Consider the following 57159-nt stretch of genomic DNA (forward strand, 5'->3'; position numbering starts at 1 on the left):
GTTCGACGACGACATCGTTGACGTTCTCCACGCCGTAGATGTCGTTGCCGGCACCACCGATCATGGTGTCGGCGCCCAGGCCGCCGAGCAGGCTGTTGTTGCCGGCGTTGCCGGTCAGGACGTTGTCCAGCGAGTTGCCGGTCAGGGTCAGGTCGGCGCTGTCGAGCATGGTGCCGTCTTCGACGTTGGCCGACAGGGTGTAGCTGACTTTGGTTCTGATCAGGTCACGACCTTCGCCTTCCAGTTCGACAACCACGTCGTTGACGTTCTCTACGCCGTAGATGTCGTCGCCGGCGCCGCCGATCATGGTATCGGCGCCCAGGCCGCCGAGCAGGCTGTTGTTGCCGGCGTTGCCGGTCAGGACGTTGTTCAGGGTGTTGCCAGTGGCAGTGAGGTTGGCGCTGCCAGTGAGGGTGAGGTTTTCCAGATTTGCACCGAGCACCCAGTCGACCGATGCGCGGACGGTGTCGATTTCCGTGGCCAGTGCGCTGGTTTCAATAATCACGTCTGCACTGTTGTCGACAACATAAGTGTCATTGCCTGTGCCACCGATCAGAGTGTCTGCACCAGCCTGGCCGTCGAGGAAGTTGTCCAGCGCGTTACCCGTCAGAGTGTCGTTGAATGCCGAGCCGATGGCGTTTTCGATCTTCGCACCGTAGGCAATCGCCAGCCCGTCATGGATGGAGGTCCAGCTGTTGTAATCAATGAAGTTCTTGCCAATCTGGCTGAAGGCTCCTTCATTCAAATTGATGCTGACGGCAGCAAGCTGGTTGCTTCCATCAATGGTGTCGTTGCCGCCGGCATCCCAGATGGTCTCGAAAACCGATTGATTCGCTGCCCACTTGTAAACGTTGTCGCCGGTTTGCCACAGCGTGTTGGCGCCATAGAGACTCTGGATCGCGAGGATGTCGAGGAGCATCGGCGTGGTGGGCTGATACGAATAGTTGCTGTTGTAGCTCATCACTGTGAAGTGCACATCGTCCAGTGCCGGATCCAGCAGTGTCTTGTTGGTTGCACTCACATCGAAGGGATGTTTGAGTCCCAGGGCGTGGCCGATTTCATGAACGAACGTCAGATAGTCGTAAGAGCCTTTACCCGGATTGGCATCGTTGGTCTGCGGGCCGATCCAGACGTCACCGGCTACCGGCGAGTTGGCGGGGAAATAGGCCCAGGCAGCGGTCTTGTCATCCATCAACCGATAACCGCCGAAACGCAAGTCACCGACATTGTTGATGTCGTCGGAGGTCAACGTGAAATTCAGATTGGCGACCGCACTCCAGTTGCCCAAGGCATCGGTAATCGCACTTTTCTGCCCCGACGTCAGCTCGTACAGCGCGTTGTATTCATTATCCGGGCTGTAGTTGGTGACGAAGTAAGAGGTGTTCGGGGCCATGAAGCTGTAGCTGAGATTGGTCGGCCCCAGCGGGCTCCAGTTCGAACCCAGCCAGTAAGAACCTGCGATCAGACTGTCGACGTATTTGTTGCCAGTCATCGATGAGGTGAAAGTGAAGGAGTACGACGAAGGTGTAGGCATGCGAGTTTCCTGAGTGCGCTGCGGCCCTTCCCGAATGCGACCGCTACAAAAAAGCGCGATTTTGCATCAGAAACGTTACGAATGACATCACTTGGCCATCACTTTCCGATTAATGACGCCAAATAAATGTCCCGGCCCCTGTGTCGGCGCTTGGCGTAGAATCCTGAGGCGAAAGTCAACGCCGTCTGTCCAGGATCTCTCTCCCATGTCTGCCCCAAGCCCTGCGCTTATCCGTGAAACCTTCCCTGTCGGCCCGTTGCAGTGCAACTGCACGATCATTGGCGACCCGATCACCAAAAAGGCCATCGTCGTCGATCCGGGCGGCAACCCGGATCTGATCATGGCGCGCCTCGATGCACTGGGCCTGAAGGTGGTCAGCATCATTCACACACACGCTCACCTCGATCACTTCCTGGCGTCGGGGCAGATGAAAGAGAAAACCGGTGCGACCCTGCACCTGCACAAGGAAGATCAGTTCCTCTGGGACAATCTCGAGATGCAGTGCCAGATGTTCGGAGTGCCTTACACCCCCGTGCCTTCACCGGATCGCTGGTTGAGCGACGATGAAGAACTGGCCTGCGGCTGCGGCGTTGCGCTGCACACGCCCGGACACACCCCGGGTTCCATGAGCTTTTGGTTTTCCGAGGCTAAGCTGTTGATTGCCGGCGACACGCTGTTCCGGCGCGGAGTAGGGCGCACGGATTTGTGGGGCGGTGATCAGGCCACCATCGTGCGTTCGATCAAGCAGCGGCTGTACACCCTGGACGAAGACGCGACAGTCATCGCCGGGCATGGTCCGGATACGCGTCTGGGCGACGAGATGCGCGAAAACCCGTTTGTGCGCGCCTAAACATTTTGTCACGGGTGCCCAGCGGAATTTTTGTGCATTGTCATGATCCAACGCCCGCACGGGCCAATTGCCAATGGCCGCTGCACCACAGAATGCAAAATGTAGGAGCACTCCATGTTCACCACGCGTCGTTTGATTATTGTCGCTACTGCCGTGGCCGTATTGTCCGGCTGCGCCTCGCCCAACCCGTATGACAATCAGGGCCAGGCCGACGGTGGCTCCCAGGGCATGAGCAAAACCGCCAAGTACGGCGGCCTCGGCGCGCTGGCCGGCGCATTGGCCGGTGCTGCCATCGATCACAATAACCGTGGCAAGGGCGCCTTGATCGGCGCGGCGGTGGTCGGTGCTTCGGCGGCCGGTTACGGCTACTACGCCGACCAGCAGGAAAAGAAACTGCGCGCCAGCATGGCCAACACCGGGGTTGAAGTGCAGCGTCAGGGCGACCAGATCAAGCTGATCATGCCGGGCAACATCACCTTCGCCACCGATTCGGCGAACATCGCTTCGAGCTTCTATCAGCCGCTGAACAACCTGGCCAACTCGCTGAAAGAGTTCAACCAGAACCAGATCGAGATCGTTGGTTACACCGACAGCACCGGTGCTCGCCAGCACAACATGGACCTGTCCCAGCGTCGTGCGCAGAGCGTGGCGACCTACCTGACCTCGCAAGGTGTCAGCGGTGCCAACCTGTCGGCCCGTGGCGCTGGCCCGGATAATCCGATTGCCAGCAACGCCGACGTCAATGGCCGGGCACAGAACCGTCGGGTCGAGGTCAACCTGAAGGCGATTCCGGGCCAGCAGTATGGTGGTCAGCAACAGCAGCCAGGTACGGTTCAGCAGTATCCGTAACCGCCAGCCTGAATGAGAAATGCCCGATCCCTGGTGGTCGGGCATTTTTTTGTGGCGCCGGTTCTGGCGCTTTCGCGAGCAAACCTGCTCCCACATGGGCAGAGCATTCCGATGCGTGGTGTGCCCGAAAAAAATCAGCAGATACAAAAAGCCCCCGGACAAGTGCTTGTCCGGGGGCTTTTTGTTGGCGCGAAGGCTGATTACTTCTTCAGGCCGTAATGCTCGTCGAGCATGCCCGGGGAATTCGGGGCTTTCGGCGCGTAGTCGCGCGGCGGTTCCTGGTCGCGCGGTGGCGTCAGGCGCTCGCGTGGCGCTTGTGCCGCTTCGGAGTGCAGAGACGCCAGCAGGCGTTGACGGGTCTGCTCGTCCAGGGCCAGACGGTTGGCGCCCTCGGCGAGATGATCCTGCACTTCCTGATAGCTCTGGGTCAGTTTCTTGACCAGATTGGCGGTGCTGTTGAAGTGGGTGACCACTTCGTTCTGATAACTGTCGAAACGTTCCTGAATATCGTCCAGTTGACGCTGCGTGCGGCTCGGCGCGGCGTTCGGCGCAACGCGTGCGATCAGGAATCCAATGGCGACACCCACAACCAGGGCAAGAGTCGGTAACAACCAAACTAAGAGCGAGTGTTCCACGAGTCCTTCCTCTATAAACGGCTTTGCTTTACGTTAACGGCTCGAACCTGCGCTGTATACCGCGATTCACTCGCAATAGATTGGCACAGACAATTTGCTAGACGAGTCGACCCGATTCGAGGTCACGGAGTTCCTTCCTTGCTGATGCGTGAAACCCCTGTAGTGATTGCCGGCCCAGTCGGTCAACTTGAAGCCTTATACCTCGACAGCGAGCAGCCGCGCGGCATCGCGCTGATCTGCCACCCGAACCCGGTGCAGGGCGGCACTATGCTCAACAAGGTCGTCTCGACCCTGCAACGCACCGCGCGCGACGCCGGCCTGATCACCCTGCGCTTCAACTATCGCGGGGTCGGCGCCAGCGAAGGCTCCCATGACATGGGCAGCGGTGAAGTCGACGATGCCCAGGCTGCCGCTGCATGGCTGCTGGAAAAACACCCGGATCTGCCGCTGACCCTGTTCGGTTTTTCCTTCGGCGGATTTGTTGCCGCAAGTCTCGGCGGCCGTCTCGAAGCGCAAGGCGTGCAGCTCAAGCACCTGTTCATGGTCGCGCCGGCGGTGATGCGCCTGGGCGATCAGGATCAACTGCCGCAACGGGGCGACTTGACCGTGATCCAGCCGGAAACCGACGAAGTTATCGATCCACAGCTGGTTTACCAATGGTCCGAACAACTCCAGCGCCCCCATGAGCTGCTGAAAGTGGCAGAATGCGGACACTTTTTTCATGGCAAGCTGACCGATCTCAAGGATCTGATCCTGCCGCGTCTCTCGAATTGATTGCAGTCTGACAAGCGATTACCCATGACGAACCGTACCCGCATCCTCACCGGCATCACCACCACCGGCACGCCGCACCTGGGCAACTACGCCGGCGCCATCCGCCCGGCGATCGTCGCCAGCCGTGACAGCAATGCCGATTCGTTCTACTTCCTGGCCGACTACCACGCCCTGATCAAGTGCGATGACCCGCTGCGCATCCAGCGCTCGCGTCTGGAAATCGCCGCGACCTGGCTGGCCGGTGGCCTGGATGTCGACCGCGTGACGTTCTACCGTCAGTCCGATATCCCGGAAATTCCCGAGCTGACCTGGCTGCTGACCTGCGTGGCCGCCAAGGGCCTGCTCAACCGCGCCCACGCCTACAAGGCTTCGGTGGACAAGAACGTCGAAACCGGTGAAGACCCGGACGCCGGCATCACCATGGGCCTCTACAGCTACCCGGTGCTGATGGCGGCGGACATCCTGATGTTCAACGCGCACAAGGTGCCGGTCGGTCGTGACCAGATCCAGCACGTGGAAATGGCCCGCGACATCGGCCAGCGCTTCAACCACCTGTTTGGCCAGGGCAAGGAGTTCTTCACCATGCCCGAGGCGCTGATCGAGGAAAGCGTTGCCACGCTGCCAGGCCTCGACGGTCGCAAGATGTCCAAGAGCTACGACAACACCATCCCGCTGTTCTCCAGTGCCAAGGACATGAAGGACGCGATCTCGCGGATCGTCACCGACTCCCGCGCACCGGGCGAAGCCAAGGATCCGGACAACTCGCATCTGTTCACGCTGTTCCAGGCGTTCGCCACTGCGGCGCAGGCCGACGAATTCCGCAGCGAACTGTTGCAGGGTCTGGGCTGGGGTGAGGCGAAGAATCGTCTGTTTCAGTTGCTCGACAACGAACTGGGCGAGTCCCGCGAGCGTTATCAGCAACTGATCGAACGTCCGGCGGATCTGGAAGACATCCTGCAACACGGCGCCAAAAAGGCCCGTGCGGTGGCAACGCCATTTCTCAACGAGCTGCGTGAAGCGGTCGGCCTGCGTTCTTTCGTCAGTCACGTGCAGGTTGCTGCGACCACCAAGAAGAAGGCCGCGAAAGCCGCGCGTTTCGTCAGCTTCCGTGAAGACGACGGCAGTTTCCGCTTCCGTCTGCTGGCCGCCGATGGCGAACAACTGCTGTTGTCGCGCAACTTCGCTGATGGCAAGGCTGCCGGGCAGGTGACCAAGCAACTGCAATCCGGCCAGCCGCTGGATGTGCGTAGTGAAGAACTGAGCTTTGGCATCTGGCTGGAAGGCGAATGCGTCGGCGACAGCCCGGCGTTCGCTGACAGCGCGGCGCGGGATGCGGCGATCGAGGCTTTGCGGATCGCTCTGACACCGGTTCAGGAATAATCAACGGTTCGGCCCGACCAAGGGCCGATTGCCATTCCCACGGGCCATCGCTACAGTGACGGCCCGTTTTTGTTGCCTTGCTAACGAATTATGACGCCCCTAGAACGATATCAAGCTGATCTGAAACGCCCGGACTTCTTCCATGACGCCGCGCAGGAAACTGCCGTGCGTCATTTGCAGCGGCTGTACGACGATCTGATCGCGGCCGAGCAGAACAAGCCGGGTTTGCTGGGCAAGCTGTTTGGCAAAAAGGATCAGACGCCGGTCAAGGGTCTGTACTTCTGGGGCGGCGTCGGTCGCGGCAAGACTTACCTGGTGGACACCTTCTTCGAAGCGTTGCCGTTCAAGGAAAAGACGCGCACGCACTTCCACCGCTTCATGAAGCGCGTACACGAAGAAATGAAAACCCTGGGTGGCGAGAAAAACCCGCTAACCATCATCGCCAAGCGCTTTGCGACCGAGTCGCGAGTCATCTGCTTCGATGAATTCTTCGTATCCGACATCACCGACGCCATGATCCTCGGCACGCTGATGGAAGAACTGTTCAAGAACGGCGTGACCCTGGTCGCGACTTCGAACATCGTGCCGGACGGCTTGTACAAGGACGGCCTGCAACGCGCGCGCTTCCTGCCGGCCATCGCGCTGATCAAGCAGAACACCGAGATCGTCAACGTCGACAGCGGCGTCGACTATCGCCTGCGTCACCTCGAACAAGCAGAGCTGTTCCACTATCCACTCGACGAAGCGGCCCACGAAAGCCTGCGCAAGAGCTTCCGCGCGCTGACGCCTGAATGCACCGCCGCCGTCGAAAATGACGTGCTGATCGTCGAAAACCGCGAAATCCGCGCCTTGCGCACTTGCGACGACGTGGCCTGGTTCGACTTCCGCGAACTGTGCGACGGCCCGCGCAGCCAGAACGACTACATCGAACTGGGCAAGATCTTCCACGCCGTGTTGCTCAGCGGCGTCGAGCAGATGAGCGTCGCCACCGACGACATCGCCCGGCGCTTCATCAACATGGTCGACGAGTTCTACGACCGCAACGTCAAGCTGATCATTTCTGCCGAAGTCGAGTTGAAAGACCTGTACACCGGCGGACGTCTGACGTTCGAGTTCCAGCGTACGCTGAGCCGCCTGCTGGAAATGCAATCCCATGAATTCCTGTCCCGGGCGCACAAGCCTTGAGACGATTCGTGAAATGAAAAAAGGGCCTGCACATGCAGGCCCTTTTTTATGGGCGGGGGTCAGGCAGCCTGCTGAAACTGCTGCCGATACTGGTTCGGCGACAGTTCGGTGTGCTGGCGGAACAATCGCGCGAAGAAGCTGGCGTCGTCGTAACCGACTTCGTAGCTGATGGTCTTGATGCTCTTGCGGCTGCCGGACAGCAGGCCCTTGGCGGTTTCGATGCGCAGCCGCTGCAGGTAGTGCAGCGGCTTGTCGCCGGTGGCGGTCTGGAAGCGGCGCATGAAGTTGCGGATGCTCATTCCATGCTCGCGCGCCACGTCTTCGAAGCGGAACTTGTCGGCGAAGTGCTCTTCGAGCCAATGCTGGATCTGCAGAATGATCACGTCCTGGTGCAGCTTCTGCCCGCCAAAACCGATGCGTCCCGGCGAGTAGCTGCGCTGCACTTCATAGAGAATGTCGCGGGCCACGGCTTGCGCCACGTTGGCGCCGCAGAAGCGTTCGATCAGGTAGATGTACAGGTCGCAGGCCGAGGTGGTGCCGCCAGCGCAATACAGGTTGTCGGCATCGGTCAGATGCTTGTCCTGATTGAGTTGTACCCGTGGGAAACGCTCGGCGAATGCATTGAAGAAACGCCAGTAGGTGGTCGCTTCCTTGCCATTGAGCAGGCCGGCCTCGGCCAGCCAGAACACGCCGGTGGCTTCGCCGCACAGCACGGCGCCACGGGCATGTTGCTCGCGCAGCCAGGGCAGGATCTGTGGATAACGTTTGCACAGCGTATCGAAGTCATCCCAGAAGGCCGGGAGGATGATCACGTCGGCGTTTTCCAGGCCGCCGTCCACCGGCATGACCACGTCACTGAAGCTGTTCACCGGTTTGCCGTCGGGGCTGACCAGGCGTGTTTCGAACGCCGGAGTCAGGCCGTGGCCCAGTTGTTTGCCGTAACGCAGGCTGGCCAGATGGAAGAAATCCTTGGCTTGCATGAGGGTGGAAGCGAAAACCCGGTCGATTGCCAGGATGCTGACGCGCCGCAAGGGCGTGGAGACTTGCTTGGACATAATTCAACTTTTGTTTTTATAAGGGAAAGTGGTCACCAGACGGCTGGATCGTCTTATTTTTTGTCGGGTGTGTCCAGTGTCCTGTATCGGAAGCAAGGCATAGTCTCTGAAGGTCTGATCCGTCCAACAATAAAGAAAAGGTGCCGCATGATTCCCAGAACCTTGTTCAGCCCAGAGCACGAATTGTTCCGCGACAGCGTCCGAACATTCCTCGAAAAGGAGGCGGTGCCGTTCCATGGGCAATGGGAAAAACAGGGCTACATCGACCGCAAGCTGTGGAACAAGGCGGGGGAGGCGGGGATGCTCTGCTCGCACCTGCCCGAGGAGTACGGCGGTCTGGGGGCGGATTTTCTCTACAGTGCGGTGGTGATCGAGGAGGTCGGTCGTCTCGGTCTGACCGGTATCGGTTTCTCCCTGCATTCGGACATCGTCGCGCCGTACATCCTGCATTACGGCAGTGAGTCGCTGAAACACAAATACCTGCCGAAACTGGTCAGTGGCGAGATGGTCACGGCCATCGCGATGACCGAGCCGGGCGCCGGTTCCGATCTGCAAGGGGTCAAGACCACAGCGGTGCTGGACGGCGACGAATACGTGATCAATGGCTCGAAGACCTTCATCACCAACGGCTATCTGGCCGACCTGGTGATCGTTGTCGCCAAGACCGATCCGAAGGCCGGGGCGAAAGGCACCAGCCTGTTTCTGGTGGAGGCGAATACGCCGGGCTTCGACAAGGGCAAGCGCCTGGAGAAGGTCGGAATGAAGGCCCAGGACACGTCGGAATTGTTCTTCCAGGATGTGCGCGTGCCAAAGGAAAACCTGCTGGGGCAGGCTGGAATGGGCTTTGCGTACTTGATGCAGGAGCTGCCGCAGGAGCGCCTGACCGTAGCGATTGGCGGTCTGGCTTCGGCCGAGGCGGCGCTGCAATGGACGCTGGATTACACCCGTGACCGCAAGGCGTTCGGCAAGGCAATCGCCGACTTCCAGAACACCCGTTTCAAACTGGCGGAGATGGCGACCGAGATTCAGATCGGCCGGGTCTTCGTCGATCGCTGCCTGGAGCTGCACCTGCAAGGCAAGCTCGACGTGCCGACGGCGGCAATGGCCAAATACTGGGGCACCGATCTGCAATGCAAGGTGCTCGACGAATGCGTGCAACTGCACGGCGGCTACGGGTTCATGTGGGAATACCCGGTGGCCCGGGCGTGGGCGGATGCGCGGGTGCAGCGGATCTATGCCGGCACCAATGAAATCATGAAGGAGATCATTGCGCGCTCGCTTTGAGTTTTGCAGTGGTCTTGGCGCAAACCCGCTGCCACGGAGTCCAGAGTGACCCCATGGCAGCGGGCTCGCTTGCGAAGGTGGTTTACCGGCCGATCAAGGCGCCGGGTTCGGGTGATCCTTGTGAATCGCCTCGATCCCCGCCAGCACCTCATCCGACAGCTTCAGGTCGAAACTGGCGATGTTGCTGTCCAGTTGCTCCAGGGTGGTTGCGCCAATGATGTTGCTGGTGACGAACGGTTGCTGGGTGACGAAGGCCAGGGCCATTTGCGCCGGGTCCAGACCGTGTTCCCGGGCCAGTGCCACGTAACGGCTGCACGCCGCTTCCGATTGCGGGTTGAAGTAGCGGCTGAAGCGGCTGTAGAGGCTCAGGCGGCCTTTCGGCGGGCGCGCGCCCCCTTCGTACTTGCCCGAGAGGAAACCGAACGCCAGGGGCGAATAGGCGAGCAGGCCGCACTGTTCGCGGATGGCGATTTCCGCCAGGCCCACCTCGAAGCTGCGGTTGAGCAGGTTGTACGGGTTCTGGATCGACACCGCGCGCGGCCAGCCACGGGCTTCGGCCAGGGCCAGGAAGCGCATGGTGCCCCACGGGGTTTCGTTGGACAGGCCGATGTGACGGATCTTGCCGGCGCGCACCTGTTCATCCAGCGCGTCGAGGGTGTCTTCGAGCGGGGTGAGGTTGGCCTCGATCTTGTGCTTGTAGCCGAGTTGGCCGAAGAAGTTGGTGCTGCGCTCCGGCCAGTGCAACTGGTAGAGGTCGATGTAGTCGGTCTGCAGGCGCTTGAGGCTGGCGTCCACCGCCTCGGTGATGTGCTGGCGGTTGTGGCGCAGGTTTTTGTCGCGGATGTAGTCGATGGTGTTGCCGGGGCCGGCGATCTTGCTCGCCAGGATCCAGTCGGCACGATCGCCGCGACTCTTGAAGTAGTTGCCGATGTAGCGCTCGGTTGTGGCGTAGGTGTCGGCCTTTGGCGGCACCGGGTACATCTCGGCGGTGTCGATGAAATTGATCCCGGCTTCCTTGGCCCGCTCGATCTGGGTGAAGGCTTCAGCTTCGGTGTTTTGCTCGCCCCAGGTCATGGTGCCGAGGCAGATTGCACTCACGTTCAGGTCGGTACGGCCTAGCTGGCGATAGTCCATCGGGTGCTCCTTGGGCAAAACAATCATAAAAGCAGGTTGAAAATTTTTTCGCAATCTGCATAATTGCCGACCTCTTTCTGCAGTGGAAGTGATGCGCCGCCGCCGAAGAATCTTGCCGTTGAACGGACGCGCCGACCCGAGCCCCCGAAAGCGTCTGTATCCGGCTGCCTTTGACTTGTCAAAGTACGCACTATTCAGTAAGATCCGCCGTCTTATTTACAGGCGGCCCCTGAGGCTATAAAGAATGAAAACTTTTACTGCTAAACCGGAAACAGTAAAGCGCGACTGGTTTGTCGTCGACGCTGCTGGTCAGACCCTGGGTCGTCTGGCCACCGAAATCGCGAGCCGCCTGCGTGGCAAGCACAAGCCTGAGTACACTCCTCACGTTGACACCGGCGACTACATCGTCGTAATCAACGCCGAGCAAATCCGTGTAACCGGCGCTAAAACCAGCGACAAAATGTACTACTCCCACTCCGGTTTCCCGGGCGGCATCAAGTCGATCAACTTCGAAAAGCTGATCGCCAAAGCCCCTGAGCGCGTGATCGAGACCGCGGTTAAAGGCATGCTGCCTAAGAACCCGCTGGGTCGCGACATGTACCGTAAGCTGAAAGTCTATGCGGGCGCTGCTCACCCTCATACTGCTCAGCAGCCCCAAGAACTGAAGATTTAACGGAATAGTTCATTATGTCGGCGACTCAAAATTACGGCACTGGCCGTCGCAAGACCGCAACCGCACGCGTTTTCCTGCGTCCAGGTACCGGTAAAATCTCCATCAACAACCGCACTCTGGACACGTTCTTCGGTCGCGAAACTGCCCGCATGGTAGTTCGTCAGCCGCTGGAACTGACCCAGACCGTCGAGAAATTCGACATCTACGTTACCGTTATCGGCGGTGGTGTGAGCGGTCAGGCTGGCGCAATCCGTCACGGCATCACTCGTGCCCTGATGGACTACGACGAAACCCTGCGTAGCGCTCTGCGCAAAGCTGGCTTCGTTACTCGCGACGCCCGTGAAGTTGAACGTAAGAAAGTTGGTCTGCGTAAAGCGCGTAAGCGTCCGCAGTACTCGAAGCGTTAATTCCGCTTCCACGTTCAAAAAGAACGCCCGATTCCTTGCGGAATCGGGCGTTTTTTTATGCGTGCGATTTATCAAAGAATTGCGCTGTGACAACTTGCCACATTCGTAGACCCCCTATACTACAAGGCTTGGGGGCCTGGGCTTCCGGTAATTCCCTTGTCAGAATTGGGGGTTTTCATTACCATTCGGCAAAATTTTTATAAGTACATAGTTTTATTTAGTAGATGCCTGATTTAACAGGCCACAAAGCTGATGGGAGAGGACTGAATGAGCAATGACGGCGTGAATGCAGGCCGGCGTCGCTTCTTGGTAGCAGCCACATCCGTGGTGGGTGCTGCTGGAGCGGTGGGGGCTGCGATACCGTTCGTGGGGTCATGGGTTCCAAGTGCCAAGGCGAAAGCCGCCGGTGCGCCGGTGAAGGTGAATGTCAGCAAAATCGAGCCGGGACAGCAGATGATTGCTGAGTGGCGCGGCCAGCCGGTGTTCATTGTCCGCCGTACTCCGGAAATCCTGGGGAATCTCAAGAAGATCGAGGGCCAGCTCTCCGATCCAACCTCCAAAAACTCCACGCAACCCACCTATGTCGACCCTGAAGTGCGTTCGATCAAGCCGGAAATCCTGCTGCTGATCGGGATCTGCACACACCTGGGTTGCTCTCCGACCTTCCGTCCCGAAGTGGCACCCGCGGATCTGGGCAAAGACTGGGTAGGCGGCTATTTCTGCCCTTGCCACGGTTCCCACTACGATCTGGCTGGCCGCGTCTACAAGTCGCAACCTGCGCCTTTGAACCTGCCAGTACCCCCGCATTCCTATGAGACCGATGAGCTGATCGTCATTGGCGTCGATACGGAGAAAGCGTGATGAGCAAGTTCATGGATTGGGTTGATGCACGCTTCCCCGCCACCAAAATGTGGGAAGACCATCTCAGCAAGTATTACGCGCCAAAAAACTTCAACTTCTTCTACTTCTTCGGTTCCCTGGCGCTGCTCGTTCTGGTCAACCAGATCGTCACCGGTGTCTGGCTGACCATGAGCTACACCCCGTCGGCAGAAGAGGCGTTCGCTTCCGTCGAATACATCATGCGCGACGTCGAGTACGGCTCGATCCTGCGTCTTTTGCACTCCACCGGCGCCTCGGCGTTCTTCATCGTGGTCTATCTGCACATGTTCCGTGGCCTGCTCTACGGTTCGTACCAGAAACCCCGCGAGCTGGTGTGGGTGTTCGGCATGCTGATCTACCTGGCGCTGATGGCCGAAGCCTTCATGGGTTATCTGTTGCCATGGGGCCAGATGTCCTACTGGGGTGCCCAGGTCATCATCTCGCTGTTCGGCGCCATTCCGGTGATTGGCAACGACCTGACCCAGTGGATCCGTGGTGACTATCTGATTTCCGGGATCACCCTGAACCGCTTCTTCGCCTTGCACGTGGTTGCCCTGCCGATCGTCATTCTCGGTCTGGTGGTGCTGCACATCCTGGCGCTGCACGAAGTCGGTTCGAACAACCCGGACGGCGTGGACATCAAGAAACACAAAGACGAAAACGGCGTACCGCTGGACGGCATTGCCTTCCACCCGTACTACACCGTGAAAGACATCGTCGGCGTGGTGGTGTTCTTGTTCATCTTCTGTTTCATCGTGTTCTTCTTCCCGGAAATGGGCGGTTATTTCCTCGAAAAACCGAACTTCGAACAGGCCAACCCGTTCAAGACGCCTGAGCACATTGCTCCGGTCTGGTACTTCACGCCGTTCTACGCGATCTTGCGTGCGGTTCCGGACAAACTCATGGGCGTCATCGCCATGGGCGCGGCGATTGCGGTGCTGTTCGTCCTGCCGTGGCTGGATCGCAGCCCGGTCAAATCGATGCGCTACAAGGGCTGGATGAGCAAGATCTGGCTGGTGGTGTTCTGCATTTCCTTCGTGATCCTCGGCATCCTGGGCGTTCTGGCGCCGACGCCGGAGCGTACGCTGGTATCGCAGATTTGCACCTTCCTGTATTTCGCCTACTTCATTCTGATGCCTTTCTACACCAGGCTCGAGAAGACCAAACCGGTTCCGGAAAGGGTGACTGGCTGATGAAAAAGTTATTTTTTGCACTGATTTTTGCTGCGTTGCCTGTCCTGTCCTTTGCGGCTGAACACGGTGGTCCGGAACTGGAAAAAGTCGATATCGATGTTTCCGACAAAGCTGCCCTTCAGGATGGCGCACGCACGTTCGCCAACTACTGCATGGGCTGCCACAGCGCCAAGTTCCAGCGTTACGAGCGGGTCGCCGATGATCTGGGCGTTCCTCATGAAATGATGCTGGAAAAACTGGTGTTCACCGGTGCCAAGATTGGCGACCACATGAATATCGGCATGCAACCGGCCGATGCCAAGACCTGGTTCGGCGCCGCGCCACCGGACCTGACCCTGGTGGCTCGCGTGCGTGGCACTGACTGGCTTTACGGTTACCTGCGTTCGTTCTATGAAGATCCTGCGCGTCCATGGGGCGTGAACAACAAGGTCTTTCCGAACGTCGGCATGCCTAACGTGCTGGTCGGCCTGCAAGGTCGTCAGGTCGTGGGTTGCAAACAGGTGCAGATCGTCGAAGACGGCAAGAAGCAATATGATCCGCTGACCGGTACGCCTCTGACTCATGAAGCGTGCGATCAACTGACCATCGTGCCGAAATCCGGGACGCTCAACGAAGAGCAGTTCGATGAGAAGGTCAAGAATCTGGTAACCTTCCTGGCTTACTCGGCTAACCCGGTTAAGCTGCAACATCAGCGCATCGGTACTTACGTCTTGCTGTACCTGGCGTTCTTCTTTGTGTTCGCCTACCTGCTCAAGCGTGAATACTGGAAAGACGTGCACTGATACGCTTCAAGCAATTGCTGTTTTAATCGCGCGCGCCCAAGGGCGTCTCCGCAAACGCAGGACCTGGTCAGTCGGGTCCTGCAGGAGACGCCCTCTGGGCGCGCGCGTTTTTCCGGCTCCGACAATTTCAACAAGCGAGGAGGATCGCCATGGGCGTGACCAATCGGTTGGCCTGTTACTCCGACCCCGCCGACCACTATTCCCACCGAGTACGCATCGTGCTTGCAGAGAAGGGTGTCAGCGCCGAGATCATTTTTGTGGAGGCTGGTCGTCAGCCGCCTAAACTGATTGAGGTGAACCCTTACGGAAGTCTGCCCACCCTGGTCGATCGCGACCTGGCGCTGTGGGAGTCGACCGTGGTGATGGAGTATCTGGATGAGCGTTACCCGCATCCGCCGTTGATGCCGGTCTATCCGGTGGCGCGTGCCAACAGCCGCCTGCTGATACACCGTATCCAGCGCGACTGGTGTGGTCTGGTGGACTTGATTCTGGATCCCAAGACCAAGGATGCGGCCCGTGCCGTGGCGCGCAAGGAATTGCGCGAAAGCCTGACAGGCGTGTCGCCGCTGTTTGCCGACAAGCCGTTTTTCCTCAGTGAGGAACAAAGTCTGGTGGATTGCTGCCTATTGCCAATACTCTGGCGTTTGCCGATTCTGGGTATAGAACTGCCGCGGCCCGCCAAGCCGCTGCTTGATTACATGGAGCGTCAGTTTGCGCGTGAGGCTTTCCAGGCGAGTCTGTCTGGTGTCGAACGCGACATGCGCTAAGGCTTAAGGAGCCGCTATGAACTCCAGTCGACCTTATCTGGTCCGCGCGCTCTACGAGTGGATTGTGGATAACGATTGCACCCCGCACATGCTGGTCAATTCCGAATACCCGGCGGTACAGGTGCCGCAGGGTTTCGCCAGTGACGGACAGATTGTCCTGAACATTTCGCCCAGTGCCGTGCGCCATTTGCACATGGACAACGACGTTGTGACTTTCGAAGGTCGCTTCGGTGGTGTCCCGCACAGCCTGTACGTGCCGATTGCCGCGATTCTGGGTATCTACGCCCGGGAAAACGGTCAGGGCATGGTCTTCGATCTCGAGTCGCCGATGGATGACGAAGACGACATCGAGTCCGATGATGACCTGCCACCACCGGACAGTGAGCCGCCGCGTCCAAGCGGCCGGCCAAGCCTGAAAGTGGTGAAGTAACAAAAAAGGCGATCCTTGCGGATCGCCTTTTTTATTGGGCGGGCAGTGCTCAGTCAATGTACTCGAACAGCTTCACAATCTTCTGCACGCCGGAAACGCCCTGCACCAGATTGGTCGCCTGTTGGGCTTCCTGCTTGGTCAGCAGGCCGAGCAGATAGACGATGCCGTTCTCGGTCACGACCTTGATGCGTGAGCCTGGAATGCTGGCGTCAGTCAGCATCTGGGTTTTGATCTTGGTCGTCAGCCACGAGTCGTTCTGGCGGGCGAGGAAGCTCGAGGGTGCGATCACTTGCAGTTCGTTATGCACCTTCTTCACGCGTTGCACGTTGGCGGCAGCCTGTTCGGCCTTTTCCTTGAGGTCTGCACGCGGGGTCTGACCGGCCAGCAGCACCACGCCGTTGAAGCTGGTGACGACGATGTGCGAGTCGTTGTCCAGGCCTGGGTCGGCTTTGGCCACGTTGACACCGACTTTGGTTTCGATCAGTGAGTCATCGATCTTGCTGCCGAAGGTGCGGGTGCCACGGTCGTCTTCGATCGGCGCTTCGCGGCTGGCATTCACCACCGACGTGCAGCCGCTGATGCCGAGGCAAAGGGTCAAGGCCAGAAGGCCAAGGCGATTAGGGGTCATTCTTCACTCCCGAACAGTTGGCTGTCGATCAGATCGCAAAGGCAATGGATCGCCAGCAAGTGGACTTCCTGAATACGTGCGGTGACGTTGGCCGGAACGCGAATCTCGACGTCTTCGGGCAGCAGCAGCGAGGCCATGCCGCCGCCGTCGCGTCCGGTCAATGCTACGACAATCATTTCGCGATCATGTGCGGCCTGGATCGCCTGAATAATGTTCGCCGAGTTACCGCTGGTCGAAATGGCCAGCAAAACGTCGCCCGGCTGGCCGAGGGCGCGGATCTGCTTGGAGAACACTTCGTTGTAGCTGTAGTCGTTGGCGATCGAGGTGATCGTCGAACTGTCGGTGGTCAGGGCGATGGCCGGCAGGCTCGGACGCTCGCGCTCGAAGCGGTTGAGCAGTTCGGAGGAGAAATGCTGGGCGTCGCCGGCAGAGCCACCGTTGCCGCACGAAAGCATTTTCCCTTCGTTCAGCAGGGCGTTGACCATCACTTGGCTGGCTTGCTCGATGTGCGGTGCAAGTACGTCCATCGCCTGTTGCTTGGTGTCGATGCTGGCCTGGAAGAGCTGGCGAATTCGGGATTGCATGTCCATCTGTGTGACCTTAATTAGCGCGGCTGTCCGGCACATGAATGTGCAGCCCGCAACGCAAAGAGCAAAAGTGTTGGGTGAATATGTCCGGGGCGGTGCAGGCGATCAACTGTCGAAAGCATTCTGCAACCAGTTCAACTGATCCTGGTGACTGTCGATAGCCACCACGTCGAAGCGGCAGGGGGAATTGGCCCAACGCGATTCGCGCTGAAGAAAATACTGTGCGGCGAAAATCAGTTTCTGCCGTTTGCGCCCATCGATGCTATCGAGCGCGCCACCCCATTGAGTGTTCTTGCGGTAACGAACTTCGACGAATACTACTGTATCGCCATCAAGCATGACCAGATCCAGCTCGCCGCGTCTGCAGGTCCAGTTCTGCGCCAGCAGGCGCAGACCCTGGTGTTGCAGATGCTCGAGCGCCTGGCGCTCGGCATCCTTGCCGCTTTGCAGGTGCGAGCTGTCGGGCATCAGCGCGGGGTATCCGGCAGGCGCTGAACCTGACCGTTGACGAACTGTGCCCATGGCAGTTGGCGCACGACGCGCTGGGTCTGGGTCATGCCGAGGCTGCCCGACTGGCCTTCGACGCGGCTGTCCGGCAACGCCTTGAGTTGAGACAGGCGTGGTGCCAGGCGATAGGCGTCCACACCCATCGCGTACAGGCGGCCAAGGCTGCCGGCGGCTTGCGGCCATTGCGCGGTGACTTGCTGGCGCAGTGGGTCGCTGGTTTCCAGCAGCCACGGGGTTTCGCAGAAGCGCACGCCGTTCATGTCGTTGTACTGGTTGACGTCGCCGCTGGCACTGAACACATGGGACGTCGCGTAAACCGGAACGTCGCCCGCGTACTGGAAGTTCAGGGTCGGCTTGATCTGCTGGGCCTGTTGCGGCGTCGCGGCGAGGAAGATGAATTCGATGTCCTGGCGACGCGAAGGCTGCGCGGCGACGTTGGTGCCGGCGGCATTCTGCAGGCTCTTGGCGCGGGCTTCGCTCTGGCGCAGCTGGAACATGTCGGCGATCTGCTGGGCCAGTTGCACCGGCTGATCGACCCGTTCGGTGGCAACGATGCTGCCGCCGTTGGCTTGCCAGTCCTGGCTGAACGCCCGCAGGACACGATCGCCCCATTCGCCTTTCGGCACCATGATTGCGGCGCGGTGCAGGCCGTCGGCGCGGGCGCGACGGGACACTTCACGGGCTTCGTCTTCCGCCGCCAGACCGAACTGGAACAGCTGCGCCGGGCCTTGCTCGCCTTCGCTGTAGTTCAGCGCCAGGGTGGTGATCGGCAGTTGCGGGCGAGTGCTCAGTTGCTTGACCAGCGGTTTTTCCAGCGGACCAACGACCAGTTGCACGCCATCGGCCTGCGCCTTGCGGTAGAACTCGTCGAGGTTGCTCAGTTTCGAGCTGTCATAGAACACAATGGCTGGCGGCTTCTGGCCGGCCTGTTGTGCCTGGTAGTGGGCGGCCATGAAGCCTTCGCGCAGCGCTTTGCCGACCGAGGCCAGTTGGCCGTCCTGTGGCAGCAGCAGGGCGATCTTGCTCAGGGGTTGGCTCGCCAGTTCCTTGAGTTTGGTCAGTGGCAGCGGCAGGTTGATCGCGGCCGGGTGTTTAGGGTGCTGCGAGCGCCAGGTGTCGATGGCGGCTTGCTGCTGCTCCAGGGTGCCAGCGGTTTTTACCGCCAGGGCCAGGCTCATCCAGCCACCCAGATCGTCGGTGTTGTTCGGTTGCAGTTGGTCGGTCGGCAGCGAGGCGATCAGGGTCCAGATCGCTTCGTGGTTCTTGCTTGCGGCTTCGCCTTCGAGCATCGGCGCGATGAAGACACGCTCGCGGGCGGCGGCCAGGGTCTGGCCGTCGGCTTCGAGGGCGCGGGCGCGCACCAGGCCGGTACGCACTTGCAGCCCGCCAGACATTTCGCTGAGGTTTTGCAGGCTTGGGTGGTTCAGCGCGGCCAGTGCGGCTTTCGGCTGATTGCGGGTCATCGCCAGCTCGGCGGAGAGGGTGCTGGCGAAGGCCTGCTGACCCGGCTTGAGCTGATCCATCGGCACTTGTTGCAGGATCTGCGCGGACTGCCCGGCATTGCCCTGACGGTAAGCCAGATCCGCCGCGCTCAGGCGCAACAGGGCGGCCTTGTCCGGGGTCTTGCTCTGGGCGGCCTGTTCGAGCAGTTGCTCGATGCTGGCATCCGGAGTCCGTGGAAGTTCGCCAAGGCTGGAGGAAGGAGAGCTGGCGCAGGCCGCCAACAGGGCAGCGAGGCAGAGGGCAGTGAACAGCCGCAAGCAAGCGATCATGTAAGTGTTCCTGATACTCGATCAAATTAGTGTCGAATTGTACCCAAGCGCTGGCCGGGGTGCGATGTTACTGGCGTGAATCCGTCAATTTAGCTGAAGCAAATGTTGCGGCGCCGCACAACCCTGCGCAAAACCGCGACGGCCTCCGACACGTCGCAAGGCTTGTGACGCGCTACAATGGCGGCTTTTACCGACCATGAGGTGTGCGCTTTGACTGCTCCAGGTGCTTTGAATTCCGCTGCTGGCTCGCTTTATGTGGTGGCGACGCCCATCGGCAACCTGGACGACATCAGCGCCCGGGCGTTGAAAATCCTGCGTGAAGTGTCGCTGATCGCCGCCGAGGACACCCGCCACTCCCAGCGCCTGATGCAACACTTCGGTATCGCCACGCCGCTGGCGGCCTGTCATGAGCACAACGAGCGCGATGAGGGCAGCCGCTTCATTACTCGCCTGCTGGCGGGGGACAATGTGGCGCTGATTTCCGATGCCGGCACGCCGCTGATTTCCGATCCGGGTTATCACCTGGTGCGTCAGGCGCGCGCGGCGGGGATCAATGTCGTGCCGGTGCCGGGTGCGTGTGCGTTGATCGCGGCGCTGTCGGCGGCGGGCCTTCCATCCGATCGGTTCATCTTCGAAGGCTTCCTGCCGGCCAAGGCTGTGGGGCGCAAGGCGCGGCTGGAGGCGATCAAGGAAGAGCCGCGTACGTTGATTTTCTACGAAGCGCCACACCGCATCCTCGAGTGCCTGCAGGATATGGAAGAAGTGTTTGGCGCTGATCGTCCGGCGCTGCTCGCCCGTGAGCTGACCAAGACCTTCGAAACCCTCAAGGGCTTGCCGCTGGCCGAGTTGCGCGGGTTTGTCGAAGCTGACAGCAATCAGCAGCGTGGCGAATGTGTGGTGCTGGTCGCTGGCTGGACGGCGCCTGCGTCGGAGGATGCGGTCAGCAGCGAGGCGATGCGCATTCTCGACCTGCTGCTCGAAGAGATGCCGCTCAAGCGTGCCGCCGCGCTGGCGGCGCAAATCACCGGTGAGCGCAAAAACGTGCTTTATCAGGTCGCGCTGGATAAACAGAAGGGTGCGTAACCCGTCGCGCAGACCGGTCTTGCGGCTATTAGCGCTTGTTCTTCGGCCGCTCTGCCGTTAACCTGCGCGGCGGAGAGTCGATCGGACAGTCGCTGCCCTCTATGAAAATTAGAGGGGGGAGGAAAGTCCGGGCTCCATAGGGCGAAGTGCCAGGTAACGCCTGGGAGGCGTGAGCCTACGGAAAGTGCCACAGAAAATAACCGCCTAAGCGCTTCGGCGCCGGTAAGGGTGAAAAGGTGCGGTAAGAGCGCACCGCACGTCTGGCAACAGTTCGTGGCTAGGTAAACCCCACTTGGAGCAAGACCAAATAGGGTCCCAAGGCGTGGCCCGCGCTGGGACCGGGTAGGTTGCTAAAGATGTCCAGTGATGGCCATCGTAGACGAATGACTGTTCAAGACAGAACCCGGCTTACAGATCGACTCTCCACCTTTTTCTTTTCCCTGCTTGAATTAAAAGCGACAGGGCTGTTTATTATCAGCAGGCCTGCGCTGGAAAACCGGCAGCGGCAAACGCAGTAATAGCCATTTCCCACCTCGCTTCAATCAACAGCAGAAGCGCTTTTGTAATACCGAAAAATTCTTACTCTTAACAAATTACTTTAACTTTCGAGCGCAGCTTTCTGTGCTGTCTCAAGTTATGGGTCGCCAGTCTCCGTCAGATTCTCGTTACCTCTCCTTTTATGCTCCTAAATCTCCGTTCTGTAAGGGTTTTCCTTTAATCCGCGCCTTGACGGTGTGGTGGGCGCATTCCTATAGTGTGCGCAAGTGGCGGAAAGTGGCATGAAGTGGGTTTTTTGAGCTCAAAACGCTAAAAAATGGAGAAACGCTGACGTGTTTCGCGGAGCTAACGCTATCAGTCTCGATGCAAAGGGCCGTCTCGCCATGCCGAGCCGGTACCGTGACGAGCTCGATTCGCGCAGTTCCGGGCAGTTGATCGTGACGATCGACGCCGTTGATCCGTGTTTGTGTGTCTACCCGCTCGATGAGTGGGAAATTATCGAAACCAAACTGCGCGCACTCCCTTCGCTTCGCGAAGAGAACCGTCGCCTGCAACGTTTATTGATTGGTAACGCCGTCGACCTCGAACTCGACGGCAGTGGTCGTTTTCTGGTTCCGCCGCGTCTGCGCGAATACGCAAAGCTCGACAAGCGGGCAATGCTGGTGGGCCAACTGAACAAGTTCCAGCTGTGGGACGAAGATGCCTGGAATGCGGTTTCCGCCGCTGACCTGGCTGCCATACAACAACCGGGCGCCATGCCTGACGAACTGCGTGATCTGATCCTGTGACTATTGATAGCGGCTTTAACCACATCACCGTACTGCTTGACGAAGCCGTCGAGGCTCTCGCCGTACGTCCTGATGGCTGCTATCTGGACGGCACGTTCGGGCGCGGCGGGCACAGCCGGTTGATCCTCAGCAAGCTCGGTCCCGATGGCCGGCTCCTCGGATTCGATAAAGATCCTCAAGCGATTGCCACCGGGCAAACGCTAGCGGCCGAAGACGGCCGCTTTGTCGTTGTGCAGCGCAGCTTTGCCGAGCTTGGTTCGGAAGTCGCCGAACGCGGCATGGCCGGCAAGGTCAGCGGCATTCTGCTCGACCTGGGTGTGTCTTCGCCGCAGCTCGACGATGCCGAGCGCGGCTTCAGTTTCCTCAATGACGGCCCCTTGGACATGCGCATGAACCCGGCACGCGGCATCAGCGCCGCCGAGTTCGTCAACACCGCATCGGTGGAAGAGATCGCCCGGGTATTCAAGGAATACGGCGAAGAACGTTTCTCCGGTCGCATGGCCCGTGCCGTGGTCGAGCGTCGCGATATCAAGCCGTTCGAGCGCACCGCCGATCTGGCCGAAGTCCTGAAAGTCGCCAACCCGGCGTGGGAGAAGGGCAAGAACCCGGCCACGCGCGCGTTCCAGGGGCTGCGCATTCACGTCAACAACGAACTGGGCGATCTGGAAACCGGCCTCGATGCCGCGCTGGAAGCCCTGGAAGTGGGCGGTCGTCTGGTCGTCATCAGCTTCCACTCGCTGGAAGACCGCATCGTCAAACTGTTCATGCGCAAGCTGGTGAAAGGCGAAGCCGACAACCTGCCGCGCAACCTGCCGGTTCGCCACGTTGCGTTCGAACCGAAAATCAAAGTCCATGGCAAAGCGCAGACGGCCTCCGACGCCGAACTCAAGGCCAACCCACGTTCCCGTAGCGCCGTGATGCGCGTCGCGGAGAAACTGCGGTGAGCAAGCTCTTCGCCAAGCCGTTGCCCGGCGGCAGCTTTTTCATGCTGCTGCTGTTTATCGGCGTGCTCGTGTCAGCCATCGGCGTGTCTTACAGCGCCCACTGGAATCGCCAGTTGCTCAACACCCTGTACAACGAACTCAGCGTGCGCGACAAGGCGCAGGCCGAGTGGGGCCGGCTGATTCTCGAACAGAGCACCTGGACCGCGCACAGCCGGATCGAAGTGCTGGCCACCGAGCAGCTGAAGATGCACATTCCGGGCGCGGCTGACGTGAAGATGGTGGCGCCATGATGAAGCTCGAAGGGGCACTCTTCCCGTGGCGCTTCCGTCTGGTGGTGGGCTTGCTCGGCATCATGGTGGCAGCGATCTGCTGGCGCATCATCGACCTGCAAGTGGTCGACCGTGACTTCCTCAAGGGTCAGGGCGATGCGCGCAGCGTTCGTCACATTCCGATTCCGGCGCACCGTGGCCTGATCACCGACCGCAACGGCGAGCCATTGGCTGTCAGTACGCCGGTGACCACGTTGTGGGCCAACGCCAAGGAAATGCAACTGGCCAAAGAGAAGTGGCCAGCACTGGCTGCCGCGCTGGGGCAGGACCCGAAAGCCCTGGCCGAGCGTCTCGAAGCCCAGGCGAACAAAGAATTCATTTATCTGGTGCGCGGGTTGACCCCCGAGCAGGGCCAGGCCGTGCTCGACCTGAAAGTGCCGGGCGTCTACGGCATCGAAGAATTCCGCCGCTTCTACCCGGCCGGTGAAGTCACCGCGCACATGGTCGGTTTCACCGATATCGATGACCACGGTCGTGAAGGTGTCGAGCTGGCGTACGACGAGTGGCTGGCCGGCGTGCCCGGCAAGCGACAGGTCATCAAGGATCGGCGCGGACGGCTGATCAAGGACGTCCAGGTCACCAAGAACGCCAAGGCCGGCAAGCCCTTGGCGTTGTCCATTGACCTGCGCCTGCAATACCTGGCCAACCGCGAGCTGCGCAATGCGATCATCGAGAACGGCGCCAAGGCTGGCAGTCTGGTGATCATGGATGTGAAGACCGGCGAGATTCTCGCGATGGTCAACCAGCCGACCTACAACCCGAACAACCGGCGCAACCTGCAACCGGCGATGATGCGTAACCGCGCGATGATCGACGTGTTCGAACCGGGCTCGACCATGAAGGCGATCTCGATGAGCGCCGCGATCGAAACCGGCCGCTGGAAACCGAGCGACACCGTCGAGGTGTATCCGGGCTCGCTGCAGATCGGCAAATACACCATCAAGGACGTGTCCAAGACCGAAGGTCCGGTACTCGACCTGACCGGCATTCTGATCAATTCCAGTAACGTCGGCATGAGTAAGGTCGCGTTCGATATCGGCGGCGAAACCATTTTCCGTCTCGCACAGAAAGTCGGCCTCGGCCAGGACACCGGCCTCGGCTTCCCGGGCGAGCGCGTCGGCAACCTGCCGAACTACCGCGACTGGCGCAAGGCCGAGACCGCGACGCTGTCCTATGGCTACGGTATCTCGGTGACCGCGATCCAGTTGGTCCACGCGTTCTCTGCGTTGGCGAACAATGGTCGCATCGCGCCACTGACCCTGATCAAAACCGACAAGATGCCGCAGACCACCCAGGTGCTGCCGGAAGCGGTCGCGAAAACCATGCAAGGCATGCTGCAGCAAGTGATCGAGGCACCGCGCGGCGTATTCCGTGCGCAGGTTCCGGCGTATCACGTTGCAGGCAAATCGGGTACGGCGCGCAAGACGTCGGTGGGCACCAAGGGCTACGCCGAGAACTCCTACCGCTCGCTGTTCGCCGGTTTCGGCCCGATGAGCGATCCGCGTTATGCAATCGTCGTGGTGATCGATGAACCGACCAAGGCCGGTTACTTCGGTGGTCTGGTTTCGGCGCCGGTGTTCAGCCGTGTGATGTCCGGCACCCTGCGCCTGATGAACATCACCCCGGACAACCTGCCGACTACCCAACAAGCCAACGCAACCCCGGCTGTTCCGCTGAAAGCCAATGGAGGGCGCGGCTGATGTCTCTGAGTCTGAACAAGATATTCCCCCACGCCGGCCACGATCTGTTGATTCGTGAACTGGCGCTGGACAGTCGCAATGTGCGTGCGGGCGACCTGTTTCTCGCGGTGCCGGGCGGCAAATTCGACGGTCGTGCCCACATCGGCGACGCGCTGGCGCGTGGCGCGGCGGCGGTGGCTTACGAAGTGGAAGGCGCCACCGTGCTGCCGATCACTGACGTGCCGCTGATCCCGGTCAAAGGCCTGGCAGCGCAACTGTCGGACATCGCCGGACGTTTTTACGGTGAGCCAAGCCATCATCTGAACCTGATCGGCGTGACCGGCACCAACGGCAAGACCAGCGTGACCCAACTGGTCGCGCAGGCGCTGGATCTGCTCGGTCAGCACTGCGGCATCGTCGGCACGCTCGGCTCCGGTTTCCATGGTTCTCTGGAAAGCGGCCTGCACACCACGCCGAACCCGATTGCCATGCAGGCGACTCTGGGCGACCTGAAAAAGGCCGGCGCCAAGGCCGTGGCCATGGAAGTCTCGTCACATGGCCTGGATCAGGGCCGGGTCACCGCGCTGGCGTTCGACGTGGCGGTGATGACCAACCTGTCCCGCGATCACCTCGATTACCACGGCACCATGCAGGCCTATGGCGAAGCCAAGGCCAAACTGTTCGCCTGGAATGATTTGAAATGCCGCGTCGTCAATCTCGATGACGACTTCGGTCGGCAACTGGCGGCGCAGCAGCGCGAATCGCGCCTGATCACCTACAGCCTGCTCGACAAGAGCGCCTATCTGTATTGCCGCGAAGCGCAGTTCGACGACCACGGCGTCCGCGCCACGCTGGTGACGCCGCAGGGCGAGCATCATCTGCGCAGCACGTTGCTTGGCCGTTTCAATCTGAGCAACGTATTGGCGGCGGTCGGTGCCTTGTTGGGGCTGGACTACGCCCTCGATGAAATTCTTAAAGTGCTGCCGAAGCTCGAAGGCCCGGCCGGACGCATGCAGCGTCTGGGTGGCGGCACTCAGCCGCTGGTGGTGGTTGATTACGCCCACACCCCGGATGCCCTGGAAAAAGTTCTGACCGCGCTGCGCCCGCACGTCAAAGGTCAGTTGCTGTGCCTGTTCGGCTGCGGCGGCGACCGTGATCGCGGCAAGCGTCCGCTGATGGCCGAAGTGGTCGAGCGTCTGGCCGACCGTGTGCTGGTCACCGACGACAACCCGCGCACGGAAGATCCGGCGGTGATTTTCGACGACATCCGCGCCGGTTTCTCGGCTGTGGATAACGTCACTTTCGTGGCCGGTCGTGGTCAGGCCATTGCTCAGTTGATCGCCGGCGCATCGGCGGACGACGTGGTAGTGCTGGCTGGCAAAGGTCACGAGGACTATCAGGAAATCAACGGCGTGCGCCATGACTTTTCCGATCTGGTCGAGGCCGATCGCGCCCTGACCGCGTGGGAGGTGGCCCATGCTTAAGGCCCTGAAACTCAGTGAACTGACCAACGCCCTTGACGCACGCCTGATCAGCGGCGATGCCGCTTTCGACGGTGTCAGCATCGACAGTCGGGCGATCAAGCCCGGGCAACTGTTCATTGCGCTGACTGGCCCGCGTTTCGACGGTCATGACTATCTGAACGAAGTCGCCGGCAAAGGCGCGGTGGCCGCACTGGTCGAGCGCGAAGTCGCCGACAGCACGTTGCCGCAATTGCTGGTCAAGGACACCCGTCAGGCCCTCGGTCAACTGGGCGCGCTTAACCGTGCCGCGTTTACCCAGCCGGTGGCGGCAGTGACCGGCTCCAGCGGCAAGACCACGGTCAAGGAAATGCTCGCGAGCATCCTGCGCACCCGGGGTTCGGTGCTGGCCACCCGTGGCAACCTGAACAACGATCTCGGCGTGCCGCTGACCCTGCTCGAACTCGCCCCGGAACACAGCGCGGCGGTGATCGAGCTGGGCGCCTCGCGCCTGGGGGAAATCGCGTATACGGTCGGGCTGACCAAGCCTCACGTGGCGATTCTCAACAACGCTGGCACCGCACACGTCGGTGAGTTCGGCGGGCCGGAGAAAATCGTCGAGGCCAAGGGCGAAATCATCGAAGGTCTGGCGGCCGATGGCGTCGCCGTGCTGAACCTCGATGACAAGGCCTTCGGCATCTGGAAGACCCGCGCGGCCGGACGCAAGGTGCTGACGTTCGCCCTGAGCAATCCTCAGGCGGATTTCCATGCCAGCGATCTGGCCACCGATGCCCGGGGCTGCCCGGCGTTCACCCTGCACACGCCTGAAGGTTCGGAGCGGGTGCAACTGAATCTGCTCGGCACTCACAACGTCGCGAACGCCATGGCCGCCGCCGCTGCCGCCCACGCGCTGGGCGTGTCGCTGTTCGGCATCGCCACTGGTCTTGGCGCAGTACAACCGGTCAAGGGCCGCACCGTCGCGCAACTGGCGAAAAACGGCATGCGCGTGATCGATGACACTTACAACGCGAACCCCACCTCCATGTGCGCGGCCGTTGATATACTCGCCGGCTTTTCCGGTCGCACCGTCCTGGTGCTCGGAGATATCGGCGAGTTGGGCGACTGGGCGGAGCAGGGGCACCGCGACGTGGGCGAGTACGCCCGGGGCAAGGTTTCCGCACTTTACGCGGTCGGGCCGAACATGGTTCACGCCGTGAACGCATTCGGCAGCGCGGCGCATCACTTCGCCAGCCAGGCCGAACTGATCCAGGCCCTCGACGCCGAGCAGGACACAAACACCACCATTTTGATCAAGGGTTCGCGCAGCGCAGCGATGGAAAACATCGTTGCGGCCCTGTGCGGGTCCAGTCTGGAGAAACATTAATGCTGCTGCTGCTAGCGGAGTATCTGCAACAGTTCTACAAAGGCTTCGCGGTCTTCCAGTACCTGACCCTGCGCGGGATTCTCGGTGTGCTGACCGCGCTGGTTTTGTCGCTGTGCTATGGCCCGTGGATGATCCGCACCCTGCAGAACCGTCAGATCGGCCAGGCCGTACGTAACGACGGCCCGCAATCGCACCTGTCCAAGTCCGGTACGCCAACCATGGGTGGCGCGCTGATCCTGTCGTCCATCGGCGTCAGCACCTTGCTCTGGGCTGACCTGAGCAACCGTTATGTCTGGACTGTGCTGCTGGTGACCCTGCTGTTCGGTGCCATCGGCTGGGTCGACGACTACCGCAAGGTGATCGAGAAGAACTCCCGTGGCCTGCCGAGCCGCTGGAAATACTTCTGGCAATCGGTGTTCGGCCTCGGCGCGGCGATCTTCCTTTATATGACCGCCGCCACGCCGGTGGAAACCACCCTGATCCTGCCGATGCTCAAGGACTACAGCATTCCGCTGGGCGCCGGGTTCATCGTGCTGACCTACTTCGTGATCGTCGGTTCGAGCAACGCGGTCAACCTGACCGACGGCCTCGACGGTCTGGCGATCATGCCGACCGTAATGGTCGGTGGTGGCCTGGGCATCTTCTGCTACCTGTCGGGTAACGTGAAATTCGCCGAATACCTGCTGATCCCGTATGTGCCGGGCGCGGGCGAGCTGATCGTGTTCTGCGGCGCGCTGATCGGCGCCGGGCTGGGTTTCCTGTGGTTCAACACCTATCCGGCCCAAGTCTTCATGGGCGACGTCGGCGCGCTGGCGCTGGGCGCAGCCCTGGGCACCATCGCGGTGATCGTCCGTCAGGAAATCGTCCTGTTCATCATGGGCGGCGTGTTCGTGATGGAGACCCTGTCGGTCGTCATCCAGGTAGCGTCCTTCAAGCTGACCGGCCGTCGTGTGTTCCGCATGGCGCCGATTCACCACCACTTTGAACTCAAGGGCTGGCCCGAGCCGCGTGTGATCGTCCGTTTCTGGATCATCACCGTGATTCTCGTGCTGATCGGCCTTGCCACCCTGAAGCTGAGGTAGAACGAGTGTCTCTGATCGCTTCTGACCACTTCCGCATCGTTGTCGGCCTCGGCAAGAGCGGCATGTCCCTGGTTCGCTTCCTGGCGAACCGGGGCGTGGCGTTTGCCGTGGCCGATACGCGGGAAAATCCACCGGAACTGGCCACGCTCAAGCGTGACTATCCGCACGTGGAAGTGCGTTGTGGCGAGCTGGACGTGGAATTCCTGTGCCGTGCCGACGAACTCTACGTGAGCCCCGGCCTGGCGCTGGCGACCCCGGCCCTGCAAGCCGCCGCCGCCCGTGGGGTGAAACTGTCCGGTGACATCGAGCTGTTCGCGCGTAACGCGAAGGCGCCGATCGTGGCCATCAGCGGTTCCAATGCGAAAAGCACCGTCACCACCCTGGTCGGCGAGATGGCGGCTGCGGCCGGCAAGCGCGTCGCGGTGGGCGGCAACCTCGGCACCCCGGCGCTGGACCTGCTCAGCGATGATGTCGAGCTGTACGTGATGGAGCTGTCGAGCTTCCAGCTGGAAACTACCGATCAGCTCAACGCCGAAGTGGCGACCGTGCTCAACATCAGCGAAGACCACATGGATCGCTACAGCGGTCTGCCGGCTTACCACCTGGCCAAACACCGGATCTTCCGGGGCGCGAAGCAGTTTGTGGTCAACCGTCAGGACGCCCTGACCCGGCCGCTGATGGGCGAGGGCCAGCCATGCTGGACGTTCGGCCTGAGCAAACCGGATTTCAAGGCGTTCGGTCTGCGTGAAGAGAATGGCGAGAAATACCTGGCCTTCGAATTCCAGAACCTGATGCCGGTGCGTGAGTTGAAGGTTCGCGGCGCGCACAACCAGTCCAATGCCCTGGCGGCGCTGGCGCTCGGCCATGCCGTCGGCCTGCCGTTCGATGCCATGCTCGCGGCCTTGCGCAACTTCGCCGGCCTCGAGCATCGCTGCCAGTGGGTCCGTGATCTGGACGGCGTCGGCTATTACAACGACTCCAAAGCCACCAACGTCGGCGCCGCCCTGGCGGCCATCGAAGGCCTGGGGGCGGATATCGAAGGCAAGATCGTGCTGATCGCCGGCGGCGACGGCAAGGGTGCCGAATTCAAGGATCTGCGTGATCCGGTGGCGGCCAACTGCCGCGCCGTGATCCTGATGGGCCGCGACTCCGACAAGATCGGCGAGGCCATCGGTGATGGTGTGCCGCTGATTCGTGCAGGCTCCCTGGTTGAGGCCGTTGAGCAATGCCGCGCCGCCGCCCAATCGGGTGACGTGGTGCTGCTGTCGCCGGCCTGCGCCAGTTTCGACATGTTCAAGAATTATGAAGACCGTGGTCACCAGTTCGTCCGCGCCGTGGAGGATCTGGCATGAGCCTGCGCAATATCATCAAGCCGTATCCGTCGCCGATCATCACCGGGCGTGGTATCGACCTCGACTTCCCGATGCTCGCCGGTTGCCTGGCGTTGCTCGGTCTTGGGCTGATCATGATTGCTTCGGCCTCCACCGAAGTGGCGGCGGCCCAGTCGGGCAGCGCGCTGTATTACATGATTCGTCACCTGATCTACGTGGCGCTGGGCCTGGGTGCCTGCATCGTCACCATGATGATTCCGATCGCCACCTGGCAGCGGCTGGGCTGGATGATGCTGATCGGCGCGTTCGGTCTGCTGGTGATGGTGATTGTTCCGGGGATCGGCCGTGAAGTGAACGGTTCGATGCGCTGGATCGGCTTCAGTTTCTTCAACGTCCAGCCGTCGGAGATCGCCAAGGTCTTCGTGGTGATCTACCTCGCCGGTTATCTGGTGCGTCGTCAGAAGGAAGTGCGCGAGAGCTGGATGGGCTTCTTCAAGCCGTTCATCGTGCTGCTGCCGATGGCGGGCCTGTTGCTGATGGAGCCGGACTTTGGTGCCACGGTCGTAATGATGGGCGCCGCGGCGGCGATGCTGTTCCTCGGCGGCGTCGGCCTGTTCCGGTTCTCGCTGATGGTGGTGCTGGCGGTCGCGGCGGTGGTGTTGCTGATTCAGATGCAACCGTACCGGATGGCGCGTCTGACCAACTTCGCCGACCCATGGGCCGACCAGTTCGGTGCCGGGTATCAATTGTCCCAGGCGTTGATCGCGTTCGGTCGCGGCGAATGGCTGGGCGTCGGCCTGGGCAACAGCGTGCAGAAGCAGTTCTACCTGCCGGAAGCCCACACCGACTTCGTGTTCTCGGTACTGGCCGAGGAACTCGGCGCGGTGGGTTCGCTGTGCACCGTGGCGCTGTTCGTGTTCGTGTGTATTCGCGGCATGTACATCGGTCTGTGGGCCGAGAAGGCCAAACAGTTTTTTGCCGCTTATGTTGCCTACGGCCTGTCGTTCCTGTGGATCGGCCAGTTCCTGATCAACATCGGCGTGAACGTCGGCCTGCTGCCGACCAAGGGCCTGACCCTGCCGTTCCTCAGCTATGGCGGCAGCTCCCTGGTGATCTGCTGCGCCTGTCTTGGCCTGTTGCTGAGGATCGAGTGGGAGAGCCGGACCCACCTGGGCAGCGAAGAGATGGAATTCCAGGAGAGCGACTTCGCCGAGGAGCCGCATCATGGGCGCTAACGTATTGATCATGGCCGGCGGCACCGGCGGCCACGTGTTCCCGGCGCTGGCCTGTGCCCGTGAGTTTCAGGCGCGCGGTTACACCGTGCACTGGCTCGGCACGCCGCGCGGGATCGAGAACGATCTGGTGCCGGCGGCCGGTCTGGAATTGCATCGCATCAACGCCAGCGGTCTGCGCGGCAAGGGCAAGCTGTCGCTGCTCAAAGCGCCGTTCATGCTGCTCAAGTCGGTGTGGCAGGCACGGGCGATCATGCGTCGCCTGCGTCCGGTGTGCGTGGTCGGTTTCGGTGGTTATGTGACCGGTCCTGGCGGGGTTGCTGCCAAACTGGCCGGCGTGCCGGTGATCGTTCACGAGCAGAACGCCGTGGCCGGCACCGCCAATCGGTTGCTGGTGCCGTTCGCCGCCCGGGTGTGTGAAGCGTTCCCCGACACCTTTACCCTGTCGGACAGCCGCCGTACCACCGGGAACCCGGTGCGCAGCGAGCTGTTCCTCGAAACACCGCGCCCGGCCCTGGCCGGGCGCAAGGCGCGTTTGCTGATCCTGGGCGGAAGCCTCGGAGCAGAGCCGTTGAACAAGTTGCTGCCTGAAGCCCTGGCGCAAGTCGCTGCCGATTTGCGTCCGGAGGTGTTTCATCAGGCCGGCAGAAACCACGATGAAGTGACTGCAGAGCGCTATCGCGCCGCCGGCGTCGAGGCGCAGGTGCAGCCGTTCATCAAAGACATGGCCCAGGCCTATGGCTGGGCTGACCTGGTGGTGTGCCGTGCAGGCGCGTTGACCATCAGTGAGCTGGCTGCCGCCGGTCTGCCCTCGATGCTGGTGCCCTTGCCCCACGCGATCGACGATCACCAGACCCGCAATGCCGATTATTTGGCCCGTGAAGGCGCTGCCTTCCTGATGCCGCAAAGAACGACTGGTGCCGCGGACCTTGCCGCGCGCCTGACAGAGGTCTTGATGCAACCGCAACGACTCGAACAAATGGCCCAAGCGGCCCGCCGTCTGGCGAAACCCGAAGCCACCCGCAGCGTGGTCGATACCTGTCTGGAGGTGGCCCATGGTTGAGAATCAGAAAGCCATGCCGCAACCGGAAATGCGCCGCATCCGTCGTATCCACTTCGTCGGTATCGGCGGCGTGGGCATGTGCGGCATCGCCGAAGTGTTGCTGAACTTGGGTTACGCCGTGTCCGGCTCCGACCTTAAAGCATCGCCGGTCACCGAGCGCCTGGAGTCTTTCGGTGCGCAAATCTTCATCGGTCACCGCGCCGAGAACGCGGCTGCCGCCGACGTGCTGGTGGTGTCCAGTGCCGTCAACACGTCCAACCCGGAAGTGGCGACCGCACTGGAACGCCGTATCCCGGTGGTGCCGCGTGCCGAAATGCTCGCCGAGCTGATGCGCTATCGCCACGGCATCGCCGTCGCCGGCACTCACGGCAAGACCACCACCACCAGCCTGATCGCTTCGGTGTTCGCTGCCGGTGGCCTGGACCCGACGTTCGTCATCGGTGGCCGTCTGAATGCGGCGGGCACCAACGCCCAGCTTGGCACCAGCCGCTACCTGATCGCCGAAGCCGACGAGAGCGATGCGAGCTTCCTGCATCTGCAACCGCTGGTGGCGGTGGTGACCAACATCGACGCCGACCACATGGCGACCTACGACGGTGACTTCAACAAACTGAAGAAAACCTTCGTCGAATTCCTGCACAACCTGCCGTTCTACGGTCTGGCGGTGATGTGCCTGGACGATCCGGTGGTGCGTGAAATCCTGCCGCAGGTCAAACGTCCGACCGTGACCTACGGCTTCAGCGAAGACGCTGACGTGCGCGCGATCAATGTGCGCCAGCAGGGCATGCAGACCTTCTTCACCGTGCTGCGTCCTGACCGTGAGCCACTGGAAGTGTCGGTGAACATGCCCGGCAACCACAACGTGCTCAATTCCCTGGCGACCATTTGCATCGCCACCGACGAAGGCGTCAGCGATGAAGCCATCGTCCAGGGCCTGTCGGGTTTCCAGGGGGTCGGTCGACGCTTCCAGGTCTACGGCGAACTGCCGGTGGACGGTGGCAGCGTAATGCTGGTCGATGACTACGGTCACCACCCGACTGAAGTCGCGGCCGTGATCAAAGCCGTGCGCGGTGGCTGGCCGGAGCGCCGTCTGGTGATGGTCTACCAGCCGCACCGTTATAGCCGCACCCGCGACCTGTACGACGATTTCGTCCAGGTCCTGGCCGACGCCAACGTGGTGCTGCTGATGGAAGTCTATCCGGCCGGCGAAGAGCCGATCCCCGGTGCCGACAGCCGCAAGCTGTGCAACAGCATCCGTCAGCGCGGTCAGCTCGACCCGATCTACATCGAGCGTGGTGTCGACCTCGCACCGGTGGTCAAGCCGCTGCTGCGTGCCGGCGACATTCTGCTGTGCCAGGGCGCCGGTGATATCGGCGGTCTCGCACCGAAACTGTTGAAAAGTGAGTTGTTCGCCGGTGCCGTCGCGGCTTCGGTCGAGGGGAAGTTGAAATGACTGCTGCCTACGCCAACCTGTTCTCCACCATCGCGCCGAAAGACTTCGGCCGCGTGGCCGTGCTGTTCGGCGGTCTGAGCGCCGAGCGTGAGGTTTCGCTGAAGTCCGGCAACGCCGTGCTCAGTGCGCTGCAAAGTGCCGGTGTGGATGCGTTCGGTATCGACGTCGGCGCGGACATTCTCCAGCGCCTGCTGAGCGAAAAAATCGATCGCGCCTTCATCATTCTCCACGGTCGCGGCGGTGAAGACGGCAGCATGCAGGGCCTGCTCGAAGTGGCCGGCATTCCGTACACCGGCAGCGGCATCCTGGCTTCGGCACTGGCGATGGACAAGCTGCGTACCAAGCAGGTCTGGCACAGCCTCGGGATTCCGACGCCGCGTCACGCCGTGCTGTGCAGCGAGGCCGATTGTATTTCGGCGGCGACGGAACTGGGCTTCCCTTTGATCGTCAAACCGGCGCATGAAGGTTCAAGTATCGGGATGGCCAAAGTGACTTCCGCGTCCGAGTTGATCGACGCCTGGAAAGCGGCCAGTACCTACGATTCGCAAGTGTTGGTCGAGCAATGGATCCACGGTCCGGAGTTCACCATCGCCACCCTGCGTGACCAGGTGTTGCCTCCAATCGCCCTGGGTACGCCCCACACGTTTTACGACTACGACGCCAAGTACATCGCCAACGATACCCAGTACCGCATTCCGTGCGGGCTGGATGCCGCCAAGGAAAAGGAACTCATGGATCTCACGGCCAAGGCCTGTGAGGCGCTGGGTATCGCCGGTTGGGGCAGGGCGGACGTGATGCAGGACGCCGACGGGCAGTTCTGGTTCTTGGAAGTGAACACCGCACCGGGCATGACCGATCACAGCCTGGTGCCGATGGCGGCCAAGGCTGCCGGTCTGGATTTCCAGCAACTGGTCCTGGCCATCCTGGCCGCCAGCGTGGAAGCCGGTCACAAAGAGGCGCGAGGTTAAGACCATGCAAGGCGCACAACTCAGACATCAGCCACCCGCACCTGGCCGCAAGCCAGTGCCGCGCGGTGCCAGCCGAATGGTGGCCAAAGAGCCGATGTCCGCGCGCCTGCCAAAAGCCAATTTCGGCTTCCTGAAAGGTCTGTTCTGGCCGGTGCTGCTGGTGGCGCTCGGTTTCGGCACTTACGAAGGCGCGCAACGGCTGCTGCCGTACGCCGACCGGCCGATCACCAAGATCGCGGTGCAGGGCGACCTGAGCTACATCAGCCAGCAGGCGGTGCAGCAGCGAATCGCCCCGTACGTGGCGTCGAGCTTCTTCACCATCGATCTGGCGAGCATGCGTACCGAGCTTGAGCAGATGCCGTGGATCGCCCATGCCGAAGTACGTCGGGTATGGCCGGACCAGGTGGTGATCCGCCTCGAAGAGCAGCTGCCGGTGGCCCGTTGGGGCGACGAGTCGCTGCTCAACAACCAGGGCCAGGCGTTCACGCCCAAGGAACTGGCGAACTACGAACACCTGCCACAGCTGTTCGGCCCGCAGCGGGCGCAGCAGCAAGTGATGCAGCAATACCAGGTGCTGAGCCAGATGCTCAGGCCATTGGGCTTCTCGATCGCGCGCCTCGAATTGCGTGAGCGTGGCAGCTGGTTCCTGACCACCGGCGCCGGCAGTGCCGGCCCGGGGATCGAACTGCTGCTGGGACGCGGCAACCTGGTGGAAAAGATGCGCCGCTTCATTGCCATCTACGACAAGACGCTTAAAGAACAGATTACGAACATTGCGCGCATCGATCTGCGCTACGCCAACGGCCTCGCCGTTGGCTGGCGGGAACCAGTAGCGCCGACGACAGCCCAACCCGCTGTCGCAAAGAATTAAGAAGAGGCAGGACCCATGGCAAACGTGCAAAGCGGCAAAATGATCGTCGGTCTCGATATCGGCACCTCCAAGGTGGTGGCGCTGGTCGGCGAGGTCGCGGCTGACGGCTCGCTGGATATCGTCGGGATCGGCACCCATCCGTCCCGTGGCCTGAAGAAAGGCGTGGTGGTGAACATCGAATCCACCGTGCAATCGATTCAGCGCGCGATCGAAGAAGCCCAGCTGATGGCGGGCTGCCGCATTCACTCGGCGTTCGTCGGCGTGGCCGGCAACCATATCCGCAGCCTGAACTCCCACGGCATCGTGGCGATCCGCGACCGCGAAGTCAGCTCCGCTGACCTCGAGCGCGTCCTCGACGCCGCCCAGGCCGTGGCGATCCCGGCCGACCAGCGCGTGCTGCACACCCTGCCGCAGGATTACGTGATCGATAACCAGGAAGGCGTGCGCGAGCCGCTGGGCATGTCCGGCGTGCGTCTGGAAGCCAAGGTCCACGTCGTCACCTGCGCCGTCAACGCTGCACAGAACATTGAAAAATGCGTGCGCCGCTGCGGCCTGGAAATCGACGACATCATTCTCGAGCAACTGGCCTCGGCCTACTCGGTGCTGACCGACGACGAAAAAGAACTGGGCGTGTGCCTGGTCGACATCGGCGGCGGCACCACCGACATCGCGATCTTCACCGAAGGCGCGATCCGCCACACGGCGGTGATCCCGATTGCCGGCGATCAGGTGACCAACGACATCGCCATGGCGTTGCGCACCCCGACCCAGTACGCCGAAGAGATCAAGATCCGCTATGCCTGCGCCCTGGCGAAACTGGCCGGTGCCGGCGAGACCATCAAGGTGCCGAGCGTCGGCGACCGTCCACCGCGCGAACTGTCGCGCCAGGCCCTGGCCGAAGTGGTCGAGCCGCGTTACGACGAACTGTTCACCCTGATTCAGGCCGAGCTGCGTCGCAGCGGCTACGAAGACCTGATTCCGGCGGGCATCGTCCTGACCGGCGGTACGTCGAAGATGGAAGGCGCCACCGAACTGGCCGAGGAAATCTTCCACATGCCGGTCCGCCTCGGTGTGCCGCACGGCGTGAAAGGTCTGGATGACGTGGTGCGCAACCCGATCTATTCCACCGGCGTCGGCCTGTTGATGTACGGCCTGCAAAAGCAGTCCGACGGGATTTCGTTCTCGGGCATCGGCAGCCGCGAAAGCTATAGCAGCGACGAGCCTCAGGCGCCGCTGCTGGACCGCTTGAAGAAGTGGGTCCAGGGCAACTTTTAAGCTTCAGGCGAACGCTTGAAGCGCCAAGAGCAAGCAGTAGAAACACCGCAACAAAATGCAGTAGGCGAAAAAACTAGAGAATGTAAGGAGAGGGAAAATGTTCGAACTCGTAGACAACATCCCCGCAAGCCCGGTAATCAAGGTTATCGGTGTTGGCGGTGGCGGCGGCAACGCTGTCAACCACATGGTCAAGAGCAACATCGAAGGCGTTGAATTCATCTGCGCCAACACCGATGCTCAAGCCCTGAAAAACATCGGCGCACGTACCATTCTGCAACTGGGTACTGGCGTGACCAAAGGCCTGGGCGCGGGCGCCAACCCGGAAGTCGGCCGTCAAGCCGCTCTGGAAGACCGCGAGCGCATCGCTGAAGTCCTGGCCGGCACCAACATGGTGTTCATCACCACTGGCATGGGCGGCGGCACCGGTACGGGTGCTGCGCCGATCATCGCCGAAGTGGCCAAGGAAATGGGCATCCTGACCGTAGCGGTCGTGACCCGTCCGTTCCCGTTCGAAGGCCGCAAGCGTATGCAGATCGCCGACGAAGGCATCCGCATGCTGTCCGAAAGCGTCGACTCGTTGATCACCATTCCCAACGAGAAGCTGCTGACCATCCTCGGTAAAGACGCAAGCCTGCTGTCGGCTTTCGCCAAGGCTGACGATGTACTGGCCGGTGCCGTTCGCGGTATCTCCGACATCATCAAGCGTCCGGGCATGATCAACGTCGACTTCGCCGACGTGCGCACCGTGATGAGCGAAATGGGCATGGCGATGATGGGCACTGGCTGCGCCAGCGGTCCGAACCGTGCGCGTGAAGCCACTGAAGCGGCGATCCGTAACCCGCTGCTGGAAGACGTGAATCTGCAAGGCGCTCGCGGCATTCTGGTGAACATCACCGCAGGTCCTGACCTGTCCCTGGGCGAGTACTCCGACGTGGGTAGCATCATCGAAGCCTTCGCTTCCGAGCACGCGATGGTCAAGGTCGGTACTGTTATCGATCCGGACATGCGCGACGAACTGCACGTGACCGTGGTTGCCACCGGTCTGGGCGCGAAAATCGAGAAACCTGTGAAGGTCATCGACAATACCGTTCATACCTCGATGGCTGCCGCTCAGGTGCAACAACCGGCGCCCGCTCGTCAGGAAGCTCCAGCGGTGAATTACCGTGACCTGGACCGTCCGACCGTCATGCGCAACCAGGCTCAGGCCGGTGCTGCGACTGCCGCGAAGATGAATCCGCAAGATGACCTGGACTACCTGGACATCCCGGCTTTCCTGCGTCGTCAGGCCGATTGATGAAATGTATCAGGGGTATTCGGGTGATTGGTGTTCAGCAAAGGCTCGGTCTGCTATCATCGCCAGCCTTTGTTGATACCAGTTCGCAATTTGCGCTGAAGCGGCCCATGCCATGATTAAACAACGCACCCTGAAGAATATTATCCGTGCCACAGGTGTCGGCCTGCACTCCGGGGAGAAGGTCTATCTGACCCTCAAGCCTGCGCCTGTCGACACTGGCATTGTGTTTTGTCGCGCTGACCTCGACCCTGTGGTGCAGATTCCTGCCCGCGCGGAAAACGTCGGTGAAACCACTATGTCGACCACGCTGGTTAACGGTGACGTCAAAGTGGACACGGTAGAGCACTTGCTCTCGGCCATGGCTGGCCTGGGCATCGATAACGCCTACGTCGAGCTCTCCGCGTCCGAAGTCCCGATCATGGATGGCAGCGCCGGACCCTTCGTATTCCTGATTCAATCGGCTGGCCTGGAAGAACAGGACGCCGCCAAGAAATTCATCCGCATCCTGCGTGAAGTGACAGTGGAAGACGGCGACAAGCGCGCCACTTTCGTCCCTTTCGACGGGTTCAAGGTGAGCTTCGAGATCGATTTCGATCACCCGGTATTCCGGGACCGCACCCAGAGTGCAAGCGTGGACTTTTCCAGCACTTCGTTCGTAAAAGAAGTCAGCCGCGCCCGTACTTTCGGTTTCATGAGTGACATCGAGTACCTGCGCAAGCACAACCTCGCACTCGGCGGCAGCGTGGAAAACGCGATCGTGGTCGATTCCGATGGTGTACTGAACGAAGACGGCCTTCGCTACGAAGACGAGTTCGTCAAGCACAAGATCCTCGATGCAATTGGTGACCTGTACCTGCTGGGCAATAGCCTGATTGGTGAGTTCAAGGGCTTCAAGTCCGGTCATGCACTGAACAACCAGCTGCTGCGCAAGTTGATTGAGCAGAAAGACGCTTGGGAAGTCGTGACGTTCGAAGACGCCAGCACTGCACCGATCTCTTACATGCGCCCGGTTGCGGCAGTGTAAGTAAAAAACCTCTCTAGTTTTTTGAAGGCCACCTTTGGGTGGCCTTTTTTTATGTCTGCCAGAAAGGCGCGGCCACCACTCGATTGCGCCCTGCATCCTTGGCTTGATACAGCGCCTTGTCCGCCGCGAACAGCAGTCGCTCCAGCGTGATTTCGCAGTCCGCCGTCCAGGTGCCGATGCCGATACTCACCGTCATCGGCAGTTCTGCACCCTCGACCTTCGGCAACCGCTCCACGGCCTCGCGGATATGCTCGGCAATCTGCTGCGCGCCTGTGCTGTCGGTTTCGGCGAGGATCACCGAAAACTCCTCGCCGCCATAGCGCGCCACCAGGTCTCCCGGGCGCCGCACGTTCGCGCAAATCACCCTGGCCAGCTCGCGCAATGCCTGATCCCCGGCCTGATGCCCGTGACGGTCGTTGAATGCCTTGAAGTGATCGGCATCGATCATCATCACCGACAGCGGTTTGCCCGAGCGCTGGGCGCGGAACCATTCGTGGCGCAGGGATTGATCGAGCATCCGCCGGTTGGCGACTCCGGTCAGGGCGTCGGTGGCGGCCAGTTTCGCCAGCTCGCGTTCGGCCTGATGGCGCAGGCGCAGTTCCCGGGCGAGCAGCCAGGTCAGCCACAACGGGCCGACACACAGTACGCCGGTGGCGCCGCTGATCAGGATCGCGGTGCGTCGCCAGGCGCCGAACACTTCGTCGTTGGACAGCGCAACGATGACCGTCAGCGGCAGGTTGCCGACTCTGGAATAGGTGTAGAGCCGTTGCTTGTAATCCATGCTCGAGATGCTGTTGAAACTGCCATTGCCGCTGTGATCCCGCAGGATTCGCACGACGTTTGGCCGGCTGGCGAAGCTTTTGCCGATCGAGTCGCTCTGCAGATAAGGCTTTTGCGCCAGCAGGAGGCCGTCGTTATCAATGATGTTCAATGTGCTGTCGCTGCCGATGTCGAGGCTGTTGAACAGCTCGTCGAAGTAATCGAGCTTCATCGATGCCACGGCGACCCCGACGAACTCGCCGGTTTCCGAGGAGATGCGCCGGCTGAAACTGATCCGCCACTGGTTGGCATCCTCGCAATTGCAGCGGGTCTTGAACGGACGGCTGATGAACATGCCGGCGTCGCGGTTGAAGGCATGGGCCAGAAAGTAATCGCGGTCGGCGAAATTGCCCGGTTTGGGTTCGATCCGCGACGAGTCGGCGACGACCTCGCCATGCTTGTCCAGCAGCAGGATGTCGCCCTTGAAGCGTGCGGTGGTGGAGCGATCGAACAGTGCCAGATGACGGATCTGCGGCGAGACGTTTTTCAGATCCTCGCGCTGGGCGGCGGCGATCAGGCCTTGCAGGGTCAGGTCATAGAGTTCGACGGTGCGCAGCACATCGGCATCGATCAGTTGAGCGATGGTGGTTGCGCCACGGGTAGCGGACTCCTGGGCGCTGGCATGCTCGCGGATCAGCAGGAAAGTGACGATGCACACAATCGCGATCACGGTCAGCAGGCTGCCGAAGATCAACAGCAGCTCGGGGCGTCCGGTCTTGCCCGAAACGAGTGGGATACGGCTCGCGATCATGGGGGGGCTGTCGGTGGTGGATTCTTGTTAGCTTAGGCGGGCAGAAACCATTGTGGGAGCGGGCTTGCTCGCGAAGGCGACTTTCCAGCCACAATGGATGTTGACTGACAGGCCGTATTCGCGGGCAGGCCCGCTCCCACAGGTGATGTGACAGGTCTGAAGAGTGTTTCAGACCTGTTCTGTCTGCGTAGCGCCGATCTTAGAAGACGTTGATCGGGTAGTCGATGATTACCCGGTATTCATCTGTGTCCGAGTCCAGCGCGCCGTAGCCGTTGCCGCCACGATTGGTCGCCCATTGCAGGCGTACCGCGAGATCCTTGGCCTGACCGCTCTGCACCACGTATTTGAGGTCGAGGTCGCGCTCCCAGTGCTTGGCGTTGCGGCCCTCGGCGCTGTACCACGAGGCGTAGCCGGGGCTGGTCGGGTCGACTTTGGTCAGATCCAGCGTGCCGCGTGAGTAGGACACCGCCGAAGTCAGGCCCGGCAGGCCGACGCCGGCGAAGTCGTAGGCGTACTTGAGTTTCCACGAGCGCTCGTTCGGGCCGTTGAAGTCAGAGTATTGCTGGGAGTTGTCGAGGTAGATGCTGTCACCCTGACTGATGTAGTCGAACGGCGTGTTGCCGTTGACCCGCTGATACGCGGCGGTGACGCTGTGATGACCGACGCCGACGGTGAAATGCAGGCTGTAGGTGTTGTTGTCGATGTTGCCCAGCAGCGCATCGCCGGTGTCCTGGGTGTGATAGACGTGCAGGCCCGGGTTGAGGCTGACCAGATCGTTCAGCGCCCAGGTGTAGTCGAGGTCGTAGTAGTACTGGTTCCAGATGTCCTTGAGCTCGGAGGCGTAGAGGCTGCTGGTCAGGCCTTCGACGCCGCTCCAGGCCACGCCGGCCCAGTTCAGGTGGCGGCTGTCATCGCCCTCGGCCAGTGTGCCGTAGGAGGTGCCGATGCGTTTGTGGCCGCTCTGGTTGTAGGGCTTGGTGAAGCTGGCCTGGCCGCCTTCGATCAGCCAGCCGTCGAAGCTGTGATTGGTCAGGCTGATGCCACGAAAGGTCTGCGGCAGCATGCGGGTTTCACCGCCGGCGATCACCGGGTTGGCGAGAAACAGGTCACCGGCCTTCAGCTCGGTATCGAACGCGCGCATCTTCAAGGTGCCGCCCGCCGTGGAGAACGAGCCCGGCGCTTTGCCGTTGCCATCGCCGACCGGCAGGATGCTGGAGTTGTCCGTGCCGCCACCGCCATCGAGTTTCAGGCCGAGCATGGCGTGGGCATCGATGCCGAAGCCGACCGTGCCTTCGCTGTAGCCTGACTCGAATCTGCCGAGAAAGCCCTGACCCCACTCGATGTTGTCGTCCGCGTGCTGCAGGCGGTTGCGGTTCATGTAGTAGTTGCGGGCGTTGAGGTTCAGGCTCGAGCCTTCGACGAAGCCTGCCGGTGCAGCTTCTTCGGCGTGAGCGACAGGGGCAATCGTTGCGGCAATTGCAATGAACAACGGGGTGAAACGGACTGGGTAACGCACTTGCGGTAAAGCTCCTTGGGTCAACTGACACTTCAATGTCTTGAGGTGCGGGATGTTTCTTATTGGAGAAGACGAACCTGACGGCTTTCAGACCACAACGAGAAAAGGCCGCTGAAAATCAGCGGCCTGCAAGGACGACGGTTGAACGGGAAGAGCCAAACAAACCGCGTCGAGGGAAATGGAGCGGGGGGCGACTCAGCTGTCTTTCTCGGACGCGGAGCGGGATTCGGAAACCGCCGCCTGTGGGGCTTGCGTGGCGTCTTTGGCCTTGGCCATCATTTCTGCCTGATGCTGTTCATACGCTTGAGCCCGTGCGCTGTTGTGCGCCACGAACGTTTGGGATTCTTCAGCCATCGCCATTGGCGACAGGATCAATGAGGACAAAACGAAAGCGCTGGCAATACCCATACTGTTGGACATCTTGAAAACCTTCTTGCTTGGCAAGTGCTGTTTGATGCGGGCAACGATAAGGTCGCCGGGCGCCGGGAAACAGCGTGATTTTCATAAATGACTGTTACAGCAGAAGCAAAGATCGGCGAGCAGCGATCAAGAGCCACCTCACCCCAGCCCTCTCCCCCAGGGGGACGAGGGGAAAGGGAGCCGATTTGTATGGTTATCAAAAACGGAGTCCGCCTCGATAGTTCAGGTCGACGGAACACGCACAAACGCCTCGGTCAGTTCCCTCTCCCTCTGGGAGAGGGCTAGGGTGAGGGCAGCGATCCGGAGCCGATCACAATCAGACCGGCAAATGAATCCCGAACGTATTCATCCCGCGATCACTGCGCACAAACACATCCCCGCCGTGCATCAACGCGATCGCCTTGACGATCGCCAGCCCCAGTCCATGGTTGTTGCCGCTGTTGCTGCGCGATGCATCGACCCGATAAAACCGCTCGAACAGACGGGGCAGGTGCTCGCCGGCAATCGGCGAGCCGGGGTTGGCGACGCCAATGCTGACCTGATGTTCCTCGACCGTGATCTGCACCTCGATCACCTGACCCGGCCCGGTGTGCTGCACCGCATTGCTCAGCAGGTTGATCAAGGCCCGGCGCAGATGAGCGACCTCGATCCGCACCTGCGCGTCACCACTGACCCGTACCTGCACCTGGGCGTCTTCGAGAATGAAGTCCAGATACTCGAGGGTGGTCGCCACTTCGTCGGCCAGTGAGGTGGACGTGAGTTTGGTCGCCTTGTTGCCCTGGTCAGCGCTGGCGAGAAACAGCATGTCATTGATGATCGAGCGCAGCCGCTCCAGCTCTTCCAGATTCGACTGCAGCACCTCGAAGTAATGTTCCGCCGAGCGTCCGCGAGTGAGGGCGACCTGGGTCTGGCCGATCAGGTTGGTCAGCGGCGAGCGCAGCTCGTGGGCGACGTCGGCATTGAACGATTCGAGCCGCGAATACGCTTGCTCGACCCGTTCCAGCGTCGAGTTGAACGAGTCGACGAACTGCGCCAGCTCCGGCGGCAACGGCGACATTCGCAGCCGTCCGGCCCGCAGCGGTGGCGCCAGGCGCTGGGCTTCGTGGGAGAGTTTGATCAGTGGCTTGAGGCCGATGCGCGCCACCCAGTAACCCAGCGCCGAGGCCAGTAGCACGCCGACAATCGCCAGACTGATCAAGGCAATCAGCAGGTTGTGTTGGGTCTGGTGAAAGGTCTCGGTGTCGATGCCGATCATGAAGCGCAACGGCGGACGCTGATCCTTGGCCGGCAACTCGGTCAGCAGCACTTTCAGTGGATAGGGATGATCGGGCAATTGCAGGTCATGCATGCCCAGCGGACCGTTGGCGAAGCGGCGGATCAAGGTGTCCGGCTCGCCGTATTCGTAACCTGGATCACCGCTCACCACCCAGAAGCGGATGCGCTTGTCCTCTTCACCGAGCAGTTTGAGCTTGGCGTTGATCTTCACCCAATGCTCGGGCGTGCCGTAACGGTTGAGGGCCGATTCGAGCACGCTGTAGCGGGCATCCAGCTCGGCTTCCGGCAACAGCCCCAGGCCCTTGTCCACCTGCTGATACAGCGCGCCGCCGATCAGCAAAAACACCAGCAGCGCCACCAGGGTGAACATCCCGCTCAGGCGCAGTGCAATGGAGTTACTGGACACCACGGCTCTCCAGCACATAACCCATGCCACGGATGGTGTGCAGCAGTTTTTCGTCGAACGGCCCGTCGAGCTTGGCCCGCAGGCGCTTGATCGCGACTTCGACGACGTTGGCATCGCTGTCGAAATTGATGTCCCAAACCATTTCCGCAATCGCGGTTTTCGACAGGATTTCCCCCTGCCGCCGGGCCAGTACGCTGAGCAGCGAGAACTCCTTGGCGGTCAGATCCAGCCGCGTACCGGCGCGGGTCGCCTTGCGGCTGATCAGATCGATCCACAGGTCGGCGATGCTCACCTGCACGGGTTCGTGGCCGCCGCTGCGCCGGGTCAGCGCTTGCAGGCGGGCCACCAGTTCGAGGAAGGAAAACGGTTTGCCCAGATAGTCGTCGGCACCGTCGCGCAGCCCCTTGATGCGGTCTTCGACGCGCTCGCGGGCGGTGAGCATTATCACCGGGGTCTGCTTGCGCGCACGCAACGCACGCAGCACGCCGAAGCCGTCCAGCCCCGGCAGCATCACGTCGAGGACGATCACCGCGTAGTCGCCTTCCAGCGCCAGGTGCAGACCTTCGATACCGTCGCGGGCCAGATCCACGGTGTAACCCTGTTCCGTCAGGCCACGGTGCAGATAGTCCGCGGTTTTCTCTTCGTCTTCGATAATCAGAACGCGCATGACCCTGCCTCAGTCGGTAGTCGCCAGCATCGCTTCGGGTGCTGGTTTGGGCTTATGGAACAGCCGCTCGAGCCACAAGTATATGACCGGCGTGGTAAACAGCGTCAGCGCCTGGCTCACCAGCAGGCCGCCAACCACCGCGATCCCCAGCGGCTGGCGCAGTTCGGCGCCGGTGCCGTAGCCGAGCATCAGCGGCAGCGCGCCGAGCAGGGCGGCGAGGGTGGTCATGATGATCGGCCGGAACCGCGTCACGCACGCCTCGAAGATCGCATCCTGCGGCGGCAACCCTCGATGACGCTGGGCTTCCAGGGCAAAGTCGATCATCAGGATGCCGTTCTTCTTGACGATCCCGATCAGCAACACCAGGCCGATCAGCGCCATGATCGAAAAGTCCTGGCCACAAATCCACAACATGATGACCGCCCCGAGGCCTGCCGCTGGCAGAGTCGAGATGATTGTCAGCGGATGCACGAAGCTCTCGTAGAGCACGCCGAGAATGATGTACACCGCCACCAGCGCGGCGAGAATCAGCCACGGCTGGCTCTTCAGCGAGCTCTGGAACGCCTGGGCCGCGCCCTGGAAATTGCCGCTGATCGTGGTCGGCATGCCGATCTCGGCCTTGGCCTGATTGAGCAGAATCACCGCGTCGCCCAACGCCACGCCGGGGGCGAGGTTGAACGACAGGTTGGCGGCCGGGAACATGCCGTCATGGGCGATGGACAGCGGGCCGATGGTCGGTGCATCGAATTTGGCCACTGCCGACAACGGCACCATTTCCCCGCTGAGCGGCGAGCGCAGGTAGAAATAATTCAGGCTTTCAGCCTTGCCGCGCTGTTGGGTGTCCAGCTCCAGAATCACGTTGTACTGGTTGACCTGGGTCTGGAATTCATTGATCTGCCGCTGGCCGAAAGCGTCGTACAGCGCTTCGTCGACATCGCTGGCGGTCAGGCCGAAACGCGCGGCGGCGCTGCGGTCGATGCTGATGTGGGTGATGCTGCCACCCAGTTGCAGGTCGTTGGAAATGTCGCGGAACGCCGGGATGCTGCGCAGTTTTTCGGTCAGGCGCTGAGTCCAGGTGGCGAGCGTCGGGCCGTCGTTGCTCTTGAGTACGTACTGGTACTGCGCGCGGCTCGGGCCAGAGCTGAGGTTGATGTCCTGGCCGGCGCGCAGGTAGAGCACGATGCCGGGGACTTTCATCAGTTGCGGGCGAATGCGGTCGATGAACTGGCTGGCCGAGACATCGCGGTCGCCGCGTTTTTTCAGGGCAATCCAGAAGCGGCCGTTGGCGATGGTCTGGTTGCTGCCGGACACGCCGACCGAGTGCGAAAACGCCTGCACCGCCGGGTCGGCGGCGACGATTTCGGCCATCGCCAGGTGTTTTTTCACCATGTCGCCGTAGGAAATATCCGCAGCGGCTTCCGTGGTGCCGAGGACGAAACCGGTGTCCTGCACCGGAAAGAAACCCTTGGGGATAAACACGTAACCGCCAATCGCCAGCGCGACCGACACGCCGAACACGCCGATCATCAGCTTCTGGTGGGCGAGGGCGCGGCGCAGGCCCTTTGCATACCAGGCGACCAGTCGTTCGCTGAAGCCCGGTTTGTCGTGGGCGTGATGCACCGGTCTGCGCATGAACAGCGCCGCGAGGGTCGGCGCCAGGGTCAGCGACACCACCACGGAAATCAGGATGGTCGAGGTCGCGGTCAGGGCAAACTCCTTGAACAGCCGCCCGACCACGCCGCCCATAAACAGCAATGGAATGAACGCCGCCACCAGCGAAAAGCTGATCGACACCACGGTAAAGCCAATCTCCCCGGCTCCCTTGACCGCCGCTTCGCGCATGCTGTCGCCGGCCTCCAGATGACGGTGAATGTTCTCCACCACCACGATCGCATCGTCGACCACAAAGCCTACCGCCACCACGATGGCCACCAGGGTCAGGTTGTTCAGGCTGAAACCCAGCAAATACATCAGGGCGAAACTGGCGGTCAGCGACACACCGAGCACCGCCGAGACAATCATCGTCGCCGACAACTGGCGCAGGAACAGCGCCATCACCGCCACCACCAGCAGGATCGCGATCATCAGGGTGATCTCGACCTCATGCAGGGAGGCGCGAATGGTCTGGGTGCGGTCGATCAGGGTTTTGACCTGTACCGAGGCCGGCAGCATGGCTTCCAGGCCCGGCAAGGCGGCTTGAATCCGGTCCACCGTCTCGACGATGTTCGCCCCCGGTTGTCGCGAGATCACCAGGTTCACGCCCGGTTGATCGCCGGCCCAGGCCTGCACGTAGGCATCTTCCGAACCGTTGACGACTTTGGCGACATCGCGCAGGTGAACCGGGGCGCCGTCCTTGTAGGAAACGATGAGTTGGCTGTAGTCCTCGGGATGGAACAACTGGTCGTTGGTCGACAGGGTGGAAATGCTCGACTCGCCGTACAGCGCACCTTTCGCCAGATTGAGGCTGGTCTGCTGGATCGCCAGGCGAATGTCGGCGAGGGTCAGGCCGATGGCCGCCAGTTTGTCCGCCGAGGCCTGAACGCGGATCGCCGGACGTTGCTGACCGGTAATGTTGATTTGGCCTACGCCGTCGATCTGACTGATCTGACGGGCCAGCAGGGTTTCCACCAGATCGCTGAGCTCGGTGCCGGGCATCTGCGTCGAGCTGACACTGAGGATCAGCACCGGGCTGTCGGCCGGGTTGACCTTCTTCCAGGTCGGCAGGGTCGGCATGTCCTTGGGCAGTTTGCCGGCGGCGGTGTTGATCGCGGCCTGCACTTCCTGCGCGGCGGTGTCGATGCTCTTGTCGAGGGTGAATTGCAGGGTCAGCAGGCTCGTTCCCAAGGCGCTGCTGGAGGTCATCTGGGTCATGCCGGGGATGGCACTGAATTGCACCTCCAGCGGCGTGGCGACCGACGACGCCATGGTGTCGGGGCTGGCGCCGGGAAGCTGCGCGGAGACTTGAATCGTCGGAAATTCCGCTTCCGGCAGTGGGGCAATCGGCAGTCGCGGGAAGGCAATCACCCCGACCAGCACCAGGGCGATGGTCAGAAGAATCGTTGCGACCGGGTGGTCGATGCACCAGGTTGAGACGCCACGATGGGACTTCATGGCTTCGGCTCCGCTTGCACCACTTGCGCGGGCTCGGTCATCACCTGCACGGTCGAGCCGGGTTTGAGCCGCGACTGGCCGTCGCTGACCAGCCGGTCACCGGCGTTCACGCCTTTGATGATGTCCTGGCCGCTGCCCTGGTAAACCATTTGCACCTGCACCGCTTCAACCTTGTCGCCGTTGACCCGGTACACGAAATGTTGATCGAGGCCACGTTGTACGACGGTGGGCGGCACCACCAGCGCATCTTTCTCCAATGCGGTCTGAATCTTTACCGTCACCAGCAGGCCGGGCCAGAGCTTCTGGCCGGGGTTGTCGAATTCGGCCTTGGCGCGGATGGTGCCGGTGTTGGCGTTGATCTGGTTGTCGATCAGGGTCAGGTGACCTTCGCCGAGCAGGTTGCCGGTTTCGCCATCGGTGTCGGCGCCGATGTAGGCCTTGACCTGGGCGTGCTGCGGATCGGCGATCAGGCCTTGCAGGGTCGGCAGCATTTGCTGGGGCAGGGAGAATTCCACGGCGATCGGGTCGATCTGGGTCACGGTGAATAGACCCTGGGTGTCGGTCATGCGCAGGAAGTTGCCTTCGTCGACCGTACGAATCCCGACGCGGCCGGTGACTGGAGAGCGAATCTGGGTGTAGGACAGTTGTACCTGCGCCGCGTCAATCGAGGCCTGGTTGCCTTGGGCGGTGGCTTTGAGCTGGTTGACCAGCGCCTGTTGCTGATCGTAGGTCTGCTTGGACACGCCGTCGTCGACGCTGAGCAGTTTGTAGCGCTTGAGGTTGACCAGCGCCACTTGCAGTTGCGCCTGGCTTTCGCCCAATTGTGCGCGGGCCTGGTCGAGGCTGGCGCGGATCGAGCGGTCGTCGATGGTGGCGAGCAGGTCGCCGGCCTTCACCAACTGGCCTTCCTTGACCAGGATTTTGGTGAGGATGCCGTCGATCTGCGGGCGCACCACGACGCTGTGCAAGGAAAGCACCGAGCCGATGCCGCTGGTGTAGCGGGGAACGTCTTTGGCGCTGACGGCGACTACCCGCACGGGGATGGCGGTGGGGCCGGCCAGTTTGGTCGGCGCGGGTTTTGTGGCGTACCACAGACCGGCGGCTGCCAGGGCGATGAGCAGGGTGGCGAGCAGGGCGGGGCGTTTCTGGATTCGCATGCGATGGGGCGCCGGACGGAGTTAGGGCAGGGTTGGGTTCTTTATAAACCTGTCTGGGGGTCAGGAGGGTGACTTGAAACTGACGGCGTTGTCAGTTTGGGCTTTTTGGCGGCCTCTGGGCCGGCCAGGCTTTTGTCTGGATTGGGTGAATATCCGTTGCTTCGGGTGTTGCGGCTGGCGGTTTCGCCCTTACGGCGAGTCACCTTTTTCAGACGCCAAAAAGGTAACCCAAAAGGCTTGGCCCCGGCGTTCGGCTCCTCGCTGAGGCTCGGAGTTCCTTCGTTGCGGGATTCATCCGGGGGGCATCGCCTACGGTTTGCTTCGCTGCACCTCCTCTCGATGTGTTTGGCTGCGCCAAACGGTCGCTGCGCTCCCACCCCCGGATAAATCCCTCCACTCAGCCTGCCGAAGGGGCCGGCACGGCAAGATCAAAAGCGGTACTCGAGCTAACGCTCATTGTGTTGAGTGGTGAGAGGCGGAGGTGGACGGCTTTTGTTTTTGCTTTTCTGTGGGAGTGGGCTTGCCCACGAAGGCGGCCTTCGGGCCGACCTGGTTTTGGTGGGTGTACATATTCTTTGCTGCCGCTGTGGTCAGTCCCCTCTCCCCTTGGGAGAGGGCTAGGGTGAGGGGCTTTTGATCTTGGCTGTACGGACCGGGGACATGGTTTACAGGAATCAATGGAGCCATTCAGCCCCCCCACAAAAATCTCCAGCTCCCGACCCCCTCCACACGGGTATACTGACCACCTTCGCGGCTCACCTGTCGAGCCCGACTTTCATGCTTTGCGGAGCCTCCATGACTTCCCCGATCCAACCGCCGGTTGACGATACCCTCAACGATGTCCCGGCAGAACTGGCCGAGGCCAGCGACAGCAAACCGGCGATTCCCGCATTCAAGTTCCCGTTCAAGCCGGGTGAGCTGGCCGCCGCCAAAGGCGCGAAGCAGCCGCATTACAAGGGCAGTGCCGGCGACCGTCATGCCAAGACCCCGGGCGTGGCCCCGTCGGGCACTCGTCGTTCGATGGGCAAGCGCTGATTTCACTCCCTCCTGCGGCCATCTGCTGCGATTTTCGGTCGCAGTGATGGCTAAGTGCTCAGATCCTGAGCCAGATCAACGTTTAACCATTTGGTGCGCTTAGAGTCAGCAGCCCTGCCGACTCTTTCCCATAAAACGAGCGCGCTTTCCATGAAGATCAATCTCCCGGTGACCGGTCGCAACGTCGAAGTGGCGCTGGATGCGAACATTCTCTCGACCACCGATCTGAGCAGCGCGATTACTTACGCCAACGACGACTTCATCAAGATCAGCGGTTACAGCCGTGACGAGTTGCTGGGCGCACCGCACAACCTGTTGCGTCATCCGGACATGCCGGCGCAGGCGTTTGCGCATATGTGGCAGACGCTCAAGCGTGGGCGGTCGTGGATGGGGCTGGTGAAAAATCGCTGCAAGAACGGTGATCACTATTGGGTCAGTGCCTTCGCTACGCCAGTGACGCACAACGGTGCGGCGGTGGAGTTTCAGTCGGTGCGTACCCGAGCCGATGCGCGGCAGGTCGAGGCGGCGGAGCGGGTGTATGCGCAGTTGCGCGGGGAGCGGGTGTCGCGTTGGCAGCGTTTGCCGGTGCTGAGCCTGCGGGCGAAGGTCACGGCGCTGAGCACTGCCTTGCTGGCGCTGGTGCTGGGTGTCGAGGCGTGGTTGCGGCCGGAGTCGGCATGGATTGATGGCGCTTTGTTTGTCGCGGGTAGCGGTGTTTGCGCGTTGGCCCTGGGCTGGTTGTTGCGGCCGCTCAAGCGTTTGACCGAGAGGGCGCGGTGGATTGCCGACAATCCATTAAGTCAGAGCATTTATACCGGGCGCCGCGATGAGTTCGGGCAGATCGAGTTCGCCTTGCAGATGCTGGAAGCACAGGTCGGTGCGGTGGTCGGGCGCATGGGTGATGCTTCGCAACAGTTGGCCGGGCATGCGGCGCAACTGGTCGAGCATCTGCACAGCAGCCACACCAGCACCCTGGCCCAGCAGGCGGAAACCGATCAGGTGGCGGCGGCGATTCATCAGATGGCCGCGAGCGTCGCTGAGGTCGCCAGTCATGCTCAGCAGGCCTCGGTGGCCGCCGACATGGCCGGGACGGAAACCCGCGAAGGGCATTGGCTGGTCGGCGAGAGTCGCAGCGCGGTGTTGCGGCTGGCCGAGGAGTTGGGGCGCGCCACCGAGGTGATTCATCAACTCGAAGGGCACAGCAGCGAGATTTCCGGAGTGCTGGAGGTGATTCGCAGCATTGCCGAACAGACCAATCTGCTGGCGCTCAATGCCGCTATCGAAGCCGCGCGGGCCGGAGACGCCGGGCGTGGATTTGCGGTGGTGGCCGATGAGGTGCGCGGGCTGGCCCAGCGGACCCAGCAGTCGACCAACGAGATTCAGCGGATGATCAGCACCCTGCAAAACGGTGCGCGGGATGCGGTGCTGGCGATGCAGCAGAGCAGCGAGCATGTGGATAACAGCGTCGAACAGGCGCAACGCGCGGCGCAGGCGCTGGACGGAATCAGCGGCCGGGTCGAGCAGATTACCGAGATGAGCCTGCAGATTGCGGCGGCGGTGGAACAGCAGAGCGCGGTCAGCGAGGACATCAATCGCAACATCGTCAGCATTCGTTCGGCGTGTGAGCTGACGGTGGATGAAGGACGCGAGAGTCAGCGCAACTCACAGGATGTGGCAGGGCTGGCGGGGGATCTGCGCTTGCTGGCGCGGGAGTTCTGGGGGCGTCGGCAGGTTCGGGATTGAGGGTGTTTTGCCGGGCCTCATCGCGGGCTGGCCCGCGAAGGGGCCATCAGTCTCGATACCAATCCCGAATCAAGCCGCCCGCAACGAAATGAAGGCATAAGTCAGCGCCGGCTCCGTCACCACCTGCGCCCCGGCCGCCAGCACCTGCCCGGCAATGTCTTCGCCGGACACATGAAACAGCCACTCACCGGGCGCTTCGCTCAACGGCTGCGCCGTCACCTGATCGATTGCCGAAGCCAGCGCGTTCATGTCCGGCAGGTACGCGGTAAACCCGTCACCCTTGAGGGCCGTGGTGTGAATCCCGAGCATCGCGCAGATCACTTCCTTGACCCGAATGTCGTCCCGATCCGCCTGGCGCGAACGCTGGATCAGGTCGGCCAGTTCCTGATCCACCAGCTCACCACCGAGGATCAAGTCCGGGCCTTGCTGCCACGACTCCGGCGGGCATTCCTTGGCGACCGGGTCGAGCGGGATGTGCGGATTGATTTCCATCGGGTAGATGCGGCACACCAGTGGCCGGCGCTCGTAGATGCGGCACAACCGGTCTTCGTCAAGATTCCGGCAGGGGCCGACGTTGTAGGCGGCGAAAGTGATTGCCACATGCGCCTGCGACTGGCCGCTGCGCACCGGTGCCGACCGTCGCTCGGCGTGTTCGCGTTGTTGCGTCGGCAAGCCCAGGCCATTGTCCAGGAATGCCTCTACCAGCACGATCACCTGGCCACCGTCGGCCGCCCACATGCGGGCTTCGGCCAAGGTCAGGGGGACGTGGTGATCGGTGCAGCATTTGCCGCAGCCCACGCAGGAAAACGTCGTATTCATTGAGCGGCCGGTCTTCAATCAGGGTGTGAATCGGCGACGTAAAGCCGCCATGCAGACGCTGATTGAAGCAAGTTGTGCGCCATTCGATCAGGGTTTGGCGCTCGGGCGGATCGAGTCCCACTCGGTGACGAAGGCGGTTTTCGATTTTTTGCTGTAGAGGCACAACTCGGTGCCTTGGGCGCCCTTCATGTGTTTCTGCGGGTATTGGCCTTGCAGCAACAGCGCGGTGTAGCCAACGCGGTCGTCGAATTGCGCGGCGTTGCCGACGGGTTTGGCGTTTTTCAGGCCGCTGGCCTTGGTGCAACTGGCGAGGACGGCTTTGTCGTAGGCGGCCCAGGCGTCGGGGCTGGAGGCGTGAGCCAGCGGGGGCAGCGCGATGAGGCAAAGGCAGGCAAGGGTGAGGGCTTTCATGGCGGGCATCCTGGGTCTGAGTGGCCAGCGTTGGAGTATGGCGCAGGGCTGGAAGTTGCCTGGGCCAGCCGGCAATGCCGCTCCGATATGCGGCGGTTCAGTCCGGCACCAGCTCCCGGCGGACTACATACATCCCGAGACTTTCATACAAGCGCTGTGCTCGCTGGTTGTCTTCCAGCACTTTCAGATCAACAAAGCCTTCGCGCCGCTGTTGAAAAACCGTGAACGCCTGCAACATCAGCGCCCGGCCCAATCCGCGCCGTTGAGCGCGGGGATGCACCACCAGATCCTTGATATAGGCACTGGTCCAGCATTGGGCAACCCCGACAATCCCCTCGGCATCGCTGGCCACCAGGCACAGCGCCGGATCGTATTCGGGATCGCTTTCGAAGCGTTGCTGCCAGACGTCCAGCGCCGGGACCCGACCACCGCCCTCGTGAAAGCCAAGTTGCATCAGATGATGCACAGCGGGGGCCAGTTCGCTGCCGTAGGCGGTCAGTTCGATGCCGTTCGGCCACTGGATGGCCGGCATGTCCTCGTCGAGGTCGCGCCGCATCAGAAAGCAGAAGGTTGGCGCCACCTCAGTGACCGTGGGCGGCGACATGCCTGGCCGCTTCGATCAGGCAGTGAGTCAGCTCCGGCGAGGAGAACTTGGTCAACACGCCATTGGCACCGGCCTGACGCGCCTTCTCGCTGTTCATCGCGCTGTCCAGCGAGGTGTGCAGCAATACGTACAGGTGGGCGAAGTCCGGCGTCTCGCGCAGAGTGCGGGTGAAGGCGTAGCCGTCCATTTCGGACATTTCGATGTCGGAGACGATCAGGTTGATCTGTTGCGCCGTGCCTTGCAGGTCGAGCAGGCAGTCGATGGCTTCCTTGGCGCTGCGGGCGGTGTGGCATTGCAGGCCGAGGTTGCGCAGGGTGTGAACCGATTGCTGGAGCGCCACCTGGCTGTCGTCGACCACCAGAATCCGCGCGTTGCCGAGCACTTCGGCGTCTTCCATGCTCAGTTCGGTCGGGGCCATTTCGATCTGTGCCGGGGCGATGCCGTGGATGACTTTTTCGATGTCCAGCACCTGCACCAGCGTGCCGTCCACCGAGGTCACGCCGGTGATGTAGGCGCGCGAACCGCCGGAGCCGAACGGCGGCGGCTTGATGTCGGTGGTCAGGCAATGGACGATCTTGCTCACTGCCTGCACGTGCAGACCCTGCTTCGAACGGCTGACATCGGTGACGATCAGGCAGCCTCCGTTGGGGTCTTCCAGCGGCCGCTCGCCGATGGCGCGGCTCAGGTCGATCACCGACAGCGAGGCACCGCGCAGGGTGGCGATGCCTTTTACATGTGGGTGCGACTCCGGCAGCTTGGTCAGCGGCGGGCAGGGGATGATTTCACTGACTTTCAGCAGGTTGATCGCCATCAGCTTGCCGCTGCGCAAGGTAAACAGCAGAAGCGAAAGTGAATCTGCGCGGGCTTTGTTGGAAGACATAAAAACCTTCTGTGGAAAAAGGTGATGGGCGAGGGCGGCTCGCCAAAAACTATTGATGCCGGGTTATCGGCGTGAACGGGATGGGCTTTAGGTTAGTTGTCGGATGACTTGGGGCCAAGGTGTGTTTTGATTGCAGTCCCTCATCCCAGCCCTCTCCCAGGCATCCCCCGACCGGTCCACTCTCCCTCCGGGAGAGGGGTAGGGTGAGGGGGCTTTAGCTTTTCATACCCAACCGCTTGGCCATCCGCCCAAGGTTCGCCCGATCCAGCCCCAGCTCCCGCGCCGCACTGGCCCAGTTGTCGTGATTGCGCTCCAGCGCCGCTGCGATCAACTGCCGCTGATACTGCTCGGTCGCGCTGCGCAGATCGCCGGTCATCAAGGGCGCGACTGAAACGGCACTGGCCGGCTCGGCCGAGTTATCCACAACCTCGCGCGGCAGATCCAGATCCACCGCGCCCAGGCTGAGAATCTTCGGCCGAACCTTGCAGTTGCCGAGCGCCTTCAGCGCGCTGCGTCCGATCAGGTGTTCCAGTTCCCGCACATTGCCCGGCCAGGTGTAGGCCAGCAACGCTTCCTGGGCATCGTGGTTCAGGCGCAGGCTGTTGAGGCCCATGCGCGAACGGTTCTGTTCGAGGAAGTAGCCGCTGAGCAACAACACATCGCGGCCGCGGTCGCGCAGCGCCGGGACCCGCAGCGGGTAGACGCTGAGGCGATGATAGAAGTCCGCGCGGTAGCGGCCCCGGCGTACTTCATCGGCCAGGTCGCGGTTGGTCGCGGCGATCAGGCGTACGTCGACCTGATGCTCCTTGTCCGACCCCAGGCGCTGCAATTGGCCACTCTGCAATACGCGCAACAACTTGGCCTGCACGGTCAGCGACAACTCGCCGACTTCATCGAGAAACAGCGTGCCGCCATTGGCCAGTTCAAACTTGCCGCGACGGTCGCTGGTGGCGCCGGTGAAGGCGCCGCGCACGTGGCCGAACAGTTCGCTTTCCACCAGGGTGTCGGGCAGGGCGGCGCAATTGAGGCTAATGATCGGCTTGTCGGCGCGCGGCGAGGCGGCATGGATCGCCTGCGCCACCAGTTCCTTGCCGACCCCGGTTTCGCCGGTGATCAGCACGGTCAGGTCGCTGCCGCCGACCAGATTGATTTCTTCCACCAGATGTTTGTGCGCCTTGCTCTGACCGATCATCTCGCGGTTCTGCTGGCCGCTGGCCTGACGGTAGACCTCGGCGCGCTGGTGTTCGTCTTCGGCGCGAATCGCCAGGCGCTCGATGCGTTCGGCGGCGTTGACCGTGGCCGAGGCGAGGCTGGCGAAGGCTTGCAGGGCGTCGAGTTCGATCGGCTCGAAGCGCTCGGGGTCTAGGGCGTCTAGGGTGATCAGGCCCCAGAGTTGTTCATCGACGAACAGCGGACAGCCGAGGCAGTCGTGGACTTCCAGATGTTCGCTCAGTCCGTCCACGAGGCCGTCATAAGGGTCGGGCAATTCACTGTCGGCCGCGAAGCGGGTTGGTCCGGCACCGGCCAGCAGCACTTCGAAGCGCGGATGCTCGCTGACTTTGAAGCGGCGGCCGAGGGTGTCGGTGCTCAAGCCGTCCACGGCCAGCGGTACCAGCCATTCGCCATCGAGGCGCAACAGCGCGGCGGCATCGCACGGCAGCAGGGCGCGCATGGCTTCGAGCAGGCGCCGGTAGCGCTCGCCTTCGGGCAGTTCGCGGGACAGGTCGGCAACCAGGGGAAGCAAAGCGGTGAGCAAGGATTTGGCGGACATAGGCTTGTAGTCAAAGAGACGCGTTGTAGTCGAAGCGACTATAGGCGGGCTTGTGTCGATTTGACTACTTAAATTTCAAGCTATTGATTTTTATGAATAAATTAGTTGGCACGAAAGCTGAAATACACAAGGCACTTTTAGAGAAAGCTCAGGAGTCACCCTTATGCTTAGCGTCCAGGATCGTGCAATCATCAAGTCCACCGTGCCTTTGCTGGAAAGTGGCGGTGAAGCGCTGATCACCCACTTCTATCGGATGATGCTGTCCGAATACCCGCAAGTCCGTCCGCTGTTCAACCAGGCCCACCAGGCCAGCGGTGACCAGCCCCGTGCCCTGGCCAACGGCGTGTTGATGTACGCCCGGCATATCGATCAGCTAGACCAGTTGGGCGATCTGGTGGCCAAGATCATCAACAAGCATGTGGCCTTGCAGATTCTGCCGGAGCACTACCCGATCGTTGGCAGTTGCCTGCTGCGGGCGATTTCCGAAGTGCTCGGCGACGAAATCGCCACTCCTGAAGTGATGGCCGCCTGGGGCGCCGCTTACGGACAGTTGGCCGACATCCTGATCGGCGCCGAAACCGCCATCTATGACCAGAAAGAACAAGCTGTCGGTGGCTGGCGCGGGGCGCGGGAGTTCATCGTCGCGGCGAAGGTCGAGGAAAGCGCGGAAATCATCTCGTTCTACTTCGAACCAGCGGACAAAGGCCCGAT

At 61.4% G+C, this 57159-nt stretch carries 53 protein-coding genes and 1 other RNA gene (1 of these 54 only partly in view); 34 read left to right on the forward strand and 20 right to left on the reverse strand.

All coding sequences use genetic code 11. The features are described 5' to 3' along the window. On the reverse strand, positions 1 to 1534 hold a 1534-nt coding region (locus tag N8H74_RS29280), incomplete at its 3' end, for a M10 family metallopeptidase C-terminal domain-containing protein (RefSeq protein ID WP_279309305.1). Between the two features lie 205 nt (positions 1535 to 1739). Here N8H74_RS29280 and N8H74_RS09520 point away from each other — a divergent pair. Next, positions 1740 to 2384, forward strand: a complete 645-nt coding sequence (locus N8H74_RS09520) for an MBL fold metallo-hydrolase (RefSeq protein ID WP_217833874.1) — start codon at positions 1740 to 1742, stop codon at positions 2382 to 2384. Positions 2385 to 2498: 114 nt separating this feature from the next. Then, on the forward strand, positions 2499 to 3233 hold the full coding sequence (locus N8H74_RS09525; protein WP_217833875.1) for an OmpA family protein: 735 nt from the start codon (positions 2499 to 2501) through the stop codon (positions 3231 to 3233). Between the two features lie 200 nt (positions 3234 to 3433). Here N8H74_RS09525 and N8H74_RS09530 read toward each other — a convergent pair whose 3' ends face one another. Further along, positions 3434 to 3868, reverse strand: a complete 435-nt coding sequence (locus N8H74_RS09530) for a DUF1043 family protein (RefSeq protein WP_217833876.1) — start codon at positions 3866 to 3868, stop codon at positions 3434 to 3436. A 144-nt stretch (positions 3869 to 4012) separates the two neighbouring features. Here N8H74_RS09530 and N8H74_RS09535 point away from each other — a divergent pair, with 144 nt between their 5' ends. From N8H74_RS09535 to zapE, 3 genes are all read left to right on the forward strand, one after another. Continuing rightward, positions 4013 to 4642 carry an alpha/beta fold hydrolase gene (locus N8H74_RS09535; protein ID WP_217833909.1) on the forward strand — a complete coding sequence of 210 codons (630 nt, stop codon included), beginning with the start codon at positions 4013 to 4015 and terminating at the stop codon, positions 4640 to 4642. Positions 4643 to 4666: 24 nt separating this feature from the next. Further along, positions 4667 to 6022 (forward strand): tryptophan--tRNA ligase, encoded by a 1356-nt coding sequence (locus tag N8H74_RS09540; RefSeq protein WP_262147127.1) that lies wholly within the window; start codon positions 4667 to 4669, stop codon positions 6020 to 6022. Positions 6023 to 6112: 90 nt separating this feature from the next. Further along, the gene (zapE, locus tag N8H74_RS09545) at positions 6113 to 7207 is read left to right on the forward strand and encodes a cell division protein ZapE (RefSeq protein ID WP_217833878.1); all 1095 of its coding nucleotides are present in this window, start codon (positions 6113 to 6115) and stop codon (positions 7205 to 7207) included. A gap of 59 nt (positions 7208 to 7266) precedes the next feature. Here the strand turns inward: zapE and N8H74_RS09550 are convergent, their stop codons facing one another. After that, complete coding sequence (locus N8H74_RS09550) at positions 7267 to 8163, reverse strand: GlxA family transcriptional regulator (protein WP_217833910.1); 897 nt, start codon at positions 8161 to 8163, stop codon at positions 7267 to 7269. 246 nt (positions 8164 to 8409) lie between these two features. Between N8H74_RS09550 and N8H74_RS09555 the strand changes: the two genes are divergently transcribed. Further along, positions 8410 to 9546 carry an acyl-CoA dehydrogenase family protein gene (locus N8H74_RS09555; protein ID WP_262147128.1) on the forward strand — a complete coding sequence of 379 codons (1137 nt, stop codon included), beginning with the start codon at positions 8410 to 8412 and terminating at the stop codon, positions 9544 to 9546. 93 nt (positions 9547 to 9639) lie between these two features. On the opposite strand, the gene N8H74_RS09560 is transcribed toward N8H74_RS09555, so the two are convergent. Then, positions 9640 to 10680 (reverse strand): NADP(H)-dependent aldo-keto reductase, encoded by a 1041-nt coding sequence (locus N8H74_RS09560; RefSeq protein WP_262147129.1) that lies wholly within the window; start codon positions 10678 to 10680, stop codon positions 9640 to 9642. A 244-nt stretch (positions 10681 to 10924) separates the two neighbouring features. Here N8H74_RS09560 and rplM point away from each other — a divergent pair, with 244 nt between their 5' ends. The 7 genes from rplM (at position 10925) to N8H74_RS09595 (ending at position 15811) form a co-directional block, all read left to right on the forward strand. Then, complete coding sequence (rplM, locus tag N8H74_RS09565; RefSeq protein WP_110964818.1) at positions 10925 to 11353, forward strand: 50S ribosomal protein L13; 429 nt, start codon at positions 10925 to 10927, stop codon at positions 11351 to 11353. A gap of 14 nt (positions 11354 to 11367) precedes the next feature. Continuing rightward, a complete protein-coding gene (gene rpsI, locus N8H74_RS09570) occupies positions 11368 to 11760 on the forward strand; it encodes a 30S ribosomal protein S9 (protein ID WP_217833881.1) in 393 nt (130 codons plus the stop codon). Positions 11761 to 12027: 267 nt separating this feature from the next. Then, positions 12028 to 12621 carry a ubiquinol-cytochrome c reductase iron-sulfur subunit gene (petA, locus tag N8H74_RS09575; protein ID WP_217833882.1) on the forward strand — a complete coding sequence of 198 codons (594 nt, stop codon included), beginning with the start codon at positions 12028 to 12030 and terminating at the stop codon, positions 12619 to 12621. Beyond that, a complete protein-coding gene (locus tag N8H74_RS09580) occupies positions 12621 to 13832 on the forward strand; it encodes a cytochrome bc complex cytochrome b subunit (protein WP_065261493.1) in 1212 nt (403 codons plus the stop codon). Before petA ends, N8H74_RS09580 begins: the two co-directional genes overlap by 1 nt. Beyond that, complete coding sequence (locus N8H74_RS09585) at positions 13832 to 14614, forward strand: cytochrome c1 (protein WP_217833883.1); 783 nt, start codon at positions 13832 to 13834, stop codon at positions 14612 to 14614. The genes N8H74_RS09580 and N8H74_RS09585 overlap by 1 nt, the downstream gene beginning before the upstream one ends. 149 nt (positions 14615 to 14763) lie before the next feature. After that, positions 14764 to 15381, forward strand: coding sequence for a glutathione S-transferase N-terminal domain-containing protein (locus N8H74_RS09590; protein WP_217833884.1), 618 nt, complete (start codon positions 14764 to 14766; stop codon positions 15379 to 15381). Between the two features lie 16 nt (positions 15382 to 15397). Next, the gene (locus N8H74_RS09595; RefSeq protein ID WP_217833885.1) at positions 15398 to 15811 is read left to right on the forward strand and encodes a ClpXP protease specificity-enhancing factor; all 414 of its coding nucleotides are present in this window, start codon (positions 15398 to 15400) and stop codon (positions 15809 to 15811) included. Between the two features lie 49 nt (positions 15812 to 15860). Here the strand turns inward: N8H74_RS09595 and N8H74_RS09600 are convergent, their stop codons facing one another. The 4 genes from N8H74_RS09600 to N8H74_RS09615 all read right to left on the reverse strand — a co-directional run bounded on the left by N8H74_RS09600 (position 15861) and on the right by N8H74_RS09615 (position 19305). Next, positions 15861 to 16439 carry a BON domain-containing protein gene (locus tag N8H74_RS09600; RefSeq protein WP_217833886.1) on the reverse strand — a complete coding sequence of 193 codons (579 nt, stop codon included), beginning with the start codon at positions 16437 to 16439 and terminating at the stop codon, positions 15861 to 15863. After that, positions 16436 to 17029 carry a phosphoheptose isomerase gene (locus N8H74_RS09605; RefSeq protein ID WP_007928463.1) on the reverse strand — a complete coding sequence of 198 codons (594 nt, stop codon included), beginning with the start codon at positions 17027 to 17029 and terminating at the stop codon, positions 16436 to 16438. The genes N8H74_RS09600 and N8H74_RS09605 overlap by 4 nt, the downstream gene beginning before the upstream one ends. Positions 17030 to 17131: 102 nt before the next feature. Continuing rightward, positions 17132 to 17494: a YraN family protein gene (locus tag N8H74_RS09610; protein ID WP_217833887.1), complete on the reverse strand. Its 363-nt coding sequence runs from the start codon at positions 17492 to 17494 to the stop codon at positions 17132 to 17134. Next, entirely contained in the window at positions 17494 to 19305 is a 1812-nt protein-coding gene (locus N8H74_RS09615; RefSeq protein WP_217833888.1) for a penicillin-binding protein activator, read from the reverse strand. Before N8H74_RS09615 ends, N8H74_RS09610 begins: the two co-directional genes overlap by 1 nt. A 177-nt stretch (positions 19306 to 19482) precedes the next feature. On the opposite strand from N8H74_RS09615, the gene rsmI reads away from it, so the two are divergent. The 18 genes from rsmI to lpxC all read left to right on the forward strand — a co-directional run bounded on the left by rsmI (position 19483) and on the right by lpxC (position 39063). Then, a complete protein-coding gene (rsmI, locus tag N8H74_RS09620; protein WP_262147174.1) occupies positions 19483 to 20388 on the forward strand; it encodes a 16S rRNA (cytidine(1402)-2'-O)-methyltransferase in 906 nt (301 codons plus the stop codon). Positions 20389 to 20461: 73 nt separating this feature from the next. Further along, an RNA gene (rnpB, locus tag N8H74_RS09625) (RNase P RNA component class A) lies at positions 20462 to 20815 on the forward strand. 403 nt (positions 20816 to 21218) lie between these two features. Next, the gene (gene mraZ / locus N8H74_RS09630; RefSeq protein ID WP_007917012.1) at positions 21219 to 21674 is read left to right on the forward strand and encodes a division/cell wall cluster transcriptional repressor MraZ; all 456 of its coding nucleotides are present in this window, start codon (positions 21219 to 21221) and stop codon (positions 21672 to 21674) included. A gap of 2 nt (positions 21675 to 21676) precedes the next feature. Further along, the gene (rsmH, locus tag N8H74_RS09635) at positions 21677 to 22618 is read left to right on the forward strand and encodes a 16S rRNA (cytosine(1402)-N(4))-methyltransferase RsmH (protein WP_262147704.1); all 942 of its coding nucleotides are present in this window, start codon (positions 21677 to 21679) and stop codon (positions 22616 to 22618) included. Next, positions 22615 to 22908, forward strand: a complete 294-nt coding sequence (ftsL, locus tag N8H74_RS09640) for a cell division protein FtsL (protein ID WP_007956777.1) — start codon at positions 22615 to 22617, stop codon at positions 22906 to 22908. Before rsmH ends, ftsL begins: the two co-directional genes overlap by 4 nt. Next, positions 22908 to 24647, forward strand: a complete 1740-nt coding sequence (locus N8H74_RS09645; protein ID WP_217833912.1) for a penicillin-binding protein 2 — start codon at positions 22908 to 22910, stop codon at positions 24645 to 24647. The genes ftsL and N8H74_RS09645 overlap by 1 nt, the downstream gene beginning before the upstream one ends. Further along, a complete protein-coding gene (locus N8H74_RS09650; protein ID WP_262147175.1) occupies positions 24647 to 26110 on the forward strand; it encodes a UDP-N-acetylmuramoyl-L-alanyl-D-glutamate--2,6-diaminopimelate ligase in 1464 nt (487 codons plus the stop codon). Before N8H74_RS09645 ends, N8H74_RS09650 begins: the two co-directional genes overlap by 1 nt. Further along, on the forward strand, positions 26103 to 27470 hold the full coding sequence (gene murF / locus N8H74_RS09655; protein WP_262147177.1) for a UDP-N-acetylmuramoyl-tripeptide--D-alanyl-D-alanine ligase: 1368 nt from the start codon (positions 26103 to 26105) through the stop codon (positions 27468 to 27470). Before N8H74_RS09650 ends, murF begins: the two co-directional genes overlap by 8 nt. Beyond that, positions 27470 to 28552, forward strand: coding sequence for a phospho-N-acetylmuramoyl-pentapeptide-transferase (gene mraY / locus N8H74_RS09660; RefSeq protein WP_262147179.1), 1083 nt, complete (start codon positions 27470 to 27472; stop codon positions 28550 to 28552). The genes murF and mraY overlap by 1 nt, the downstream gene beginning before the upstream one ends. 5 nt (positions 28553 to 28557) lie before the next feature. After that, entirely contained in the window at positions 28558 to 29904 is a 1347-nt protein-coding gene (murD, locus tag N8H74_RS09665) for a UDP-N-acetylmuramoyl-L-alanine--D-glutamate ligase (protein ID WP_217833892.1), read from the forward strand. A gap of 2 nt (positions 29905 to 29906) precedes the next feature. Continuing rightward, on the forward strand, positions 29907 to 31118 hold the full coding sequence (gene ftsW, locus N8H74_RS09670) for a putative lipid II flippase FtsW (protein WP_217833913.1): 1212 nt from the start codon (positions 29907 to 29909) through the stop codon (positions 31116 to 31118). Beyond that, positions 31108 to 32178 (forward strand): undecaprenyldiphospho-muramoylpentapeptide beta-N-acetylglucosaminyltransferase, encoded by a 1071-nt coding sequence (gene murG, locus N8H74_RS09675; RefSeq protein ID WP_262147181.1) that lies wholly within the window; start codon positions 31108 to 31110, stop codon positions 32176 to 32178. Before ftsW ends, murG begins: the two co-directional genes overlap by 11 nt. Continuing rightward, positions 32171 to 33631 (forward strand): UDP-N-acetylmuramate--L-alanine ligase, encoded by a 1461-nt coding sequence (gene murC, locus N8H74_RS09680; RefSeq protein WP_262147183.1) that lies wholly within the window; start codon positions 32171 to 32173, stop codon positions 33629 to 33631. The genes murG and murC overlap by 8 nt, the downstream gene beginning before the upstream one ends. Next, the gene (locus N8H74_RS09685) at positions 33628 to 34599 is read left to right on the forward strand and encodes a D-alanine--D-alanine ligase (protein ID WP_262147185.1); all 972 of its coding nucleotides are present in this window, start codon (positions 33628 to 33630) and stop codon (positions 34597 to 34599) included. Before murC ends, N8H74_RS09685 begins: the two co-directional genes overlap by 4 nt. 4 nt (positions 34600 to 34603) lie before the next feature. Further along, positions 34604 to 35470 carry a cell division protein FtsQ/DivIB gene (locus tag N8H74_RS09690; RefSeq protein ID WP_217833896.1) on the forward strand — a complete coding sequence of 289 codons (867 nt, stop codon included), beginning with the start codon at positions 34604 to 34606 and terminating at the stop codon, positions 35468 to 35470. Between the two features lie 15 nt (positions 35471 to 35485). Further along, positions 35486 to 36745, forward strand: a complete 1260-nt coding sequence (gene ftsA, locus N8H74_RS09695) for a cell division protein FtsA (RefSeq protein ID WP_217833897.1) — start codon at positions 35486 to 35488, stop codon at positions 36743 to 36745. A 97-nt stretch (positions 36746 to 36842) separates the two neighbouring features. Beyond that, the gene (gene ftsZ, locus N8H74_RS09700; protein WP_025109282.1) at positions 36843 to 38039 is read left to right on the forward strand and encodes a cell division protein FtsZ; all 1197 of its coding nucleotides are present in this window, start codon (positions 36843 to 36845) and stop codon (positions 38037 to 38039) included. A 112-nt stretch (positions 38040 to 38151) separates the two neighbouring features. After that, positions 38152 to 39063, forward strand: coding sequence for a UDP-3-O-acyl-N-acetylglucosamine deacetylase (gene lpxC / locus N8H74_RS09705; RefSeq protein WP_011063304.1), 912 nt, complete (start codon positions 38152 to 38154; stop codon positions 39061 to 39063). A 49-nt stretch (positions 39064 to 39112) separates the two neighbouring features. Here the strand turns inward: lpxC and N8H74_RS09710 are convergent, their stop codons facing one another. From N8H74_RS09710 to N8H74_RS09740, 7 genes are all read right to left on the reverse strand, one after another. Then, entirely contained in the window at positions 39113 to 40633 is a 1521-nt protein-coding gene (locus tag N8H74_RS09710; RefSeq protein ID WP_262147188.1) for a sensor domain-containing diguanylate cyclase, read from the reverse strand. Between the two features lie 199 nt (positions 40634 to 40832). After that, the gene (locus N8H74_RS09715) at positions 40833 to 42149 is read right to left on the reverse strand and encodes an OprD family porin (RefSeq protein ID WP_262147190.1); all 1317 of its coding nucleotides are present in this window, start codon (positions 42147 to 42149) and stop codon (positions 40833 to 40835) included. A 195-nt stretch (positions 42150 to 42344) separates the two neighbouring features. After that, positions 42345 to 42569 (reverse strand): hypothetical protein, encoded by a 225-nt coding sequence (locus tag N8H74_RS09720; RefSeq protein WP_262147192.1) that lies wholly within the window; start codon positions 42567 to 42569, stop codon positions 42345 to 42347. 316 nt (positions 42570 to 42885) lie between these two features. Further along, a complete protein-coding gene (locus N8H74_RS09725; protein WP_262147194.1) occupies positions 42886 to 44250 on the reverse strand; it encodes a heavy metal sensor histidine kinase in 1365 nt (454 codons plus the stop codon). Then, complete coding sequence (locus tag N8H74_RS09730) at positions 44240 to 44917, reverse strand: heavy metal response regulator transcription factor (protein WP_085584871.1); 678 nt, start codon at positions 44915 to 44917, stop codon at positions 44240 to 44242. Before N8H74_RS09730 ends, N8H74_RS09725 begins: the two co-directional genes overlap by 11 nt. 9 nt (positions 44918 to 44926) lie before the next feature. Continuing rightward, positions 44927 to 48028, reverse strand: a complete 3102-nt coding sequence (locus tag N8H74_RS09735) for a multidrug efflux RND transporter permease subunit (protein ID WP_262147198.1) — start codon at positions 48026 to 48028, stop codon at positions 44927 to 44929. Further along, positions 48025 to 49185, reverse strand: coding sequence for an efflux RND transporter periplasmic adaptor subunit (locus N8H74_RS09740; protein WP_217833903.1), 1161 nt, complete (start codon positions 49183 to 49185; stop codon positions 48025 to 48027). Before N8H74_RS09740 ends, N8H74_RS09735 begins: the two co-directional genes overlap by 4 nt. A gap of 795 nt (positions 49186 to 49980) precedes the next feature. Between N8H74_RS09740 and N8H74_RS09745 the strand changes: the two genes are divergently transcribed. Further along, the gene (locus tag N8H74_RS09745) at positions 49981 to 50220 is read left to right on the forward strand and encodes a hypothetical protein (RefSeq protein ID WP_217833982.1); all 240 of its coding nucleotides are present in this window, start codon (positions 49981 to 49983) and stop codon (positions 50218 to 50220) included. 150 nt (positions 50221 to 50370) lie between these two features. Beyond that, positions 50371 to 51963 carry a PAS domain-containing methyl-accepting chemotaxis protein gene (locus tag N8H74_RS09750; RefSeq protein ID WP_262147203.1) on the forward strand — a complete coding sequence of 531 codons (1593 nt, stop codon included), beginning with the start codon at positions 50371 to 50373 and terminating at the stop codon, positions 51961 to 51963. 69 nt (positions 51964 to 52032) lie between these two features. Here the strand turns inward: N8H74_RS09750 and N8H74_RS09755 are convergent, their stop codons facing one another. The 5 genes from N8H74_RS09755 to norR all read right to left on the reverse strand — a co-directional run bounded on the left by N8H74_RS09755 (position 52033) and on the right by norR (position 56448). Further along, entirely contained in the window at positions 52033 to 52782 is a 750-nt protein-coding gene (locus N8H74_RS09755) for a YkgJ family cysteine cluster protein (protein ID WP_217833980.1), read from the reverse strand. A gap of 87 nt (positions 52783 to 52869) precedes the next feature. Beyond that, positions 52870 to 53193 carry a hypothetical protein gene (locus N8H74_RS09760; protein WP_262147204.1) on the reverse strand — a complete coding sequence of 108 codons (324 nt, stop codon included), beginning with the start codon at positions 53191 to 53193 and terminating at the stop codon, positions 52870 to 52872. A gap of 97 nt (positions 53194 to 53290) precedes the next feature. Next, positions 53291 to 53749, reverse strand: coding sequence for a GNAT family N-acetyltransferase (locus N8H74_RS09765; RefSeq protein WP_262147706.1), 459 nt, complete (start codon positions 53747 to 53749; stop codon positions 53291 to 53293). Between the two features lie 25 nt (positions 53750 to 53774). Beyond that, positions 53775 to 54677, reverse strand: coding sequence for a chemotaxis protein (locus N8H74_RS09770; RefSeq protein WP_262147205.1), 903 nt, complete (start codon positions 54675 to 54677; stop codon positions 53775 to 53777). Between the two features lie 214 nt (positions 54678 to 54891). Next, positions 54892 to 56448 (reverse strand): nitric oxide reductase transcriptional regulator NorR, encoded by a 1557-nt coding sequence (norR, locus tag N8H74_RS09775; protein WP_262147207.1) that lies wholly within the window; start codon positions 56446 to 56448, stop codon positions 54892 to 54894. A gap of 163 nt (positions 56449 to 56611) precedes the next feature. On the opposite strand from norR, the gene hmpA reads away from it, so the two are divergent. After that, positions 56612 to 57159, forward strand: partial view of an NO-inducible flavohemoprotein gene (hmpA, locus tag N8H74_RS09780; RefSeq protein ID WP_262147209.1) — the 5' portion only. The gene runs 634 nt beyond the window's last position; the window shows 548 of its 1182 coding nt (coding positions 1-548); it begins with the start codon at positions 56612 to 56614; its stop codon lies off the right edge, out of view.

The organism is Pseudomonas sp. B2M1-30, assembly GCF_025447575.1.
In the GTDB taxonomy this organism is placed as follows: domain Bacteria; phylum Pseudomonadota; class Gammaproteobacteria; order Pseudomonadales; family Pseudomonadaceae; genus Aquipseudomonas; species Aquipseudomonas botevensis.

Bases quoted from the DNA above. Each gene is read 5' to 3' on its own strand.
- N8H74_RS09540 (WP_262147127.1), top strand. From the start codon at position 4,667: ATGACGAACCGTACCCGCATCCTCACCGGCATCACCACCACCGGCACG.
- N8H74_RS09735 (WP_262147198.1), bottom strand. From the start codon at position 48,028: ATGAAGTCCCATCGTGGCGTCTCAACCTGGTGCATCGACCACCCGGTC.
- murF (WP_262147177.1), top strand. From the start codon at position 26,103: ATGCTTAAGGCCCTGAAACTCAGTGAACTGACCAACGCCCTTGACGCA.
- N8H74_RS09745 (WP_217833982.1), top strand. From the start codon at position 49,981: ATGACTTCCCCGATCCAACCGCCGGTTGACGATACCCTCAACGATGTC.
- N8H74_RS09520 (WP_217833874.1), top strand. From the start codon at position 1,740: ATGTCTGCCCCAAGCCCTGCGCTTATCCGTGAAACCTTCCCTGTCGGC.
- N8H74_RS09685 (WP_262147185.1), top strand. From the start codon at position 33,628: ATGACTGCTGCCTACGCCAACCTGTTCTCCACCATCGCGCCGAAAGAC.
- N8H74_RS09770 (WP_262147205.1), bottom strand. From the start codon at position 54,677: ATGTCTTCCAACAAAGCCCGCGCAGATTCACTTTCGCTTCTGCTGTTT.
- N8H74_RS09750 (WP_262147203.1), top strand. From the start codon at position 50,371: ATGAAGATCAATCTCCCGGTGACCGGTCGCAACGTCGAAGTGGCGCTG.
- N8H74_RS09605 (WP_007928463.1), bottom strand. From the start codon at position 17,029: ATGGACATGCAATCCCGAATTCGCCAGCTCTTCCAGGCCAGCATCGAC.
- ftsA (WP_217833897.1), top strand. From the start codon at position 35,486: ATGGCAAACGTGCAAAGCGGCAAAATGATCGTCGGTCTCGATATCGGC.
- norR (WP_262147207.1), bottom strand. From the start codon at position 56,448: ATGTCCGCCAAATCCTTGCTCACCGCTTTGCTTCCCCTGGTTGCCGAC.
- N8H74_RS09610 (WP_217833887.1), bottom strand. From the start codon at position 17,494: ATGCCCGACAGCTCGCACCTGCAAAGCGGCAAGGATGCCGAGCGCCAG.
- zapE (WP_217833878.1), top strand. From the start codon at position 6,113: ATGACGCCCCTAGAACGATATCAAGCTGATCTGAAACGCCCGGACTTC.
- N8H74_RS09580 (WP_065261493.1), top strand. From the start codon at position 12,621: ATGAGCAAGTTCATGGATTGGGTTGATGCACGCTTCCCCGCCACCAAA.
- N8H74_RS09720 (WP_262147192.1), bottom strand. From the start codon at position 42,569: ATGTCCAACAGTATGGGTATTGCCAGCGCTTTCGTTTTGTCCTCATTG.
- N8H74_RS09650 (WP_262147175.1), top strand. From the start codon at position 24,647: ATGTCTCTGAGTCTGAACAAGATATTCCCCCACGCCGGCCACGATCTG.
- N8H74_RS09535 (WP_217833909.1), top strand. From the start codon at position 4,013: ATGCGTGAAACCCCTGTAGTGATTGCCGGCCCAGTCGGTCAACTTGAA.
- N8H74_RS09730 (WP_085584871.1), bottom strand. From the start codon at position 44,917: ATGCGCGTTCTGATTATCGAAGACGAAGAGAAAACCGCGGACTATCTG.
- lpxC (WP_011063304.1), top strand. From the start codon at position 38,152: ATGATTAAACAACGCACCCTGAAGAATATTATCCGTGCCACAGGTGTC.
- N8H74_RS09595 (WP_217833885.1), top strand. From the start codon at position 15,398: ATGAACTCCAGTCGACCTTATCTGGTCCGCGCGCTCTACGAGTGGATT.
- N8H74_RS09765 (WP_262147706.1), bottom strand. From the start codon at position 53,749: ATGCGGCGCGACCTCGACGAGGACATGCCGGCCATCCAGTGGCCGAAC.
- N8H74_RS09590 (WP_217833884.1), top strand. From the start codon at position 14,764: ATGGGCGTGACCAATCGGTTGGCCTGTTACTCCGACCCCGCCGACCAC.
- N8H74_RS09740 (WP_217833903.1), bottom strand. From the start codon at position 49,185: ATGCGAATCCAGAAACGCCCCGCCCTGCTCGCCACCCTGCTCATCGCC.
- N8H74_RS09560 (WP_262147129.1), bottom strand. From the start codon at position 10,680: ATGGACTATCGCCAGCTAGGCCGTACCGACCTGAACGTGAGTGCAATC.
- rpsI (WP_217833881.1), top strand. From the start codon at position 11,368: ATGTCGGCGACTCAAAATTACGGCACTGGCCGTCGCAAGACCGCAACC.
- N8H74_RS09600 (WP_217833886.1), bottom strand. From the start codon at position 16,439: ATGACCCCTAATCGCCTTGGCCTTCTGGCCTTGACCCTTTGCCTCGGC.
- N8H74_RS09755 (WP_217833980.1), bottom strand. From the start codon at position 52,782: ATGAATACGACGTTTTCCTGCGTGGGCTGCGGCAAATGCTGCACCGAT.
- N8H74_RS09760 (WP_262147204.1), bottom strand. From the start codon at position 53,193: ATGAAAGCCCTCACCCTTGCCTGCCTTTGCCTCATCGCGCTGCCCCCG.
- murC (WP_262147183.1), top strand. From the start codon at position 32,171: ATGGTTGAGAATCAGAAAGCCATGCCGCAACCGGAAATGCGCCGCATC.
- N8H74_RS09690 (WP_217833896.1), top strand. From the start codon at position 34,604: ATGCAAGGCGCACAACTCAGACATCAGCCACCCGCACCTGGCCGCAAG.
- N8H74_RS09555 (WP_262147128.1), top strand. From the start codon at position 8,410: ATGATTCCCAGAACCTTGTTCAGCCCAGAGCACGAATTGTTCCGCGAC.
- mraY (WP_262147179.1), top strand. From the start codon at position 27,470: ATGCTGCTGCTGCTAGCGGAGTATCTGCAACAGTTCTACAAAGGCTTC.
- petA (WP_217833882.1), top strand. From the start codon at position 12,028: ATGAGCAATGACGGCGTGAATGCAGGCCGGCGTCGCTTCTTGGTAGCA.
- N8H74_RS09525 (WP_217833875.1), top strand. From the start codon at position 2,499: ATGTTCACCACGCGTCGTTTGATTATTGTCGCTACTGCCGTGGCCGTA.
- rplM (WP_110964818.1), top strand. From the start codon at position 10,925: ATGAAAACTTTTACTGCTAAACCGGAAACAGTAAAGCGCGACTGGTTT.
- murG (WP_262147181.1), top strand. From the start codon at position 31,108: ATGGGCGCTAACGTATTGATCATGGCCGGCGGCACCGGCGGCCACGTG.
- rsmI (WP_262147174.1), top strand. From the start codon at position 19,483: ATGGCGGCTTTTACCGACCATGAGGTGTGCGCTTTGACTGCTCCAGGT.
- N8H74_RS09645 (WP_217833912.1), top strand. From the start codon at position 22,908: ATGAAGCTCGAAGGGGCACTCTTCCCGTGGCGCTTCCGTCTGGTGGTG.
- N8H74_RS09585 (WP_217833883.1), top strand. From the start codon at position 13,832: ATGAAAAAGTTATTTTTTGCACTGATTTTTGCTGCGTTGCCTGTCCTG.
- ftsZ (WP_025109282.1), top strand. From the start codon at position 36,843: ATGTTCGAACTCGTAGACAACATCCCCGCAAGCCCGGTAATCAAGGTT.
- N8H74_RS09615 (WP_217833888.1), bottom strand. From the start codon at position 19,305: ATGATCGCTTGCTTGCGGCTGTTCACTGCCCTCTGCCTCGCTGCCCTG.
- N8H74_RS09710 (WP_262147188.1), bottom strand. From the start codon at position 40,633: ATGATCGCGAGCCGTATCCCACTCGTTTCGGGCAAGACCGGACGCCCC.